We start from the raw sequence: 57,671 nt of genomic DNA, 5'->3' as shown, positions 1-57,671 counted from the left end.
ACTTGACCGATATTCGGATCGATAATGCCAAGGGCCTCCTGCGCGAGACTGAAATCAAAATCAATGAAGTCGCCGAACGTGTCGGTTATCAGCATACGTACTTCAATCGTATATTCAAAAAATACGAGGGGATTACTCCAAGCCAGTTCCGCGAGCTGAATCGCTCCTGATAGGGATAAAAGCTTGTCACATCAGCCTGTGCAATAGCTGCAACAAAGTCCAACCCATGTAAATCGCGGCTTACAAAAGAGTATGATTGTTGGCAAACTTTCAATCGATTAACGTCAATGGTGAGCCATCGAATATAGAACTAAAGGGAGGATCACCAATGAATGCAAGACGAAACACGAAAACAGCAGCAGCTTCCATAGCTGCAATTCTGGCACTCTCGGCCGTATTGGCGGGCTGTTCCGGAGGAGCTAAAGAAAGCACCCCGGCAGCAGGGAAAGCAGCAGATGGAAAGATGGAAGCCAAAACCGAAGCGCCGCTAGAGGTCAGTATCATGACGATTCTGCTTACACCTTCACCGGCTGCAGATGATAATCCGATTAAAAAAGCAATTGAGAAAGCAACGAATTCCAAAATGAAGATTCAATGGGTATCCGGCAACAATTACGCTGACAAGCTGAATGTAACACTCGCTTCCGGTGATATTCCAGAGCTGATTCTGATCAATGATCCGTTCACCTCGGTATTTCGTAATTCTGTAACACAAGGCGCGTTCTGGGACGTAGCTCCTTATATTAAGGATTATCCGAATCTAAGCAGTAAAATTTCCAAAACCGCCTGGGATTTGACGAAAATGCAGGATGGTAAAAACTACGGGATTCCGCGTCCGCGTCCATCCGAAGCAGATAACTTCTTCATTGTTCGTAAAGATTGGCTGGACAATCTGGGCTTGAAGGTGCCGACAACAACCGATGAGCTTTACGATGTTATGAAAGCGTTCGCGGAAAAAGATCCTGACAAGAATGGCAAGAACGATACCGTACCTTTTGCCGCCAATGTCAATCCGACGGATATGGGGGCCTTAGGGCAGATCGAAAACAGCTTTACGGGTGTAAACGGAAGATGGAAGCTGCTCGACGGCAAGTTTGTGCATACAAGCTTTCTTCCTGAGACGCGTAAATCGCTGGAGTTTTTGACGAAGGCTTATAAGGAAAAGCTCATTCCGGAAGATTTTGCTGCGTTGAAGCTGACGCAAACCGGGGATCTGTTTAAAGCAGGCAAAGCAGGTATTATTTCTGATAAAGCCGGAACGATGGTCGACTATTACGATAAGCTGAAGGTCGTTCAGCCTGATTTCAAGCAGGAAAACTTTTACCCGATTACAAGTATTAATGGCTATAATCCGAAGGGTCCAGGCTTCTCAGGTATGATGTCGATTCCGAAGTCCGTACCTGAAGCCAAAATGAAACGTATTCTCAAATTGATGGATACCTGGATGAGCGACGAGGTGTTCGCAATTCAGCAGTATGGCTTTGAAGGTACGCATCACACAGTGAAAGACGGCGTCAAGGTGATTAATACCGAGAAGCTGGCCGCAGACAACGGAGCCGATTTTAATCAGATTGCCTATGTGGCCGATCCTTATGCAAGCTCAACCAAAGTATTCTTCCCTAAGGAAGTAAATGCTTTGTATACCAAAATCCAGGATGAACGCGCCAAAAACAGTGTAGCGGATATCAGTACAGGACTTTTTTCGCCAACCGTGCAAAAAGCATTGCCTGAATACGAAAAGAAAGTTCAGGATTTGAAAACAAAAATCATTTTGGGCAGAGAACCGATTACCGCTTGGGATGAATTCGTAACTAAAATGAAAGCCGACGCGGATATGGTCAAGATGAGTCAGGAAATGACAGAAGCTTATCAAAAACGCAGCGGCGGCAAATAATAAGGCACCTCAGAACCTTCAGAGCCACGAATCAGTGGTTTTGAGGGTTCTTTGTTTGTAAGCTATTGGCTAGATTGCTTGCAATATTGTAACATAGAGGGGAATCCGACATAGCAGCAGAGGGGAGTCGTGTTATAGTGAGACCATTTATGTTTGCCATCAAGCCTTCCTACTATGCGAATTTAAAAATAAAACATAAGGTGTTTTCAATCATATCGCTGGTCATGGGTATTTGCTTTTTGGGTACTTATTTGTCTCTGCAGTATGTGTATTCAATTTATGACGAGCAGTTGTATTCCAAATCGTCACAGCTGCTGAATTTGTCTTCCAGCGGTATCGAAAATGAGCTTAAAAAGCTCGATCGTATCTCCTATAATATTGTCACGGATTTGAGGGTTCAGGAACTGCTGCTATCGTTGAATGAATTTACACCAGAATTTGAAAAATACAAAATTCGTTCTTATGTTACGGATCGGCTTGTCCAATATGCCGGCAATGAAAAATATATTTATTCCATAGAAGTGACGGATGTGCTGAGTGGTGAAGCTGTAGCCGGCCAGGCCTCCAGATCCTCTACTGCCAAGAAACAAATGATCCTGAACGAATCAGCCAAAGGCGAAGGAGGAACCCGTTGGATTGTACCTGATGCAGAGGATTCCTATTTAATAGCTGCCAGGGAAATACGCTCCTATAATGGTACCAATTTTGACCTTGATCGTCTCGGCACCTTAACGGTTAGAATTTATTTTGATAGAATTGCCGAAAATGTGTTGGAAGGCACTGAATTAAAAAATGGCGATTTACAGGTAACCTCCAACAACTATGTGATCTATCCGATCAGTAAAGGACCAGAGAAGCTGACGCCGATTCCTGTGGAAACCTATATGGACCGTCAAGACTATGCCATCAAGCCCTACAACGGGCAGCAGTATTTTATTTCCCAGGTTCGCTCGGAATATTTGGGCTGGACTTATCTCAGTTTGACACCGTTTGATAAAATTTTCACAAAAATTATTTTGATGAAAAACATCTTGTTCGTGAGCTTTGTCGTAATTTTACTTCTGTTAATGGCTGTGGCGATCAAATTTGCCAGAACGATGACCAAGCCGATTGAGGAATTGATCGGACGGATGAGGCAGGTTCAGAAGGGGGATTTCAGCCTCGCAGGTATGGAAAACTCGGATTGGACCTCAATCCAAATGGACGAGGTGGGTCAGTTAAGGCGGACATTCCGCATGATGATTCAACAAATCAACGAGCTGATTACCGAGAACTACTCCAAGCAGATTACGATCAAGGAAACCCAGTTTAAGGCGCTGCAGGCTCAAATCAATCCGCATTTTTTATATAACACGCTGGAATCCATCAACTGGTTAGCCAAATCGAATGGACAACCGCAAATTTCAAAAATGGTCGAATCGCTCGGATTTTTACTGAGAAGCTCGATCAGCCTGAAGGAAACCTTGATTACGGTTGGCGAGGAGCTGGATATCGTGATGAATTATATTACGATTCAAAGATTCCGGTTCGAGGAGAGGCTTGTATTTGAACTGGACGTCGCTGAAGACACCAGATCACTGCTGCTCCCCAAGATGACCTTGCAGCCGCTGGTTGAAAATTCGATCCACTATGCGCTGGAATCGATGCTGGAGCCTTGTCATATTCGAATTTGGACGAAGAGAGAGCCTGGAGTATTGATCCTAGTAGTGGAGGATAATGGTCCAGGAATGGAAGCGAGCCTGCTGGAGCAGGTACGAAGAGGTGCAGCGCCTACTCGCGGTAGCGGGATAGGGCTCTCCAATATTGAGGAACGTATCGTCCTGGCTTTTGGCGAAGGTTATGGCGTGTCCATTGAAAGTGAAATCGAGAAGGGAACCCGGATTTCGATCACCATACCAGATGAAATGAGGGAGCGGCATGTATAAAGTGTTGTTGGTTGATGATGAACGTATTATTTTGGATGGAATATCGAATGTGGTAAATTGGGAAGCGGCGGGAACGGTACTTGCCGGGACGGCCCGAAATGGCATCGAAGCCTACGAATTTGTTAAGCAGAACCCTCCTGATATTATTATCAGCGACATTAAAATGCCCGGGATGGATGGTCTGCAGCTGGCAGCGAAAATGTTCGAGGAATATCCGCAGATCAAGCTGGTCCTGCTGTCTGGCTTCAGTGAATTTGAATATGCACGCCAAGCGATGCGCTACAAGGTCAAGCATTACTTGTTGAAGCCCTGTAACGAAAATAAAATTTTGGAAGCATTGGTCGAGCTCGTGGATGAGTTGAACCGTGAGGAGCAGCGGGAACAATTCGTGCACAATATGAGGTATGGTCTGGAGAAGGTGCTGCCGCACGTTAAGGAGCAATTCCTCAAGGAATTCGTCACGAACAAAACCTACGGCAACCGGGACTGGGAATATTACCGCAAGCTGTTTGACCTGGATCTCCAAAATCGCAAGGTAAGGCTGATCCTGTTTCAATTGGAGGGACATTTTGAGTTTGAGCATATGTTTGCGGTGAAGAACATTGCTGAGGAGCTGCTGCAAAAAACCGTTCTAAGCTCCACAGTCGGCGGACAGGTGTTAATAGTCGTTGAGGATGCGGAGTCTGTCAGTGAACTGTACGATTGCATTCACCAAATTCGCGAAACTTTTTTACGTTATTACAAAATTGATCTGACCATCGCGCTTAGTGAAGCCGATGAAATTATCCGGGCACGCTCCCTGTACAAGCAGACGCTGGAATGCCTGAATTACCGATTTTATTTGGGAGAAGGCAGCTTGATAACGAAGCGGGATATTGTGGGGGTAGAGCAGCCTGAACCCAGAGAGTTTGCTTATGACGAGGATAATCTGATGCTGCAAATTAAAGCAGGGTTGTGGGAAGAGGCCAATAAGGAGATAGATTTGTTTTTCCAAAAGCTTGCAGGTCTTCGTTCCAATATATCGACGTCCAAATCGTATGTGATTCAGTTGCTTATGGCAATCATTCGACTTGGAAATGCAGACGCTATGGTGAATTATCGAGACCACCTGGTCAAGCTGATGGATCTGGAAACCTTGCAATCGATCCAGGCCTTCTTCAAGGAAGTGGCAAGCCAAATTACACTCAGCCATTATGAGCATACGAAAAACAAGCATTGCGCGATTACGGATAAAGTGCTGGACATCATTAACGGACATTTGGGCAATACAGAGCTTTCCCTGAATTGGGTAGCTCATCAAATGCTGTATATGAACTCTGATTACCTGGGCAAGCTGTTCAAGAAAAGAACGGGTGAAAAGTTTTCCAATTATGTCATGAAGGTGCGGATCGCCAAAGCGACAGAACTGCTCGAGCAGAAGTCCGATATCAAAATATTTGAGCTGGCCGAAATGCTCGGTTTTGGAGATAATCCGCAATATTTCAGTCAGGTCTTTAAGAAATACGCAGGCTGCACGCCTTCCGAATATATCAAGGCTACATGAACAGGCTCTGTTTTTTTAACAAAATCAGCCAGAATTCCCCACTTCCAACGACAATGCCCTCCAACCGCTGTCGTTAAGACGGGGATGAATGGCATTTTTTCTTGTAGCAAAAGGATTTGACTTCTGATAAAATAGGAATATATGTTCGCGTTCATCTCCAGAGAAGGAAGTGAAACCAGCATGATTCGCTGTATAAAAACGGAATTCCGAACGACAAAAGAGAATCTAAATCGACTGTTTGCATGCAATCGAATATCCGCAGAAATATGGAACGAATGTCTGACCCACGCTAGAAATTATGCACACCAACACGAGGGGAAATGGATCAGCCAATCGCAGTTGCAATCCGAACTGAAAGGTCAATTCCCCCTACACTCTCAATCGGTCCAAGCGGTGTGCCATAAGTACTTATTCTCGCGGGATAGCGCGCAACAAGCGAGAAAACAAGGACTGAACCCTAAATACCCCTACAAGAAGAAGAGCCATTTCAACACGAAATGGGTGGACAAAGCTTTCCAGATCGAGGGGAATACCCTACAACTCAGTTTAGGGGTGTGGAAGGGAAAAAGACAGCAAGCCATCTGGATTACAGTGCCTCGCCTGCCTGCTGCAGAGATCAAAGAAATCGAACTCGTGTTTGATCGAAAACTCATGATTTCAATGAGTTACGAGGATGGAAAAGTAGCTGTGGAAAATGTCGGGAAACAGTTGGTTGGCGTGGATTTGGGTGAGATTCATTCCCTTGCCGCAACGACCACCGAGAACAAATCCATCATCATAACAGGCAGAAAGCTAAGAAGTGTTCACAGACTCAGAAATAAGAAGTTAGCAGAAATTCAGCGGCTCATGAGTAAATGCAAGAAAGGCAGCCGGCAGTGGAAGCGATATAACCGAGCCCACAAATACATATTGAGTAAGAGCGAACGGCAAATGAACGATGCGATTCACAAAACAACCCGGCAATTTGTACAGTGGTGTACGGAAAATGAAGCCAAAGAAGTGGTCATCGGACAAGTCGAAGGCGTACAGCGGAACACGAAAAAGAAAAGAAGAAAGGTAGTGAACCAAAAGTTATCCAATTGGAGCTTTGGCAAGATCCAGAAGCAAATCCGATACAAGTTTGAAGCATATGGAACCCGCGTGAAAACGATCGATGAAAGCTATACGAGCCAACAATGCCCTTGTTGCGGTAGACGGAACAAGACGTCTACAAGAAATTACAGATGTTGGTGCGGCTATAAGGAGCATCGGGATGTCCATGGGAGCAAAGGGATCTTATCCAAGCATCTGTATGGAGAGATCCGACATTTGGGAGAAACCCAGGAGATCAAGTATCTACGGATAGCCTAAAGCTAGAAGTAGTAGATGGTGAGGTTCCCACCCACTTGCGAAAGTGTTGCTTACGATAACTTGCTGTCAACGTTTCCGCTATCAGGGTAGTGAAAGACAGCAGCCAACCTGCTGTTTTGTAGAAAGTTACGGTAAGTAGTAGTAAGAAACTCCTGCCTCTAAGCAAAACGTAGGCAGGGGAGGTTCATCAAGCAGGACGGTATATTAGGTTCATATTTGAACGAAAAAGCGTAATAATAGACCTTGTGCAGGAGTAGAGACAAGGGGGTACTGTACTTGATGAAAAAGACATTAATGCTTCTGGTTTCTGTATCATTGCTACTTACAACAACTGCTTGTGGGGCAAATACAGCCGAACCAACAACGAAGGACATAGCTATTAAGCCGGAGACTGGAGCAGCAGGCACCAGCAAGGAAACGATCAAGCTTCGTTTTGCATGGTGGGGCGGGCAGTCCCGGCATGATTATACATTCAAAATCATTGAGCTGTATCAGAAGGAGCACCCTAACGTCAAGATTGAAGCTGAATATGCGGCATTTGACGATTATTGGAAAAGACTGGCTCCACAGGCAGCAGCGAACGATTTGCCCGATATTATTTCCATGGATATCTCTTATCTGAGTCAATTTGCCGGAAGAGCTCAGCTGGAGGAATTAACTCCCTACATTCATAATCAAACCATTGATGTTAGCACGGTAGCTGCCAACACACTTAACAGCGGCCAGTATGGTGGCAAGCTGTATCAAATTACAGCTGGTGTTAATGCGCTCGGTTCGACGATTGATCCTGAGCTGGTTCGCAGAGCAGGTGTCGCAATGCCTTCCAAGGATTGGACTTGGGATGATCTGGAGGTTCTTGGCAAACAAATGAAGGCAAGCGGCAAGCTGTTGGGTGATTACATGCGATATGATGTGTATTTTTCCTATTATCTGCGTTCCATAGATCAAAAATTGTTCGATCCGGACGGAGCCACTCTCGGCTATGCCAGTGATAAGGCATTTATCGATTATTATAAACGTTATCAAAAAATGTATGACGCCGGATACTTCCTGAGTCTGGACAAGCTCGCGCTGAAGAAGCTCACCCCGGAGGATGATGAAATGGTGCTGGGCAACGCGATGGCATCCTTCACTTGGTCCAATCAGTATGCAGCTTGGTCAGCGGCTGCCAAACGTCCAACGGAGCTGCTCCCGCCGCCGGGACCGAACAGCAAGAAAGGCTTATTCCTCAAAGCAAGCATGGGATTTGCGATTACAAAAAACTCGAAGCAAAAAGTGGAGGCTGCCAAATTCATAAACTTCCTTATCAATGACATTGAAGCCAACAAAATCATGAAGGGCGAGCGTGGTGTTCCCATATCGTCCAAGGTCAAGGAAGCCTTGAGGCCGCTGCTTAATCCTGAAGAATTAAAAGTATTCGAATATGTAGCCTGGGCGGAAGCCAACAGCAGTCCTGCCGATGCCCCCAATCCGATTGGCGCGGTAGAAGTGGAGAAGCTGTTAAAGGATATCAGCGAGCAAATCCTGTACAAAAAGATTTCAATCGAGGACGCAGCATCCAGGTTCCGGATAGAAGCCAACGCGATTCTGGCTAAGTACAATAAAAAGTCATAGTTTTGTGATCAAAAGGCGACTTTGGGATCATTCCCTGTCAAGAATCAGGCCAGTTCATGTTGAGCTGAGACCTGATTCTTCTTTTATGGTGAAAAAAGGATGCAATTCCGTTCAAAATGTCTATGCAGGATGAAATGTCTGTTTTTTAAACAAGGATAACGGTTTTTTGAATTCATATTTTGATCAAAAAGAGTGATAATAATTCTTGTAGAACTCGAAATAAAGGGAGGATACAGATATGAAGAAAGCGCTAACATTAATCTTATCTGCAGCATTGCTAGTTACAGCCTCGGGATGTGGAGCTACCGCTACACCATCAGCCGGAGCGGATACAACGAAAAAACCGGATGCAGCCACACCTGCTCCAGCTCCAGCAGCATCAACAAGCAAAGATCCTGTGAAATTGCGTTTCTCCTGGTGGGGCGGTCAAGCAAGACATGACTATACACTGAAAATTATCGAGCTGTATCAACAAAAAAATCCGAACGTCAAGATCGAAGCTGAGTATGCAGCATTTGACGACTATTGGAAAAAGCTTGCTCCGCAAGCAGCTGCTAATGATTTGCCTGATATTATCCAAATGGATGATGCCTATATCAGTCAATTCGGTGGTCGCGGACAGCTTGAGGATCTACGTCCTTATATGGATAAAGGAACGATTGATAAAACCAATATCTCACCAGCGTACCTGAAAATCGGTGAATATGACGGCAAGCAATATCAATTAACAATGGGTGTGAATGCACTTGGCCCTGTTATGGATGCAGACCTGTTGAAGAAAGTCGGCGCTTCTGTACCTGCCAAGGATTGGACCTGGGATGACATGGAGGCCTTGGCTAAGAAGTTCAAGGAAAATGGCAAGCTGTTCAGCGACCGTGTCGATTACAAAACCTTCTTCCCTTACTACCTGCGCAGTGTAGACCAAAGAATCTATACAGCTGACGGTACAGCACTTGGATATACCGATGACAAGCCGTTTATCGACTTCTTCAAACGTTACCAAAGATGGTATGATGCTGGTTACGTATTGACTCTGGACAAGATGGCACAAAAGAAATTGACGCCGGAAGATGACGAAATGGTGCTGGGCAACGCAGGTGCTTCCTTCGCTTGGTCCAACCAATATATCGCTTGGACTGCAGCAGCCAAACGTCCTACTGAAATCATTGCACCTCCAGGCAATACAGGCAAAAAAGCACTGTTCCTGAAATCAAGCCAAGGCTTGTCCGTTACCAAGAACTCCAAAAATAAAGAAGAAGCAATCAAATTCGTTAACTTCTTTATCAATGATCTTGAAGTTCACAAAATCATGAAGGGCGAGCGCGGTGTTCCAATTAACTCCAAAATTCAGGAAGCTCTGAAACCGCTCTTAAAGCCGGAAGAAACCAAAGTATTTGAATATGTAGCATGGGCAGCAGAGAACAGCAGTCCGAACGATCCTCCATACCCAGTAGGTTCTGTTGAAGTTCTGAAGGTTCTACAGGATGTAGGCGAGCAAATTCTGTACAAGAAAATTTCCGTAGAGGATGGAGCAGCCAAGTTCCGTAAAGAAGCGAATGCCATCCTTGCCAAAAACAAAAAATAATGAATGAAAACGATCAGGACATGAGCAGCTACTGAAGCTCTGGTCCTGATCGTTTTTTGTTACCGAGAAGCTGGGTGGAGTAAAAATGAGCGCTTTTATCGTAGATTAGTATCTCATGTAAACGCATACAATGATGATACAATACATCTTAGAAATAACAATTAAAGGAAATTGATTAGGGGAGGAAATTGAAGATATGAAGAAATGGACCCAAGGTACTTTATCTTTATTGCTTGTCAGCTCGGTTCTGGTAGCAGGCTGCTCGAGCCGGACGGGACAAGCGGGAGGAGAGACGCCGAAGACAGAACCCCCGGCCAAAACAGAAGCAGCTAAACCGGCACCAAGCACCGGAGGGGCCAAATCCAAGCTTACTGTATACAGTACGGTTAATGATCCACCGGTTCAAACGATTTACAGGGAAATTGGTGAAGCGTTCAAAAAGGAAAATCCTGACATTGATGTGGAGCTGCAGTTCCCGGGAACGGAGTATGAGAATTTACTAAAGGTCAAAATGGCTGCTAACGATTTGCCTGATGTGTTCGATACCCATGGCTGGGCCCAGATCCGATATGGAAAATATTTGGCAGATCTCCGCGGAGAAGCATGGGCTTCACAAATGACAGATACGATCAAAAATGTCGTGACCGATAAAGATGGAAAAGTGTACGCTCTCGTTATTAGTGAAGCGAAGGACGGAATCGTGTACAATGCTGACCTTCTCAAGCAATACAGCATTCAGCCACCCAAAACCTATGATGAACTGATGGCAGCAGCGGAGAAAATTAAAACCGAGTCCAAGGGGGACGTCACACCTTTCTACTTCTCTGGAATCGATAATTGGATGATCGGCTCGTATTTGGATATTTTCTCGACTTCTGCGTTCATTAGTGCACCCAAAAATGATGCCGAGGCCCTAATGAATAATACCTTTGACTGGAACAAATGGGCTGATTTGTCACAAAAGCTATTGGATCTTCAAAAGAAGGGCTACATCAACAAGGACGCGCTGACTGCCAAATACAGTGATATGCCCAAGCTGTTTGCTAATGGCAAGGTAGCTTTTGCTCTATCGGGCCCATCATTCGCTGATGAAGTAAGTAAAGTAAATGCCAATTTGAAAATGGGCTACATTCCGGTTCCTTCTATGGTAGCTGGAGATGCACCTAACTTCTCTGGTGGCGAACGAAATACAATGGGGATTTTCAAGGATACCAAACGTATGGAGGAATCGAAGAAGCTGGTCGCGTTTTTTGCCAAAAAAGAGAACATGACTAAAATTGCGAATTCCACCAAATTGCCTCCTGGACTCAAGGGCGTCGAAGCTAATCATAATTTTTCCGCTTTTTATAAAGAGTTTGAGAATATTCGTGTATTCCCTTACTTTGACCGCGTTTATTTGCCCAATGGCATGTGGGACGTTATGTGTAAGCAAGGAACCGAGCTGCTGGCTGATCGGATAACCCCACAGCAGTTTGCCCAAAACATGAAGCAGGAAGTTGAACGTCTACGCAAAAAATAAGGAGAGCTTATAGACGGGGGGCTCGCTCTATCGGGCTCCCCATTGCTCTTTACAGGAGAGAATGGAGGACATCATGTCAAGAACCACTTCAGAGCCAGCAAGCCGTGATAACCTTTCGAGGCTGAAAACCACGAAGCAGGAAACCAATCGCTTGATCAAATGGAGCCGTTCGGCCTCCGTGCTTAACCTTATGTATATTCCTGCGTTAGCCTTATTTAGTGTGTTCATTTTATACCCTTTTATAAAAGGGATTCAAATTTCGTTTACGAACTGGGACGGGTACTCACAGGAATACGGCTGGGTACAGGTGGATAATTATTTACGGATGTTCAAGGATCCGATTATCGGGAATACAATCAAAAATACGTTTATTTATGGCTTAGGCAGCACATTTTTTCAAAACCTGGTGGGCTTGTTGTACGCACTGCTGTTAAATCAAAGCATACGCATGCGCGGCTTGACGCGTACCATCATTTATTTGCCTGTTATCATCAGTCCGCTAATTATGGGGTATATCTGGTACTTCTTTTTCCAATATAACGGTGGAGCGCTTAATGATATTATTCTTTTATTTGCCAATGAACCGATCAATTTGCTTGCCAACGATAAAATCAACGTATGGTTGATTACCTTCGTTAACACGTATCAGTATTTGGGGATCGCGATGGTTATTTTTTTGGCAGGCTTACAAACGATACCAAAAGATTACTACGAAGCCGCTCAAATTGATGGTGCGACAAAGTTTTCCCAATTTATCCATGTGACCTGGCCTTTACTTGCTCCATCCGTGACCATCAACATTGTTTTGAATCTGATAGGCGGCTTTAAGCTGTTTGATGTGGTCGTTTCCTTAACAGGCGGCGGGCCGGGTTATGCATCCGCATCGTTATCGACATTGATGTATCAGCTTTATTTTGCCAGACAGGATGCAGGTTATGCGGCAGCTTTGGGTAATTTGATGTTTGTCATCATATCCATCATTAGCATCAGCTCACTGTATTTCCTTCGCCGAAAGGAAGTGACCTCATGAGAACGATATCGAAGCCTTTAAAATATATATCGATTCTGATCTGTTTGCTGCATATTCTTCCCTTTTATGTTCTAATTACAACTTCCTTCAAAGCTGTTGATGATCCGAGCTCCAAGTGGATATTACCGGGCTATCTATATCTTGATAATTTCTACAAAGCTTGGGAGCAGGCCCAGTTGGGCAGCGCTTTTATGAATAATATAATCATCACCTTTGTAAGTGTGCTCCTCGTTATTATTCTTGGCGCCGCATCGTCTTATCCACTTGCCCGTTATAAAACCAAATGGAATACGTTCATCTATACGTTGTTTATATCTGCGTTGATTGTTCCGCCCCTGACGATTTTGGTTCCCTTATATAAGCTGTACGTGGATCTTCATGCTTTAAATACGTTATGGGGCATTGTGCTGCTGCATGTAACATTTAACCTGCCGATCACGATTTTTCTGTACAGCGGATTCATTGGTACGATACCGAGGGAGCTGGACGAAGCGGCGATGATTGACGGCTCCAGTCATCTGGGTCTTTTCTTCAGGATCATCTTGCCTTTGCTCAAGCCGGTTACAGCTTCGGTTATTATTTTAACGGGAGTCGCGGTTTGGAATGACTATTCCTTTTCTGTATTTTTTCTGCAAAAAACAGAGGTGCATACATTAACAGTTGCTCTCTCAGCGTTTTTTGGTCAATACAACAGCAACATCGGGTGGGTCGCTTCAGGCTCATTAATGGGTGCTGTTCCGATGACGATCCTGTATTTGTTTTTACAAAAATATTTTATACATGGTCTCTCCTCCGGGGCCATTAAGGGGTAATGCATTACGAATATACGTAGGGGTGGCTGATGACGTATAATGTTGGAAATGATATCGCTTCCAACAAAGGGGAATTTATCCATGAGACTTGCATACTCCTTACGAATGAAACTAACGATGCTCTTCATCATATCGATCATTGTTCCGGTGCTAATCATTATTTGGGCTATGCCATCCTACTTTCACAGCCTGATTTCGGAGGATACGACGGCTCTGACAGAAGGGACATTAACGACGCTTTCCGGTAATTTGGAAACGTATCTGGAAGATTTGGAGCGATTAACAGTAGCTCCATACTGGAGTGCCGAGGTGATGCAAGCGCTGAAGGTAAAGGCAAGTGAAACGAGCGAGACTGAGCTCTATACGAAATACTTAACGGAGAAGTCATTAACGGGGACGCTCCCCATTTTCCTGAAAAACACGAGAAAAGATATTTTAGGCACGATACTTCTGCCTTTCGATGGCTCTGCCTATGTAACTTCATTAACGAATGCGAATGAAGCCACGGAGAACTTCCCCTTCACGAAGCAGGATTGGTACAAGAAGGCGCTTGAGGCGGATGGAAGGGTCAGTTTTATTAGCGTGCATCCGCAGGATTATTTGAAGTACCGCACTACTACCCAAGTATTTTCGGTAGCGCGACTCATTAAGGACCCGGATTCAAGCCAGCCGCTGGCTGTGATCATGGCTGATGCCGATACGGTGGTGCTGGAGCGAATTGTTCGTGATATCCGCTTTAATGTAAGCTCGATTATCGCTATTTATGATGATAACGAAAAATTGATTTATTCCACTCATCCTTTGTCCAGAGAGCTGGAGGAGAAGGCGATTCTGGAAGGACCGAATGGTCAAACCGTGGATTCCTACGTAGTCGTATCCAAGCAAATATCAACGGCCAAATGGACGGTTGTTGTGCTGCTGTCCAATACGGAGCTCAAGGAAAAAGTGCGCTGGATGTACGCGGCAGGTGCTCTTTTTGCTGGAGGTGGTATTGTCCTGACCTTATTAGTATTCTTTGTCTTGTCGAGTGCAATCATTAAACCGTTCAAGGAAATGATTCTCGTTATGCGCAGGGTGCAGCGAGGAGATTTGAATACCCGATTTTCTTTTCGTGGGAGGGATGAAATCTCCGAGCTGGGTGCCGCATTCAATACGATGATTGATCAGCTTGGCGATCTGATTGACAGTGAATATAAAGCCGTATTAAGCAAACGCAACGCCGAATATCGAGCGCTGCAATCGCAAATTCAGCCTCATTTTTTGTACAACACGTTGAATGGCTTTATTGGATTAAATCGGATGGGTGACCGCAAGCTGCTGGAAAAAGCGATCTTTTCCCTGAGCAGCATGCTGCGGTACATATTGGAGCATAACGATTGGACGACACTTGGAGAAGAGCTGCAGTTTTTACGCCAATACGGCGAGCTTCAGCAAATTCGGTTCTCCGACAAGCTAACGGTTTATATTCAATCCGACGCTGAGGTGCATGCGATCCGGCTGCCCAAGCTGCTGCTTCAGCCGCTTGTCGAAAATGCGATTATTCACGGAATCGAGCCGATGGATCGGCCTTGTCTGCTTAGAATAGAAAGCCATTGGCTGCGTGCCAGTGATCGTGAAATTCTGGAAATAGTGATCGCGGATAATGGAATGGGTTTCTTACAGGATAAGGTCAATGAGAAGGTGGATATCGGTATGGCCAATGTCAGAGAGCGACTTCATCTGGCTTACGAGCATGCGGAACTATTTATATACAGTCAGCCTCTTGAAGGGACGACGATAACCATTCATATTCCTGTTCAGGGGGGAACATTATGAGAATTGTCATTGCCGACGATGAAAGTCTGGTCAGGATCAGCCTAGCCAGCATGATCGCAGAAATGGAGGGGGCCTGGGAGCTTGCTGGTGAAGCAACGAACGGTGCGGAGCTGTTGGAGTTGATTAGGCAGGAAAAGCCGGATGTCGTACTTGTCGATATTCGTATGCCCCTGCTGAACGGATTACAGGCAATGGAGAAGGGCTCGCTCATTTCGCCGCACACGTACTGGATTATCGTATCCGGTTATTCCGATTTCTCCTATGTACAGGAGGCATTGAAACGTGGGGCGGTTGATTATCTGCTCAAACCAGTCAGTCCTCAGGATCTGGAGGAGGCTTTAATCAAATCCTCGCAGGAAAAGCAGAAACGACAGCTGCTGCTGGGTAAACGGTTTGAAAATGAGTTGGTTTCCCTCGTTCATGGATTAACGGATGTTCACATGCTGCCGGATGACAGCTTGATTCTGCACGTTCGGTTTCAAATTGTGATGATTTATACCGATGGCAGCCATTGCGATGCAGGAAAAATGGTTGGACGCTCACCCTGCCTAGAGCAGCTTCGGCGTTCGATGGATGCTTATTCAGCTTCAGGGGTTTATGGAGTTTTCGTCCTGATGCCTATGGGGGGAGCCGCATTTATTACGGCATGGAATCAGGCAGATCACTGTAGATCGAACACATTGGTCCAGCAGCTGCTCACCAATCTGAAGGAAGCGGTTCATCAAGACGGGAACAACCGCATAGCGATTACCGCGATCTTTTCTGAGGAGTGTGAGAATTGTAACGTGCTGCTGGAGCGGCTTGACGAGCTGCAGGCTTGGGGCCCGCTGCGCGCCGTGAATGGAATTAATTGCTGCTCTTCTGCGGCTGAATATGCCAAATTATCCTCCAAGGAGGGGATAGAAGAGCTGGCAGCCCTTCTGCTTAGGCTGAATCAATGCTATAAAGAGAAGGATTACATGACGTATGCCAAAACGGTAATTGATTGGGAGCGCTGGACACATAAGCATGAAGCGCGTTTGAGCATATTAAAATCTGCAATTTGTGATTTCATCGACGTAGGCTTGGATTGCAAGCTGGATCGTGCACATTCCTTCGCACAGTGGAAAGATGGCTTGAGCCGCCATGGCGAGCAGCTTCTCAGCAGTGGAGAAGGGATAGGCTGCTCGCTTGTGGATATGTCGATCGCTTATATTGAGCAGAAGTATATGCAGGATATTAGTATTACTCAGGTCGCCCAGGAGCTAAATGTAACACCCAACTATTTGAGTACATTGTTTCGCAAAAAAACAGGTACGACCTTTATCAAATATGTCACTCATATCCGCATGCTCAAGTCCAAGGAACTGCTTGCCTTGCCCAATGCCCAGGTACAAAAGGTTTCCGAGCAAATGGGCTACCTCAGCACTCGGCACTTCACCAAGCTATTTAAAGAACATACAGGCTGTTATCCTTCCGATTATCGAAAACAGCTTATGCAGCAGGAGATGCAGATGAAAGAGCAAATTTAATCCTATTAATGGAATTCGGACTTATGCGCAGAGACGTATAAGTCTTTTTATGACGATTGTGTACTACAAGTTTTGAAGCAGCTCCGGTAGCAGAATGGTGTCAAGAGTCTGTATTTTGAACAAAGTGGACGGTTTTTTAAATTCCTAACCCTCTCAAAATCTTTATAATAGAATATATAGGAAAGCAAGACATACTGCATATTACTTGTATAGGGGTTGAAATTCATGACTAAGCTGTGGGAAAAGGACAATGTTGTCGGATACGTGTTTGCAGCTCCGTTTATACTCGGATTTCTCATTTTCACTTTATTTCCGATTGTATCTTCCTTGTATTATTCATTTACCGAATACAATTTAATGGAATCACCAACCTGGATCGGGCTCGGAAATTACGAAAAAATGTGGAATGACGATAAAATATGGAAATCTTTGGAAGTTACCTTCACTTATGTATTTGCAAGTGTACCGCTGCGACTGGGCTTTGCATTATTCGTAGCTGTGCTGCTTAATAAAGCAATCAGCGGTATCGGTGCTTACCGTTCTGCTTACTATCTTCCTTCCTTGATCGGTGGTAGTGTTGCGGTTTCGATTATGTGGATTCAGATTTTTGGCGATAAAGGGCTCTTGAACTCTATGCTTGGCGTCATTGGGATTCAATCAGATACCTCTTGGATCGGAAGCCCGGGGACCGCTTTGTGGACTTTGATAGCGCTTTCAGTATGGCAATTCGGTTCCTCAATGCTGATCTTCCTGGCAGGATTGAAAAATATTCCGATTTCCTATTATGAAGCGGCTGGTGTGGATGGCGCGAATGCGTTTCACCGCTTTTTCAAAATCACATTGCCCTTGCTTAGCCCAATTGTATTGTTTAACCTGATCATGCAAACCATTGGTGCCTTTATGACCTTTACCCCTGCTTACATTATTTCAAGAGGTGAGGGCGGTCCGCTCGATAATACACTTTTATATTCGTTGTATTTGTACCGCAGAGCTTTTGTATTTTTTGAAATGGGATATGCCTCCGCAATGGCATGGGTGATGCTGATTTTGATCGGCCTGCTAGCGCTTGCTATTTTCAAATCATCCGTATATTGGGTTCACTACGAGTCGAAGGGAGACAAATAACATGACATCCAGCACAAGACAAGTAAAAGCAGCTCTTTTTCATGTATTCATTGGCGGATTGGCTCTTATTATGCTGTATCCCATCATATGGCTCGCAGCCAGCTCCCTAAAACCAAGCAGTGAAGTATTCTCAACAGCCTACAACCTGATTCCAAGCAGTATTCAATGGGTCAATTATACATCCGGCTGGAAGGGCTTTGCCGGCAATACGTTCACTACGTTCTTTAAAAATTCGTTCATCATCGTTATTTTATCGACAATTGGCGCTGTCGTTTCCTCAGGCCTTGTCGCTTATGCGCTGGCAAGAATTCCGTTTAAAGCAAGATCCTTTTGGTTCGCCTGCGTCATGTTCACTATGATGCTGCCGCACGATGTTACGGTTATCCCACAGTACGTTATGTTTGCAAAGCTGGAATGGCTGGGTTCCTTTAAGCCTGTTATTGTACCGAGCTTTTTCGGGATGCCATTCTTCATATTCCTGATCATGCAATTTATCCGTACGATTCCGCCAGAAATGGATGAAGCAGCGAAAATGGACGGCTGCAACAAATACACGATCTTTTTCCGGATTATCGTGCCACTGATTGTTCCTGCATTGATGACATCGGCAATCTTCTCCTTCTATTGGAAATGGGACGATTTTATCAATCCGTTGCTGTACTTGAACAAGCCTACCTTATATCCGGTTTCTCTGGCGCTGAAGCTGTTCCTCGATGGCGATTCGCTTAATAACTGGGGTGGTATGTTCGCCATGTCGACATTATCACTCTTGCCGATACTGATCGTATTCTTTATATTCCAAAAATTCATTGTTGAGGGTATTAGTACGAGTGGATTGAAGTAAGGTAAAGCGGAGGTACATGAGAGTAAGTGTGGTGGAGGCTGCGCGGCCATAGTGTTCCTATGATCGCTGTTGTTCACGGGTTTTCTCATTAGATAAGGGATTTATCGGTGAAAACCCGTGAACAAAGGCGAGCGCTGCGCTTCTCCAGAACACTATGACCACTCCGCTTCGTACTTACCTCGCTTTTTAAGATTAGGGATAGAGGGCAAATGAAAAGGGCAAAATCTAGAGCATATTCATAAATATGCAAGGGCAATACTGAAGTATTGGTTGCAGGGCTGGGGATAAGGATTGACGTTCCTGTCCTCGCTGCTTGCGCGTCAGGATTGGTGAAATACGAGATGAAGAGGCTGAGGGCTGGAACATGCCGCGGCTTCTTTTTTTCTTTTTGGGGTGCAGTGAACTTTAGTGCAACCTCAGTCGTATAATAGATGTTTCGAACATAGTCGAAGGGAATTGGCTCGTGATGACGGACGAACAGCAACTGATTTACCAAGCGCAAAAAGGCGATCATATTGCGCTGTCGAAGCTATTCCAACAGCATTACAGCTATATATTCAAGTATGTAATCAAGCTCACGATGAATGTGCAAACGGCCGAGGATTTGACGCAGGAAGCACTGATGCGTTCGATGGAAAAGCTGCATCTCTACAATGGGAAGTCGAAGTTCGCCTCCTGGCTGATCACGATTGCTACACGACTTTATATGGATGAGCTCAGAAAGAAGAAACGAGAACGGAATTGGCAGGAGCAGGAGCAGCTTCAGTCCGTCCGCAATATGCAGTGGCAGCTGACGCAAAGCGGGATTGAATGGCCTGATGTGTTGAATGCACTGTACAAGATGTCGAGTGATATTCGGGTACCGATTATTTTGAAGCATTATTATGGATACAGCCAGGAGGAGATTGCCGATATGTTGGATGTGCCCGTCGGCACCGTCAAATCCCGAATCCATAACGGATTAAGGAATCTGCGAAAGGAGCTTAATGAGTATGAAGAAGTCCAAGACTGACGAGCAGTTTGATGTGGATGAAGGAAAGCTCACAGCTGCATTGCATGAAGGGTGGGATCGTTTAGACAATTACATCCAAGCATCCACACCAGAGCTTGACTGGTTTCAGCAGCAAATCCAACTACGACAAGCGGCGAATCGTAAGAGAATGGTTCTCGAGCTTGGTTTGTTTGTGATAATCGCTATTGTATTATTGTCGGTATTTATTTCGCTGACCCTCTGGACACCTGCTATATTTCTTATTATCCAGCTGATATCGGTTCTGATTGTTCCGTTCGTACTGGTGTCGCTGCTCAGAAAGCGGGTGGAAGCATGAAGCTGGAGCCTTCGCAGGTGCCGATTTGGGTATGGATCTTGCTTGGTGCCATCCTGCTGTCGCAAAGCATTTGGCTGTTCTACGACGCGCGTAAGCGAGGATTGTACCCCTGGTTCTGGGGTGTATGGGGTTTGTTTCAATTTCCTTTGCCAACGTTGATTTATTTGTTGTTTGCACGTAAAATTTTCAAGAGGAGGACATGAATATGTCAAGATCTGTCGAATTTACGAAGGATATGCTGATTTTGCATTTAACCGGATTAACGAGTATAGGGGCTCTAAGACGCAGAGTTGAAATACCGTACACCGAGATCATTCAGGCATCAGTCAGCGATTTTAAGTTATCCATGTTTCAATTTCGTGTAGGTACTTCGATTGCTGATGTGAAAGAAGGTCGGTTTTTGATTGATGGTCATTGGTGCTTTATATCCTATGAAAATCATAATGATGTGGTTGTGCTTGAATTGAGGGATCATGAGTTTAAACAGGTTGTTTTTCAAATTGATAACCCGGTTGAAACCGAACGGCTTATTGCAGAGCACAGGCTTGAGTATATAAAAAACCGGGGCATGCAGCAGTAAATTTAGATGATGGTGAGGAAACGTAGAGTGAGTGCAGCATTTAAGTTTGATTTTGGCTTGGGGGCAGCGGAGAACAGCTATGTGAAAATTGGGGCAGAATCCTCGTATGTTGTGTCAGTGGGGTATGGCTTTGCAGATGTGAATAAGGTATATGCGATTGACAGAGAAGAAGCAGGCGGGCTGCGCAGAGATTTTTGCATTCCTTTAAATACGGCTTTTATCGTTGATGTCCCTGACGGCAATTATCATGTGACTTTGATGGTGGGGGATATCTTAACAGCTACGGAGACAACGGTAAAATCAGGTGAGGGCCGTCTGCTGCTTCATCGTCTGCAAACCGCAGCAGGTCAATTCGTCAAGCGCAGCTTTGCTGTGCATGTAAGCGGGGGGCAGCTCATTCTGGCATTCTCAGGTATTGCGCCGCGAGTAAATGCATTAGAGATTACAGCGTCCTCCCAGATTGTGACCGTGTTTCTGGCCGGCGACTCCACTGTCACGGATCAGGAGGCCGAGGGTTATCCCTATGCGGGCTGGGGACAGATGCTGCCGCACTGCCTGAATGCTTCAGCGGCTGTATCCAATCATGCCAAATCGGGTCGCAGCTCGAAAAGCTTTATTGATGAAGGGCGCTTGGATGCCATCTTGAAGCTGATTCGTCCGAACGACTATCTCTTTATCCAATTCGGGCATAACGATCAAAAACCGGATCTGGAACGGCGTACTGAGCCTGCTACCACCTATAAGCACTATTTAAAATTATATATCGATGGCGCTCGTGAACGAGGCGCGTTACCCGTATTGGTCACAGCGGTTCATCGCCGTATATTTGACGAAAATGGCTTGATTATCAACACACATGGGGAGTATTTGCAGGCGGTTAAGGAGCTGGGCGAAGCTGAGGAGGTTCCGGTTATTGATTTAGCTGACAAAACACGAAAGCTCTATGAGGCTTATGGTGTGGAAAGATCCAAAAGGCTGTTCCTGTGGTCGGTGCCCGGTGAATTTCCGAACCATCCGTCGGGTGCGGCTGATAATACGCATTTTCAGGAGCGTGGTGCGATTGAAGTCGCCAAGCTGGCTGCTGAAGGGATCAGACAAGCCCAGTTGAATCCGCTGATGCTGTTTTTAAACTAAAACAATCAATTGGAAAGGGAGAGTGTACGAACAATGGGGAAAAAGGCTAGATTCAGTATCATTGGCGGCGGCTTCCGCACACAAGCATTCCTGCGCATTGCCCAAGAGTTGCCTGAACGCTTTGAGGTGTCGGGTCTGGTTGTTCGAGATCCGGACAAGGGACTATTCATTGAGCAGGAATGGAATGTACATACGTATCGTACTCTGGAAGAGCTGCTGGAGAAGGAGCAGCAGGACTTTGTTGTTGTATCGGTAGCGCGTACGGTATGTCCGGACTTCCTGTTTGAGCTGGCAAAGCGTGGCATACCGGCTTTGACGGAAACGCCACCTGCCCAAGATGTGGAAGGATTACTCAGGCTGCATGAGCTTACGCTGAGCGGAGCCCGTATTCAGGTATCCGAGCAGTATCATGATCAGCCACTGCATGCGGCAAGGCAAGCTTTTGTGGAATCGGGGCGACTGGGTACAATTTCGGAGGCATATGTATCAACCGCCCATGATTATCATGGGATGAATCTGATGCGTAAGCTGCTGGGAGCCGGCTATGGGCAGGTTAAGATTCGTGCGATGCGGCACGAGACACCGCTGATGGGTGGACCGACACGAAGCGGCCCTCCTACGGAAGAAACGCTCATTCATTCTAAACGGGATTTGGCATGGCTTGAATTTGAGGATGGCAAGCTTGGAGTTTATGACTTTTGCAATGATCAATACAGGTCGTGGGTTCGTTCCAATTCGGTCAGTGTAAGAGGCGAGCGGGGAGAGATTGTGGATCAGCGCATCAATGTGCTGGCAGACTATGCGACTCCGCAGTATTTAGATTTCAAACGGATTAATAAGGGTGAAAACGGCAACCTGGAAGGATATTTCCTGCAAGGGATTATGGCCGGAGATCAATGGATGTACCATAACCCTTTTGTGGGCTCGCGTCTGAATGATGATGAAATCGCCATAGCAACATGCTTGACCAGAATGGCCGAATACGCGTCAGGTGGCCCAAGTTCTTACGGGCTGCGGGAAGCGTCGCAGGATCAATATCTCGGTTTGATGGTTCAGCAGGCGATTGCCTCAGGTGAAGCGGTTACAACGGATGTACAGCCGTGGGCAATAATCGACTAACCATAATAAAACCTCTCTCATCCCCTGATCGTAAGATCGGGCGGATGGAGAGGTTTTTCATTTCTTATTAACAATATGACGCTGCTTACTTCACTTCAAAGTAAGTAACGATTTCATCCAGAAGCAGGTTAGCCGCTTGAATGCCGCCAGCCGAGTTCCAGATCACATCATTCACTTTGACGACCTTGTTGGCTTTAGACACGTTCAAGTTTTTGAATAACGGGTCCTTTAACCAATTATCGGCCACATTGGCTGCATCTGTCTTACCGGTATTTTCAGTTACAAAATAGAACAGGACATCACCATCCATGCTCGGGATCGATTCCTTGGTCATTTTTTCAAATGAGGCATCTTTAACCTGGGAGGCAGGGCGGGCAAATCCAAGCTGAGACAAGAGAAGACCTGCGAAGGTTTGCTTTTGATACATACGGACCTCTGCAGCAGAAAAGCGTATAAGTGATATTTGGGTAGCTGCCTTAGCTCCGAGCTTGGCTTTTACATCCACTACCCGTTTTTCGAACGCTGCTATAGCCTTCTCGCCTTCGGCCTTCTTGTTCACAGCTTCTGTATATAGCCTAACATTCGTTTTCCAATCTCCTGATAAATCAGCTGAGAATACGGTAGGGGCGATGTTCTTTAATTGATCATAAATTTTGGCTTGTCTGACTTTGTTGCCAATAATTAAATCGGGCTTAAGACTGGCGATGAGTTCAATATTCGGTTGTAACTCATCACCTAGCACTGTGACATCCTTCATATCGGCTTTAATATGATCATACCAGGGTTCTCCGTACCAGGACTTGACGGCGCCCACCGGTTTAATGCCGACTGTAAGCAGCGCTTCTGTTCCTTCATTGGTCAGAATAACAACGCGTTTCGGCGTACCTGTTAAGGTTTCTTCACCCATAGCATGCTTGATTACCCGTGGGGCTTCAGCCTGTGGTGAAGCGGCTGTTGATGGAGCTGGTGTGGCTGCGACTGGGGTTGTTTGTTGAGTATTGCTTCCGCAGCCTGCTGCTATGAACAATACAATAACCGATAATATTAGCAGCAACGGACTACGGGCAGATCTCAATAATGATGGCATGAATGTCTCTCCTCTGAAAAAGTGGTCTTAAAAAACAAAAAAATGATAATGGTTATCATTATCATTAAAATAATAAGAGATATGAAGGGCCGCGTCAATTGCTAAATCAGATTCCGGTGTGTTGATTTAGAAATCAAAGGTCATGTTCGTGAAGATAAGCGACGGCCTCAGACCGGCTGGATACCTTCAGCTTTTTGTAAATCGTACTCAAATAATTTTTTACGGTACCGGTTGTCAAAAACAATTCTGAAGCGATAGCTTGGTTGGATTTCCCTTGCTTCAGATTTCTTAAAATGTTGCGTTCCTGGATAGACAAGCCATTTAACCTTTCATCGTGCAGTTGTTGCTCAGGGGAAGCAGGTGCGATATTACCCTGTGACGAGCGGTGTTCGTGCTGCTCGGAAGAATGCAGCATCCTGGCAAGGCGCAGCTGAATACTGTAAGGGTAATTGATTCTATCATCCAAACAGTCTTGAATCGCAGAAAGCATTTTTTCAGTCTCAATGCCTTTGACCAAAAAGCCGCTTGCTCCGTGGCGAATCGCTTCCCATATGTAATCTTCATCCTCAAACGTTGATAAAATCAGCACCTTGGTTTCTGGAAATTGCAATTTGATTTGTCTGGTTGCCTCTAATCCATCCAGCCTTGGCATATGGATGTCCATCAACACAAGCTGTGGTCGATGCAGCTGTACCTGAGCTATCGTGGCAATTCCGTCCCCTGTCTTGGCCACTACGGTATAATTGTCCTCCATGCTGAGAATAGCCGCTAAACCATCACGGATTAAAGGTTGATCGTCTGCTATAAGAATGGTTGTTTTAGCCAAGCCGCTCACTCCGCTCGATCGTTTTTGTCTGATAAGGAATCGTTATTTCCAACGTGACACCGCCAGCTGAATTGTGGCTTGATATCGAAAGCTTGCCGCCAGCATCCGTGACTCTCTCGTTCATGGCGTTCAAGCCAAAGCCATAAACGATTTGCTGCGGAGGTTTGCCATTGTCGGATAAGCTAAATCGGATGTATGCAGAGTCATAGGTTAATGAAAATTGGAACTTCGTGCTGGCACCATGCCGAATTCCGTTCGTTATGCCTTCTTGCAGCGCACGATAAATCGTTAGCTCGATCATCGGTGACAGATCCGGTAACGTAGTGTCAATCATGCATGCAATTTCCACGTTTGTCAGCTTTTCGGTTTCCTCAATTAACTCCATAAGCTCAGGTATGAACGGATGACTTGGGAGGTTTTCACGCAACAGATGTACAGAGGCTCGTACGTCATCCAAACCGCTGAGGATGTTGTCCTTCGTTCTGTCGATCATTTCAAGTGCAAGCGAATAATGGTTTTTCCCGATAGCATGTGAGGCTGTTTGCAGTCCTGTTAACGCCGATGTCAGCGTATGTCCAACCGAGTCATGAATTTCACGGGATATTCGTGTTCGTTCCTGTAGTATGGCTTTGCGCTCCAACTCAATCGAGGCGATTCGCAGTTGTTCATTATCTTTGGCCAATTGATTTTTTTGCTGAAAAGCGATTTTTGCAAGAAAGCTCATTCCAAATATGGCGAAGTATTCGATGATTCGAGGAAAAGTAAAGAAAATTTGCTCGTATGGGGGGAACTGTTTGAAAATCCAGAGACTTAGCACACAGCAGATATAGCTCACTATCGTAAAAATAAGCGAACGGTTTCTGGAGTGATGAAAAGTAAATTCGCCTATGAGAATCAAAACATAAACCTGTGCAAAAAAGTCCTCTGAAACTACCCATATGATAAGGGCCAGAGCCTGCTGAGAAACTAAAAATAGAACACCGGTCCTACGGTGCAGATCGACCTTCAGGATATAATCACGAAACAGGACGACTGCGATAAAAGTACAGGTTAGCAAACAGAGTCCTATAGAAAAGTTAGTCGTATGGAGCAGTAAGGTGACGGACGCTACTAGTACAATTGCAGTCAAGATTAAAGTTAGGTTTCTATTTAATTGTGTATCCATGGCATACCCTCACATGAAGTGAAATATCTAATGACTTTATTTTACCATAAACGTGACTTAAGTCATATTATTTAGAAAATAATGTCGAGATATGACCAAAATACTGCTTTTCTAGTGAATTTCTTCATCTGGGTTAGGTCATTAGAATCATCTATAATAGAAGAAGAGTCTGATAGAGTAGGTTGGATTGATGTATAAATAGGTATTGTCGCTCAAAGTTGTCAGCGGATATAAAAATTGTAGGTCCAAAGGACTGGGATTTATGTCATTAGTACTCGAAATAGGTGTGGGCCTGTTCAGCATTTTATAGATGAAAATAGAAATTCAAGGGGGCATGGATCATGTTTCTGATTTTATGGAATGTACTAGGCGGCGTTCTTCTAATTTCGACTCTATGTCTGCTTATCGATTTAATAAGGGGAGGCAAGCCTGAACAGGTGAAGCTCTCTATTGACAGTAGGAAATCGTCATATGAGGAACGGAAGATCTCATGATAATGACGGAATGGAATATGAGATATTGATTGAGCTCCAGATGCAGAGAATAGGTCCCGCTATGCAAGATTTTTTAGATAGTAATCAGTTTACGCAGCGAGAATCGGAAATTCTCATACTGATTGCTGTATATGGATTTTCCAATCGAGAAATTGCCGAGCATTGCGTAATCAGCGAAAAAACTGTCAAAAACCATCTGGCCAATATTATGAAAAGGCTGGGCATCCGATCGACTCGGAAGCTGCTTTCCCTATTGTTCAATCATGTGCTAAACGCCCGTGAACAAGATTCAACTCAACTTAATACTTTTATAATGACGGGGGTGGAGTAATTCCTCCAGCGAGCTATCTTGTCCAATATTGGAATGGAAATGATTGGATTGAGGCTGCTAACCAAATAAAAACCCCCGAAACACCAACCGCCGCTTTAGATAATGTGGCAACACCGGAGAACACTTTAAATATAGTGAATTTTGATACAGACATCGACTAAAATAAGATTCGTATTTACGAACACAAGCGGTTATGCTACCTTAACAGCGGCGGAAGCAGCTATTGTAGCGTTAGAGGCCGCGCTAATTCCGGGTGTGAAGAACGTCGGCGTATTATCTGCTTTTGGCAACTCAGAGGGAAATACGATAACGTTGAAATTATCTTCAGTTCTGGATGTTACGTACAGCATGCAGGCGAATAAATTTCAAGTTATCATCAATGCAGCTCCAATTCCAGTAACTCATGCCGATATGGAGGTTTTTTGTTTTGCGCAGTCATAACAGGTTAATGGAGCAAAGTAAGGATGGACTCTACAGAATTGTCAACAAAGGAACGATTAGGACGTGATTTCATGAGCACAGTAAGTCCTATTAATGATACGACAAGAGTCTGCGCCAAGGCGGTTGCGTTCGCAGCTGGATCAAGCTCACCCGATTGTATGCCTCGTTCGATCGTTTCTTGAAATATGACGGATAAATACATTTGATGCTCTCTGGTCAATATTTCAAATTTGGCATCATGAGGAGCAAGCTCAACCATCGTATTAATGCAAAAGCATCCGCGATTAGGCGCGTCTTCGTATTCCTTTGCGACCAGATTTTCAAAAAAGGAACGAATCGCAGCTTTGACTGATGGATTCTTTTGAAGTTGTGCTCTTACATTTGAAGTGTGGGACTGGGTATACTTTCGAAGGGCAGCTTCAAATAGTTCCTTTTTATTCCCGAATGCCGAGTAAATACTGGGTCTTTGAATACCCATTGTAGAAGTTAAATCACTTAATGAGGTGGCCTCGTATCCTTTCTCCCAAAATACATGCAATGCTGCGTCTAATGCCTTGTGCTCATCAAATTCACGGAGACGTACCATGTGGAGCCCTCTTTTCATATCGTTCAGTATAGTATGATTTTATTATTTTCTTCTGTTACTGTCAAATTAATTGACATCGTAAATAATAACTTATATATTATTCATTGTCATAACATACTGATCAGTATTAAATAATGATTTATATTTAAGGAGAGTAGGCACATGGATAAGCTTGATGAACAAGCATTAATTGTCGGCAAGGATACAAGTGGTTTAGAACCCAGCACGACTGTAGAGTCTACTACATCCGGTTCAGATATGGTTCCATCAATTTCGCGATCTACTACGCTGTTGTTGGCAGTTGCCTGTGGGCTGGCTGTAGCCAACATCTATTTTGCGCAGCCGCTGCTTGACACGATAGCTAACGAATTCGGTATCGCCTATTCGTCCATTGGGATTATCATTACGATTACTCAAATTTGTTATGCGTTGGGGCTTTTCTTGCTGGTACCGCTTGGCGACATTCTGGATCGACGCCTGTTGGTTGTCACTATGATGCTCATATCTGTTCTTGCACTTATAACGGTTGGTTGTGCTCCTAATAGCGCTGTCATGTTGATAGGTATGGCTGTAGTCGGGTTACTGGCCGTAGTCGTGCAGGTGTTTGTCGCATTTGCGGCGACTCTGGCTGCGCCTGCCGATCGAGGACGTGTTGTTGGCTTGGTGACGAGCGGTGTGGTTATTGGTATTTTGCTGGCGCGTACCTTTGCCGGTATATGGACCGATCTTGCCGGATGGCGTGCGGTTTATTGGATCTCTGCGGCATTAACACTGGTGATGGCTTGTGTGATGCTCCGTGTACTGCCTCAACGCAGGAAAATGACATCGACATTATCGTATCCCAAATTGCTGCGCTCTGTGTTCATGCTGTTTGTTCAGGAACCGGTACTGCTTATCCGCGCTGTGATCGCTTTGCTGATTTTTACAGCGTTCAGCATCCTGTGGACTTCGCTCGTTCTGCCGCTCAGCGCACCGCCACTTTCACTCTCACATGCCGCAATCGGATCGTTTGGGCTAGCAGGTGCTGCGGGAGCGTTAGCGGCAGCGCGAGCAGGACAGCTGGCAGATCGCGGGTTAGGGCAGCGAACTACGTGTATCGCTCTTGTCGTATTATTGGGATCGTGGCTGCCAATCGGCTTGGCCGAGTACTCATTGTTAGCGTTAATTGCTGGTGTAATCGCGTTGGACTTCGCCGTGCAGGCTGTACATGTGACTAACCAGAGCATGATCTTAAGTGTGCGTCCGGAATCGCGCAGCCGTCTTACAGCGAGCTATATGATCTTTTATTCCATTGGCAGTGCAACGGGTTCGATGGCTTCGACCTTCGTGTACGCACATGCAGGCTGGATCGCCGTTTGCTTGCTGGGTACCGCGGTTAGCGCCTTAGCGCTGATATTTTGGGCAATAACCCGGCATTTAACGCCTACGTCTGATACAGCCAGCTGATACAAGGCGCAAGCATCCAGTAATTCAATAGGAAAAAATGAGATGATCATAGTCAAATGACTGTGATTTTTTTCATGCTGTCCTTTACGCTTGGATGATTCCTCAAGTAGAATGAGCTTGAAGGTGCCTTTAATTCTGTTGATCATGTCAAGGATAGAACAATGAGAATTCCCAGTACCTACCTTTGGGTTGCGAAAGGAGAGCACTATGTATCGCGTGTTAATTGTAGATGATGAGCCTTGGGTGCTTAAAGGCATACTCAACACGTTCAGATGGGATGATTATGGTTTTGTGGTGATAGCGGATACAACCGATCCTTTGTTGGCTTATGACTTGATCCTTAAACAGCAGCCGGATGTGGTCATGACGGACATCAGGATGCCGGAGCTGACGGGGATAGATCTGATGAAGCTGAGCCGGGAGCAGGGGATCAAAGCAGAGTTCATTATTATTAGCGGAGCGGCTGATTTTCATTATGCACAGGAGTCGATTCGCTTGGGCTGCTTTGATTACATGTTGAAACCGCTTCAATTCGATGCGGCGGATGCCTTGCTGGATCGGTTAAGCCACCATTTGGAGTCTGTGCTTCCACCGAAAGAGGTTGCAGCAAGAGAATTGGAGCCAAAAGCCGAGAATGCTGCGCCGAGCCCGCTCATTAATGAGAATTTCAAACAATTGCTCGACTATGTCAATCATCATTATGAGGATGAGCTGTACCTGAAGGAGCTTTCGCACAAATTTTATATCAACTACACGTATTGCTGTGATTTATTTCAAAAGGCTACGAAATCTACCTTCAACGAATTTGTAACCCGTCTGCGCATGAATAAAGCTGAACAAATGCTCAAGGAAAGCCATTTATCGGTTCACGAGGTTGCCCGGACAGTAGGCTATAAAGACTGCAATTATTTCAATAAGGTTTTTAAAAAAAGGTTTGGCATGACTCCGACAGGCTACCGCAAGAGCCTGCAGGGGGATGAGGCATGAGATTATTAACGAAAATGAAGTTAATGCACAAGCTGCTGCTCATTGTCGGCATATCCACACTGATGATATTTTCACTGCAAATTTATTATTATTCCAAATTTTATGGGCTGACCGAGGATAAGGAAAATGTACATACCTCCAAAATTTTGAAGCAGGTGGAGGAAAAGGTGATTTCCTATGCGCAGGATATTAAAGATGCTGCCCTGGCCTCCTCTTACAACACGATGACACATGACTATTTAAGCTCCGATGACCCGATCTACAGATTGCGTTTAAACAAGATCGTTGTTGAAATTATGTCTGGAATTAAAGCCTCCAACAAAAATATTCAATCGATTATGATCGTGGATAAAAACAACAATATTCTCGGCGCCTTAAACCCCGAGGATTACGTAGTGCTTGAGGAGTTTGAGAAGAAATACAGCCTGCCTATTTTTCGTTCACAAACGAAATTTTTTGGGAAAGTATTTAATAGTGAAAAAATGGAGCGTCCCGCTTACTTCTTTTATCATTCGATTTCTTCGACGCTAAACAGTGACAGCTCAGTTTCCGATTTGGGAAAATGTATTGTCGTTTATAAAACAGAGATTTTGGACCAGCATGTAACCAATATTAAGAACACACCCAATTCATTGTTGATGATTCTCGATAATGAATCTCATATTGTTACGGCGGATGAAAGCTCACTGAAGGGAACTTTTTTTGATAAATCGATTTTTAGCGGCATGGAAGGTGACAGCAGGGAGCATCAGGTGGAATATCGTCAGAAGCTGAACCATGTTCAAATCAACGAGATTGAGCTTCTGGATTGGAAAATTGTCAGCATGATTCCAATTAACGAAATGACCGACGAGCTGCGGACTATCCGCAACAGCGGTTTTATGATCGGCACGGCGATGACGCTGCTTATTTTGGTGATGGGCCTGCTGTTTATCCGCAGTGTGACCCTACCCTTTGGACGGATTATACGTTTTGTCAATTTTATCGGGAACAATGGCGGCAAGCAAAGACTGAAAATGTCGATAGGTAATGAAATGGGTTTTTTGGCTATTGAAATCAACAGGATGCTCGATCGGGTTGACGAAGCGAATGAGCAATTGCTGGAAGCCAGCATTTCGTTGTATCAGATGGAATTAGCCAAAAAGCAGGCTGAATTGGCTTCTCTGCAAAGTCAGATTAACCCTCATTTTCTGTATAATACGTTGGAATGCGTACGAAGTATTGGGCTTGCCAACCGGGTGATGGAAATTGTGGAGATCGCTACAGCAATGGCCAAAATATTCAGGTACAGCATCAAGGAGGATCATTTTGTTCAAATTCACCATGAAATGGAATGCGTTCAGGATTACATGCGTATCATGACTATCCGATTTACTGACAAATTCAGTGAGTACATCAGCATCGAAGACAGTGTTCTAAGGATGAGGATTCCGAGAATGATCCTGCAGCCGATTGTTGAAAATGCGATCTATCATGGACTGGAGCGGAAGAATGGCAAAGGGCTTTTGACCATAAAGGGCTGGGTGGCGGCGGACAATGTGGTACGCTTTGAGATCGCCGACAATGGCAAGGGGATACCCGCTGCAGAGCTTCACAAGCTTCGGCAACGCTTGCAAGCGGTGGATATCGATCAGAGCTTTTCCACGGAAAAAGGGCTCGGCTTATTGAATATCCAACGGAGAATCAAGCTTGCTTTTGGCGAACCGTACGGCATCGAAGTTAACAGCATTGAGAATGAAGGGACTCAAGTTAGCCTGCAAATCCCGATCTCCTTGGACGAGCAGCCTGCTTTGAGATGAAGAGGTTTCGATTGAATCTTAGTGCTGTAAGTTCCGAATTTATTACCTTATCGTCCGAAACGAATCTCTGGAATTTCCCTAGAAAACGTTTACAATTAATATTGATAATACAAGGAGGCGGATGTGGATGTTTAACCTGCACTCATGTTATGTGAAGGAGCTTGACAGCAGCTGGAGGATGGATCGCACCGTAACCACACATGATTTACTGATTTTTATTACAAGCGGCAAATTGATTTATTGGGTTGATAATGAGAAAATCCCGCTGCAGCAGGGTGATATTTTGTACATTCCGGAGGGTTCACTGCGCAGTGGAGCAGCTCTTGAATATCATCAAAGGTATGCAACGGTTTTCAGTTCGACAGGAGCCGATCAAGGACTGCTGCCCATATTGGACAAGAAAAAGAGCTTTAAAATGAAAATTCAAAACTCTGCGTATTTCAAGCTGAGATTCTCGCAGTTAACCCATCACTGGCAGATGAAGGGGCCTTATCTGGATACAACCTGTTATGCGATTCTGCTGGAGATGCTCAGTATGATCAACAGCGACCTGGATCACAGGGAGCTTGGCACACGGAAATTGAAGCTCGTTACCGATATCAAAAACTATATCCACAATCATCATCACGAATCCATCAAGCTGCAGGATTTGTCGGATTACAGTGGGAAAACGCCTAATTACATATCCTGTTTATTTAAGCAGGTGACCGGCTTTACGCCGATAGAATATCTTCATGATGTGCGGATCTCGGTAGCGAAAGATTTGATGCTGAGCAAATCGATAACAGTTCGCGAAATTGCCGAGCAGACGGGATTTTGTGACCAGGCTTATTTTCATCGCGTTTTTAAAAAGGTGACCGGTTATTCACCGACAGATTTTTTGAACGAAAAATACGGATAAATTTAACTTTCATAGAGGCACTTGCACAGAAATGCAGCAGGTGTCTTTTCTTTCTAAAAAATTTTGCCACAATCGTAAGATCGTACAAAGAGGCGGGTATCGTTAATGGTGCTGAAGGAAAAAAGGGACTATGCTGATAGAGAAGAAGCAAGCTTTTATGTTAGAGATAGCCAAGCGGCCATCATAATTTGAAATGGAGGAAATGATCAATGGAGCCATCTAGTTTGCAGTATGCATTAACAGAGGAAGAGCGTCAAACGTTTAACGAGACAGGGTATCTGATCCTGGAAAATGCTTTATCGCCCGAGCAAGTGGCAGCGCTTACTAAAGAGGTTGACCATATATTCGAAACGAAGGTAAAGGCTGGTCATGATACAACCAAGGCATTGTTTCATCCCAACTTTATTCCAGATCATCAGCTTTTCCTTGATTTACTCGATTATGAAAAGGTGCTTCCCAAAGTATGGGGTATTCTGGGCTGGAACATTTATTTGTATCATGCCCATATGATCGTTACCCCACCGAGCGGTGCGGAGCAGAACGATAAAACGTTCGGCTGGCATCAGGACAGCGGGCGGATGAATATTGAAATGGAATCGGAGCCGCGACCACGTATGTCGTTGAAAGTAGCATATTTTTTATCGGATATTTCCGAGCCAGGACGCGGTAATTTCTGGATTGTTCCCAACAGCCATTTGAATAATACAATGGTCAGACCTGAGAATGGGATCGGTCAACTCGAGGGAGCAATTCCCGTATGTGTGAAGCCGGGAACGGCTGTATTCTTTGACCGGCGGTTGTGGCATGCGGCCAGTCCGAATTGGTCTGACATTACGCGCAAGGTGCTCTTCTATGGTTACGGCTACCGTTGGATACGGACGAAGGACGATATGACGGTGCAGAATCTGTATCAGAAGTGTGATCCGATACAACGGCAGCTGCTGGGTGACGGGATTAACTGCAACGGGTATTACACACCAACGGATGAAGAGGTGCCGCTTAAGTTATGGTTGAAGGAGCATGCACCCCAGCAGGTGGGCAAATAAATAGGTAGAGCAATGAACAGGTAAATGGATGAGGTTAACGATAGAGCAACCATAATGACTATGCTTAAGCAGGGGGGATATGCAATGTCAGTAAATGAGCAGGCAGCAGTAGACGAACCTTCAGACACTTCCAGAGCCGCAAGAAAGAAAGTGAAGCACGGCATAATCGATTGTGATGTGCATCCGATACCCAAAAGCATGGATCAAATTAGGCAATACTTGCCGAAGTTCTGGAAAGAACGGTTTCGGGGAGGAGGGAGAGGGTTGTTTTACGGCAACCCCTCCCACGGTATGCGTCAGGACTCGATTCCACCCGACGGAGGTCCGGCTGGCTCTGACCCGGGCTTCATGCGCAAGCAGCTGCTTGAAGCGAATAATATCAAAACCGCGATCTTGATTCCGCGCGAGAACAGCTGCCAGTTTCCCGATCTGGATTACGGGAATGCAATTGCCTCGGCCTATAACGAGTGGATCGCGGATACATGGATCGGTCCGGGCGATAACCATGACGGCATATTCAAGTCGTCGATCGTTATCAATCACAGCGATCCCGCCTCGGCTGCCAAGGAGATCGACCGTTGGGCAGGGCACAAGCATTTTATCCAGGTGACTACCGATTCGGGAGCAAGATTTCTGATGGGACACCGGAATTTTCATCCGATATTCGAAGCGTGCAGCAGACATCATTTACCGCTTGCTCTGCATCCGGGATTAGATGGCATTGGTATTAATATTCTTCCGTCTCCAGGCAATCCAAGCCATTATATTGAATGGCATACCTGTATGTCGCTCAGCTTTCAGGCACATTTGGTCAGTCTCTTGACGGAAGGAACGTTTGAGCGGTTCCCTGATCTGCGTATCGTGCTGGTCGAGGGCAGCTCGACATGGCTGGTTCCGTTGATGTGGCGGCTCGATATGGAGTACAAGGCATTACGTCACGAAATCCCCTGGGTCAAAAAGATGCCAAGTGAATATTTGCGTGACCATGTGCGGATTACCTCGCAGCCGTTGGAAAGACCAGGCAATGACGAGGATTTTATGGATATGTTAAGAATGATGGATGCCGAGCACCTGCTGATGTTCTCCTCGGATTATCCGCACTGGGATTTTGACAATCCGAAATCGGCTTTTCCCAAGCTTCCGGAGAAGCTGTACAATCGTATCTTTTTTGAAAATGCGGAGGAGTTTTATGGGTTATAAGTCCGGTGAATAAGGTGAATAATTATCCGCTGCGCGGTCAAATATCCTTCCAATCGCTGTTGTTTCCATATTTCTCTGATCGTATAAGACATTTAGCTGTATAAATACGGAAACAAAGGCGACCGCTCCGCTTTTCCAGGATTATTTGACCGCTCCGCTCCTTATTCACCGGACTTATAAAGTAAATAGGTATAGTAAAACAGAGGGGAGAATCGTCAGATGGGCAAGCATTTGGTAGGGGCTACCAGTGAAATTTTACCGGGTCAAAGGAAAATTGTTACGGTAGAAGGCATTACGATGGGTGTTTTTAATGTTAATGGTACGTACTACGCGGTGAAAAACAGCTGTCCTCACCAGCAGGCGCCATTATGTGTGGGCAATGTTTCAGGAACGACGCTACCCTCGCAGCCCGGAGAGTTTCTGTATGGGCGGGAAGGAGAGATTCTCCGCTGTCCATGGCATGGCTGGGAATTCGATCTAACGAACGGGCACTCGTTGTTTGACCCCAATCGCTGCTGGGTGAAGACCTATGAGGTTGAGGTAGAGCTCCCGGAGGAGGAGCAGCCCAAGCTGGAGACGTTCCCAGTTAGTGTCGAAGAGGAGCGCGTTATGGTTATGGTTTCTGTGAACAGATAATGTACGTTATTCGGCAAGACGCTAGAAGTGTGGTGAATAACAAGCGGAGCAGCCAAATGATCCTGGAGAAGCGTCAGCGCTCGCCTTTGAAATCGTGAATAAACCACTTGATCTCATCCCATTTCACGATTTCAACAGCGATCGGAAGGATATTTGGCTGTGCAGCGGGACTTATTCACCGTACTTCTAGAAAACACAGAAAGAGGTGGTACCTCATTATGGAGGAGCAGATAAAGAGCGCTCATCATCGGAGCACCAATAAAACCGGAATCATTGATTGTGATGTACATCCCTATCCGAAAAACAAGGAAGAAATCCAGTCCTACATGAAGCAGCCTTGGCGGGAACGGTTCAGCGGTGGGGGGAGAGGCCATTACGGTAATCCTGTGCATGGCGATCGGCAGGATGCCAAGCCCCCTGGCGGGGGACCCAGCGGCTCCGACCCTGAATTTCTGCGAGAGCAGCATGTGCTGAAATATGGTATCGATCATTGTATTCTGCTTCCTCGTGCCTTCTGTAATTTGCTCCCCGATCCGGATTATGCAACCGCCGTAGCTGCTGCATTTAACGATTGGCTTGCGGATACCTGGCTTGGCAAATACAATGGTGACGGTGTATTCAAGGGATCCATTACGATTGCCCACCAAGACCCGTTAGCGGCAGCGGCAGAGATCAGAAGATGGGCGGGCCATCCGCATTTTGTTCAGGTGATGACGGATTCTGGTGCAAGGGCGCCATTTGGACAGCGGCAGTATTACCCAATTTATGAGGCTTGTGCGGAGGCCGGACTGCCCTTGGCCATTCATCCGGGTACGGACGGTATGGGCATTAATATTCAGCCTACTCCGGGGTATCCAACCCATTATATTGAGTGGCACACCTGTCTTTCGCTCGGCTTTCAGGCGCATCTGGTCAGCTTTATCACAGAAGGAGTCTTTGAACGGTTTCCCGGGTTTAAAGTTGTGCTTGTAGAAGGCGGCGTATCCTGGCTGCCAGCTTTAATGTGGAGACTGGATGCTGAATATAAAGCTCTCCGTTATGAGGTTCCCTGGGTGAAGAAACGTCCGAGCGATTATTTGCGCGACCATGTACGGATCACTTCGCAGCCATTGGAGCGGCCTGACAATGACAGCCACCTGCTGCAAACGCTGGAAATGATGGATGCCGAGCATCTGTTGATGTTTTCAAGCGACTACCCGCATTGGGATTTTGATTCTCCGAAGCTTGCATTTCCTAAATTACCTGAGCCGTTATGGCAGAGAATCTTTAAAGAAAATGCCAAACAGCTTTACAAGCTCTGATTAGACACATACTTGTAAGCGTTTAACAAGGGCGCATTAAAGATTTCTATAATGAGGGGATGATTGGCATGCAAAATAAAGTGTTGTCAAGAACAGCCGGGTATCTCGCACTGGGTATGGCCTTATCTGCGCTGGCAGCCTGTAGTACGGCCCCAGCAGCCAATGATGCAAAGGGGACGGACAGTCAGCCGACTGCAGCAGACAATAAGCCCTTTGCCTATAGCACGATGGTATCAACCTTTGCTGCGGTTCCCGACATGAAAAATCAATTTTGGACCAAGTTTCAGAAGGATAACAACCTGCAGCTGGCTATTGAATGGATTCCGGATGTTGAATTTCAAACGAAGCTGAATCTGGCGATGGCGACCGGGGAATTGCCGGATGTCGTATCCGCTCAGAACCCTCATGATATCGGTACATTAAACGCGGTAGATAAGGGCATCTTTTGGGATTTAGGTCCTCTGATCGGGGATTTAAGCAAATATCCGAATTTGAAAAAGAACATACCTGAAGCGGCATGGAAGTTTTCCAAATATAAAGGTACGTATTTCTTTATTCCGAGAGCCCGCTCTCAGATCAATACAGGCTGGATGATCCGCAAGGATTTGCTGGATGATGTAGGCCTGCCTTTACCCAAAACGACAGATGAGCTGTACACGGCGTTAAAACAGATCAAAGCTAAGGACACTGGCAACAAGCTGATAGGAACGCTGTTTTTTGAATCGATTGCTTCTTCCTTTGGCACCTTTACCCCACAATACAACAAAGAAGGCGGCATGTACCGTAATTTACTAAGCGATGCTTATACGGACATGGTGGATTGGTACCATAAGTTATATGCGGACGGCTTGATGTCCAAGGAGTTTTCCGCAGTCAAAGGCCTTGAGCCGGATAATTTCTTCGGTTCCGGTAAAACGATATTTCATACCAAAAATTTCTGGCATCAATACCGGATGGATCAGGAAAATAAAAAGGTTAATCCCAAAGCCAGTGTAGAACTGGTCCCTTCACTAAAAGGGCCAGGGGGCTACAGCGCTTATTTGGAGCCGGGGTTTACAGGCGGGCTGTTCATTTCCAAAAAAGTGCCTGAAGAAAAAGTTAAAAAAATTCTTGATGTTTTCAACATGGCGGCCAGCGATGAAAATTCCCAAGCGTTATTTTATGGATATGAGGGCATCCACCATAAGGTGGAAAATGGAAAGTACATCATGACCGATATCGGTCTCAAGGAAATTCAAAGCTTTACGAATGATCCGTTTACAATTAAAAGAAACGAGTGGGATAAAGTAGACAGCCCACTTGCCCCGATTGAAGTCGATTTGGCAAATCGCGAAAAAGTGAAGCCATTATATAAAGAGCTGACGGTCGATCCCTTCCGAATTATCCGTTCGACGACCTGGACGGCGGAATGGCCGAAATTTGCAGATGAATTTGAAAAGAAAAGAACGGAAGCCATTATGGGCATCATTACGATGGATCAATACAAGCAATATATTGAAGGCTTAAGGAATAACGCCGTATTGAAAAAATCGTTCGTAGAGCTTGCCGCCAGCTATAAGGAATACTTCGGAAACTAATCAACCCAGGTCAACGGAACTTACAAACAGTAGGCTCGTTGTGGGCTGCCTATCCGTTGACCCTCCCATTTTTTAATGGAAGGAGCATGATAATGGAAGTTCAAAAGGCAGCATGGAATAAAACGGCAGCAAACTCCCGGGAACGGGTCCGTTCGCGTTCAGCGTGGTCGCAATATGTGAAATACAGGCATATGTATTTGCTGGTGATACCCGGATTTCTGTTCTTTGCTGTATTTAAGATGGTACCGATGTGGGGGCTGCTGCTTGCTTTTAAAGATTACAGCCCCATTGATGGATTCGCTGCCAGCCCATGGGTGGGACTGAAGCATTTTAACGAGATGTTTGCGGATGAGCATTTTTATATCATGCTGCGCAACACGCTTTTGATCAATGTATTCGGGCTTGTGTTCTTTTTTCCGCTGCCTGTGCTATTGGCAATTATGCTCAACGAGGTTCGTCACGAAGTGTTCAAAAGGGTGAATCAATCGTTAATCTATATGCCGCATTTTTTGTCATGGGTCGTGATTGCGAGTCTGACCTTTTTCATGTTATCTGTTGATGTCGGTTTGATTAACAAGGTCATACGGGCTGTCGGTTTGGAGCCATATTCCTTTCTGAATGACAGCAAGCTGTTCTGGGGAATGGTCACGGTACAAAGCATATGGAAGGATGCGGGCTGGGGAACGATTATTTTCCTGGCTGCCATAGCAGGCGTCAACCCGGAGAGGTATGAGGCAGCCGTTGTCGACGGTGCCGGTCGATTCAAGCAAATCTGGCATGTGACTTTGCCGGCCATACGCCCGACGATCGTTATCCTGTTAATCCTCCGCTTGGGGCATATTACCGATGTCAATTTTGAGCAGGTTCTGTTGATGATGAACCCGTTAGTGCGTAATGTGGGCGATGTATTCGACACGTATGTGTACAATAACGGAATCCTCCGTGGTATGTACAGTGTGGGTGTAACCGTCGGATTTTTTAAAGGCCTTATTGGTCTGGCGCTGGTCATGGCCTCGAATTATATTGTCAAAAAACTGGGACACGAAGGCATTTACTAAAGGCTGGGGGAATCGACCATGAGCTTTGTGCAGCATAAAAAAATAACGCTTTTTGATATCGTGAATTATACGTTGTTGGCGATCATCTCGGTATCCTGTCTGTTTCCTTTTGTTTATGTGTTGAGCTTGTCCTTGACGGATCGAGCCGTTTACGTTCCATATACCTTCCATTTATTTCCCGAAAAATGGTCCTTGGCCGCATATGCCTATATTTTATCATCGGATAGTTTTCTGAATGCCTTGAACAGCACATTGTTTATTACGATTGTAGGCTCGATTTTAAATTTGGCTTTTACCTTTACGATGGCTTACGGCTTGACCGAAAAAAGATTGCCTCACCGAAAATGGATTTACGGGATCGTTGTATTTTCTCTGGTGTTCAGCGCAGGGTTAATCCCCGGCTTTTTTCTGGTTAAGGAGCTGGGCTTGATGAATTCGTATTGGGCACTGATCCTTCCGTCGCTGACCAATGCATGGAGTCTGATCGTGGTCAAAAGCTTTATGGATTCATTGCCGGTAGAGGTGATGGAGTCAGCCAAAATCGACGGCTGTACGGACCTGGGTGTTTTTGGTCGTATCATCCTGCCGCTCAGCAAGCCGGCCTTGGCCGCATTTTTTCTGTTTTTTGCTGTGGCTCATTGGAACACCTACTTTAATGCGCTCATGTTTTTGACTGATTCCAAAAAATGGACGCTGCAGGTACTGGTCAAATCGTTGGTACTGGATAACCGCGCTTCAACCTCCGGCATGGAAGCCTCTATCGGCGACTCAGCCCCGCCGTCGGAGACTGTCCGTTCCGCGGCCATTATCCTCGCGATCCTTCCTATCCTGTTCATCTATCCTTTTTTGCAAAAGCATTTTGCGAAGGGTGTCATGGTTGGTTCAGTGAAAGGGTAAGGTTAAACGTGCTGTGGCGAAGTAAATGAAGGTAATATTTGTAAATTTTAGAATTGAGCAAATACACGACTTAAGCCTTGCCCTGACCCGGGGCGGGCTTATTTTTCATTTAAAAAAGTAATTAGATCCGAAGTCCTCTTTTTTAAATCGTATTGTTTTCAAATTATACCGTATTGATTTCAAATCATGATATATTGAAGGAGCGGAATGAGCAGGTGTTACCGATAAGGTACATAACCCGTGAAATTGAGTGGAAGGTGCTTGTGATAAAAATGAATACTTATGTCAGCAAGTTATTTCATCGCAGAAAGTTTTTCGTGAAGCTTTTAACCTATTCCTTGTTGATTGCCATCATTCCGAATATGGTTACATCAATCTTGGCTTATGTAAATGTCACGAAAGTATTTCGTCAGGAAGCCAGCACCAAAAACCAAGTGCTTTTGAATCAAATGAAAAGCGCGATGGAGATTCTGGTACAGCAAATACAAGAGAACAATAAGCAAGTCATTTATAATACGTCGTTTCGTAATTTCGAGAATTTTCCCAACGGGTATTATTATGAGAACTTGTCGGGGAATCTGAAAACGGAGGATTTGCCGACCAACTACTGGTATTTGAGAAACAAAGATGAAGCCGTAAACAGCATCAATCTGTTTAAACTGTCCAGTTCTTATGTGGATACGGTGTATTATTATGACCGTGACAAAAGCATCGTGTTAACTTTCGGCGGCGAAACCTTGCTCAAACAATACGACTATGGTTCCTTTTATGATAAGGACTGGTTTGATTCACTGGACCGATTCGACGAGCGTGGCGTGGTTTTTCTCGATACCCGTCCAGCCGTGCAAGCGAATCAAAGCTTGAAAAATGTAATCACTCTGATCATCCGTTCAAGTGTGTCCAATGCCTTTATTATTAATCTGGATGTGGACAAGCTTGAGGACAAGATCGTATCCAAGCTGTCGGATCAGGATAACCTGCTGATCGTTTCCCGGGAACGTGGATTGATCTTCAAATCCCACGGGGAGAAAACGACTGACGAGCTGCTTGAACTCATCAAGGACGATACACGTGTGTTCCAAGATACCAATAATACCGTTATCCAGAAAAACATGCTGATCACCAGCACGTTCTCGCCCGAGCTTGGCTGGTCATTCGTCAATTATACGAGTATGGATAGCTTGGAGCAAGGATTGAACTACCTGAAGCAGCAGATTCTCATGTCATCGTTGTTTTTGATTTTTGCGACCGTTTTAATTGCCTTTTTATCTTCCAAAAAGCTGTATCGGCCTCTTCAGCAAGTGATGGATACGATGAGAATACAAAAACAAAAAGCGGATGGCAGCTCCAAACCGGAGTTGAAGGATGAGTTTCAAGACATTGCCGATTTCGTTCGGTTGACCGTATATGAGAAAGAACGGATCATTGACAGATTGCAGGAAAGCTTGCCTTACTATAGGGAAAAATTTATTGTTTCGTTACTGAAGCCGAGTACCCGGACAGAAGAAGAGATTAATGCCAAGCTTGATTATTTAGGAATCGAATTTGAATTAGGTCCTGTCATTTGTTTTGTCGTATCCATGGATAACTATACTATATTGCTGGAGGCGGAGGATCCGAAAATTATTGATTTGTACCGAATCAAGGTCATTCATTTATTGCAGCAGTGCAGTTATGACGGCGAGCAGGTCCTGATCACGGAAGTAGAGGATGACAAGCTTGCAATTGTAATGACTATGGGAAGCTTGTCATTGGATAATGTCTTTTTGATTGCTGAAGGTGTGATGCAGCAGCTACAGGAATCAATGGGAGACGGATTTACAATCGGGATTGGCAGTCCGTGCAGCGATATGTCCACACTTCCGGGTTCGTATCACGGCGCATTGGAATCTCTGCAATTTAGATTTTTATATGGCGGCAATCAAGTCATTTTTATTGGTGATGTCTTCTTTGATTTCCAGTGGGGACCAGGATTGGTTCAAACAGTTGTCCGAAGCGTATGTCGCCAACATTAAATTGGGGAAATCGGAGGAGGCCAAGCAGACGTTGGACGCCATTGTGGAGAGCATCAAAGAGAAACGCATCCACTACAATGAAGCCCGTTCTTTCTTTGCACAGCTGCTCCAGGGTCTGCAGTATGGGATTTCGGCGATCGGAGGCAAGACGGATACGTTGTTCGGGCTGGATCCCTATCAGAAGCTTGCGAATAAACAGAGGATTGAGGATATTACCGACTGGTTCGAGGAACTTACGGATCGGGTGATTGTATCCGTATCGGAAGAATTTAATGCTAAAGGTACCAATCATATTACCAAAATACTGGATATCATTGATGCGGATTTGAGCCAAGATCTGAGCCTAAATGCAGTCGCCAGCCGCTTGTCGCTCAATCCTTCCTATGTCAGCCGCCTCTTCAAGCAATTTGTTGGCAAGACGTTCGTTGAATTTGTGACGTCCCGGCGGATTGAACAGGGAAAGCTGCTGCTGGAAACGACAGACATGAAGGTGGGCGATGTGGCCACAAGCGTTGGTTACCAGAATTCGTATTATTTTATTAAACTGTTCAAAGAAGCAACGGGCATGACCCCTGGAGAATATCGTAAGCAGCATGTGCGGGAGTAATATAATCTTGATATCACATTTATTAAAATCAAGGAAAGAAGCCCACTTGATGGGCACACACAGCCATTTTCCACATTAATCTTTTGACATGGTGAAACTACTATATATTTCGTCGTTTTAAGCATGCTATGCTCTGAATGCGGGATGAAAGCGCTTCATTGAAGAAGGTCTTAATAACGACCGCGAACAAATGAAAACATATGGGGAGGTAACAAGAGAATGAACAGAAAGTGGATTGGAACGACCGTTGCCGCATCAATGATGGTCACACTCATTGCTGCGTGCTCCAACAATACGCCGGCTAAACCAGCGGCGGGAGGCGCGGTTAAAGAACAGTCTAAGGACGCTTCCAAAATCGTGATTTATATGAACACGAATGCGATCTCCCGCAAACCGGAAGGCAGTGACCCGAAAGCGCTGGAAGAAGTGACGAAATATGTCAAAGAACAAACTGGCGTAGAAGCAAAGGCAATCATCCCTCCTAAAGGCTCCGAGAAGGATAAGCTGAATGTTCTGCTCGCCTCAGGCGACCAACTGGATGTCTTTCAAGGAGGCTGGGATGAATACAAACAGGCCATTATTCCATTGAATGATCTTCTGGACAAATACGGTCCCGACATCAAGAAGGCGTGGGACGCCGATGCTTGGAAGCTGATGACGGATAAGGACGGGAAAATTTGGGGGATTCCACGAATTATTACGACAGCCCCTTTCCCGCTTTGGGTTCGGGCAGACTGGCTGCAGAAGCTGAACCTCCCGATGCCGAAGACGCTTGATGAATTCGAGAATGTGCTTAAAGCCTTCAAGGAAAGAGATCCAGATGGCAACGGGAAGGACGATTCTATTCCAATCCTGCTGGACGACCGGTTTCAATATGGCTTGGTCGGCGCATTCACCGAGAACGGCTACAGCAATTGGATAGACCCAAAGGATAACAAACTGAAAATTCCCGAACTGCAGCCAGGTTACGTCGATTTCTTAGCAAAGATGGCTGACTGGTACCAGAAAGGCTACATTTATCGTGAAACGTTCGCCAAGTATGATGTACTGGAAATGTTGAAGACCAATCGTGTCGGTGCGGTGGACATCTGGTACTCTAATTTGACTGTTAATGCGCCGAAAGTGGCACAGACGGTGAAGGAGATGGACTACCAAGCTATTCCTGATATCAAAGGACCTAAAGGTTACTTCCAAACGGCATATCCTGGAACATCTTCGGCCATGCTCGTAACCAAATCTTCAAAAAGTCCGGAGGGGGTCATTAAATTCATTAACTGGCAGTATCAAAACGTGGAGAACCACTTGACTGCCTGGTACGGTTTAAAGGACAAACATTGGAAATGGGCTGATGAAGGTAAGAAGACCGTCGAGGTGTTCAATCCAAGTCCATACGCCGGAGAGTTTATGATTACTCTTGGACTGGCTATGGAAAGAAAGTATGCTACGAATGATCCGCTGCGGGTTAAGCACTCCAATTTTCTGAATAATGAATTAACCAAGTTTGATATAGTGAAAATGCCTCTCGATCTCGGTGTTATTTATGACCAGATGGCTCTGAAGGAAAAGGTACCGAACGCGGGCGATTTGGATCGTCTCCGGAAAGAGGAAGTTATCAAGTTTATTATGGGTGCCCGTCCAATTAGTGACTACAATAAGTTTGTAGATGAGCTATACAAGGCGGGTCTTGATAAGCTGATTGATTTCCAAACGGAACAGTATAACAAACAAAAGAAATAAGCCATACTGCATTTCGGCAGGTTAGGTTTATATGGACCTGCCGCATCGCCTTACTGAATGGCTGGACGGGAGAGTTACAACTATGAATTCACAGAGGTTTGGGAATATTTGGAGAAGGCAGAAGTTTTATTATTTTCTGATGCTTCCCGGTCTGCTTTACTTCTTCATCTTTCATTACATTCCGATGTTTGGTGTATCCATTGCGTTCAAGGACATCACACCTTTTGATGGTATCGAGGGAATATTCGACGGCGAGTGGGTAGGCCTCACACATTTCAAGCGTTTTTTCGATTCCTATTATTTTTGGAATGTGCTTGGAAATACCGTTATCATCAGTCTGTATAAACTGTTTTTTGGTTTTCCCGCTCCGATCCTGCTTGCTCTATTATTGAATGAGGTCACGAGCAAATGGTTCAAAAAAAGCGTGCAGACCATTTCTTATTTGCCGCACTTTATTTCCATTGTTGTTGTTGCCGGGTTATTGACCAATTTGTTGTCAACAGACAATGGAATTCTGAATGCCATTCTAAGCGCCCTCGGTAAAGAAGCAGTTTCCTTTTTGGGTGAGCCGGCCTATTTTCGAACCATCCTGGTCCTTTCCGATGTATGGCAATCAATAGGTTGGGGCAGTATTTTATATCTTGCAGCCATGGCGGGAATCGATCCGCAGCTGTATGAAGCTGCCAAGATGGACGGAGCCCACCGTTTACGGCAAATGTGGCATATTACTTTGCCTGGCATTAGTTTTGTCGTATCCATTCTGCTCATCTTGAATGTAGGCAAATTTTTGGAAGCCGGGTTCGAGCAAATCTTTCTTTTGTATTCTCCGTCTGTGTATCAAGTTGCGGATATCATTGATACGTATGTATATCGGCAAGGCCTGCTGCAAATGCAATATTCTTTCGCGGCCGCCATTGGTGTGTTCAAAAATATTGTGGGTATGGTCTTGATTCTGCTCGCCAATTACATCGTCAAAAAAATGGATCAGCCCGGGCTGTGGTAAGGGGAGGGAAATACTATGATTAACAAAAGAGAAAAAACAACCCAATGGTTGATCTACATTGTCCTTGTCCTCGTATCTCTCGCCTTTTTACTGCCATTTTTGTCGGTCTTATCTACTTCCTTGGTTAGTGAAAAAGAGTGGATGCGGCGAGGTGCCTTTATTTTATTCCCTGAAGAGTTGGATTGGACAGCTTATCGGATGGTTTTATTCGATAGCACATTAATTTGGGGTGCGTACCAAGTTACTCTCTTCCGTGTAATGGTGGGAACAGCGCTGAATTTGATCGTGACTGCCATGCTCGCTTACAGTCTGGCCCGCAGGGAATTGCCGGGGAAAAATATAGCTGTTACTTTCATCTTTATTACGATGATCTTTCACGGCGGTTTAATCCCGAGTTATTTACTTATCAAGTATATCGGATTGCAAAATTCGTTATGGGTATTAGTTCTGCCATCGCTTGTGAGTGCGTGGAATACGTTCATCATGCGCAATTTCTTCATGTCGATTCCGATTGAGCTTGAGGAATCAGCCGTAATTGACGGCGCCTCACCAGCTAAAGTGTTAATGAAGATCATTGTCCCTTTATCGATGCCGTCGTTTGCTACGATCGGGTTGTTTTACGGGGTTTATCATTGGAATGAATGGTTTCAAGCCTCTATCTATCTGAATGATACACACAAGTATCCGATTCAGGTGTTCATGCGCAATATATTGCTCAGCGGTTCACTTCAAGATGAACAAATGGATTTGACGAATGAATTACCGCCGGCCGATACACTGAAATCAGCAGTCATTATGGTCAGCACTTTGCCTATTTTATTGGTATATCCCTTTATTCAAAAGTATTTTGTAAAAGGCACATTAGTTGGTTCCGTAAAGGGATGAACTGAATGAATTAATTGGTTGGAACCAATTGGGAGGAAGTCATAAAATGAAGTTTGATTTGCACACACACCATCATCGCTGCGGGCACGCAGTCGATGAAATTGAGAGTTACATCCGCTCCGCTATCGACTTAGGTTTGTCGGCAATCGGGATTTCAGATCATTCTCCTTATTTTGCCGTAGAAGAGGACCATCCCTCACCAGGATTGGCGATGGCGAAGAGTGAGTTTCCAAGGTATATCGAAGAGGTAGTGAAGCTTAAGAAGCAGTATGAAGATAAAATTGAAGTTTTAATAGGTGTGGAGTCGGATTATTTTACGGATTCGATAAAGCTGTATGCCGACATATACCGCAAATATCCCATCGACTATCTCATTGGATCTATCCATATTTCCGGCGGCAAGCATATATCGGATAGAGGTTTGTGGACGGTGCTTGATGAGGAACAGTTGGAGAAGGAGAAATTCATCTATTTTGACCTGCTGCAGCAAGCAGCCAAAAGCGGCGTGTTTCAAATAATCGGCCATATGGATTTAATCAGACGATATTATAAGGATTTCATGCAATCCTGCGGTCCGCTAGTTGAAAAGACGATGCAGGTATTTGCAGAAACCGGTGCGGTGTACGAGGTCAATACCTCAGGGATTGAGCGTGGGGAAGGGATTAATCCGTGCCGAGAGGTGCTTGAAATAGCCAGTCATTATGGAGTTAAAGTCACTTTTGGTTCCGATTCGCACCGACCTGTGCGGGTAGGGGAGCATTGGCATTCAACAACCGCCTTATTGAAGCAATTGGGCTATAAGGAATTGATCATGTTCCGCAACCTTAAGCCCGTAAGTATATCGATTTAATGCGAGGGAACTAGCGATGAAACAAGCCGCAGGCTTATCAACCTGAGACGGGATATTTGCGCAGCATGACCTTCAATCTGAATTCAAAAGAATGTTCGAACTAACGACAGACGGCTACAGTGTGACCTGCAGTGCCGAAGTAAAGGACTACAGTGAAACCGTATATTTTCCGTCGTGCAGACGCAATTAAAAACAATAAACTTATAGTATATGGAGGAATTTTATATGAAAATCAGAGGTATTGCACATCGTGGTTATCCCGGGAAATTTCCAGAGAATACATTGTCGTCGTTTCAAGCAGCTTGCGATTTAAACTTTACCCATCTGGAACTGGATGTTCACTTGAGTAAGGATGGCGTTTCGGTTGTTACCCATGACTATTCCATTGATCGGTTGTCCGACGGGAAAGGATTTATTCGAGATTATACGCTGAAGGAATTGAAGCAATTCTCAATTGGTGGGACGGAAACGATCCCGACGCTTGAAGAGACGATGGATTTGCTCAAGGGTAAAATTAAAGTGCTTATCGAACTGAAGCAGGCCGGTGACATGTATCCCAATCTGGAGGAAGCAACACTTAACGTCGTTTACAGTACAGATACACTGGAACAGTCACAGATTATATCGTTCGACCATTTCTCCCTCATGCGGACGAGAGAGCTTGATAAGGACATTGAATTAGGGGCACTTTGCAGCGGTAATATGCCGCACGTATTCCCTTTTATGAAAGAAATGCGTTGTACCTTTCTGGGTTCACAGCTTAAATTCCTGACACCGGTGTACGATAGGCTTATGAGAGATAACGGCATTATTTGTGGTCCCGGAGTGATCAACTCTATGGAAGAAATGGAGATCGTTGCGGACAAATACCCGGCTGCATTGGTTACGACCGATGAACTGGAGCGTTGGGCTGACTTATATAAAAGCAACCCGAAATTGCGTCTCGAGGTTTAATCATTGTGCCGGTTCGTATGAAGTGTGGTTATATGATTGGATGAAGGAGATAGAGCAATGAAAGCAGCCGTATTCAAAGAAGCTCACCAGATTGAAGTGTTGGAATGGAAAACAACGGAGCTTAAACCCGATGAAATGAGGATTCAAGTCAAAAGCTGCGGCATTTGCGGCACAGACCAGCACATTTATCACGGAAATCCAGGCTCCGCAGCCGTAACCCCACCGCTTGTGCTCGGCCATGAGCTGGCTGGTATTGTCACAGAATGCGGGGAGCATGTGAAGCTATTAAAAGCAGGAGACCGAGTATCGATAGACCCGAATATATACTGCGGAAGCTGCCGGTATTGCCGCAATGGCCAATCGCATCTATGTGACCACCTTCAAGCTGTTGGGGTTACACGTGATGGAGGCATGGGTGAAAATGCAATCGTACCCGCTGCGAATTGCTATTTGCTGCCGGATTCGATGAGCTTTGCCGAGGGGGCAATGGTTGAGCCACTTGGTTGTGTGCTGCATGGCTTCAAGAAAGTCGACATTCGCCCGATTCATTCCGTGCTGCTGATCGGTGGTGGCTTTATCGGACAATTATTCCTGCAATTGGTGAAAAAGCAAAGTGCAGCAAGGATCGTGGTTAGTGAGCCTGCTGCAGAAAAGCATAAGGCGTTGCTGGCACTGGGTGCTGATGAGGTCGTGCAGCCAACCGCTTTAGTAATGGAGCAGCTCAAGGGAGAATTCGACGTAATCATTGAATGCGTGGGCCGCAAGGAATCAATGGAGCTTGCCATTGAAGCTGCAAGAAAGGGTGGACAGGTGCTGCTATTTGGCGTCGCCAATCCGTCAACGCAAATCCAAGTGTCCCCTTATGCGATTTTCACCAAGGAGCTTTGTATATTCGGTTCCTTTATTAATCCACATACGCATGAAGAAGCAATCGCTCTGATTGACCAAAAGATCGTCAAGGTGGAGCCGTTAATCAGCCATCGATTCCCTCTAAGGGAAGTACCGCAAATTATGGGTAATTATGCAGGAATGAATGTGACCAAAGGGATCATCGTTTATTGATTCAGAAAGCGAGAAGAAAGAAGTGAACACGTTGAACGGAATATCCAGCATTTGGTTCATAAGCAACATTGAACTTATATGGCGGATGGTGCTTGCTGTTGTTCTCGGTGGATTGGTTGGCATGGAGCGTGAGTGGCATAACCATGCAGCAGGCTTCCGTACACACATTTTGGTATGTTTGGGATCAGCCACCATTATGCTGCTCTCGATCTACGGCTTCTCCGAGTTTGTTGCGGAGGCTAACGTACGGATTGACCCTGCCCGTTTGGCGGCTCAAGTCATTAGCGGTATTGGTTTTCTTGGAGCTGGCGCTATTCTCCGCAATGGTTCCTCTGTTAAGGGGTTAACCACGGCAGCCTCCATTTGGGTTGTAGCAGGCATAGGCTTGTGCATTGGCGCGGGGTTTATATACCCTGCCTTTGTTGCGACGCTTCTGGTTCTTATCAGCCTTCTTCTGTTAAACAAATGGGAGAAGTATTTGCTAAGGCACCGCCGAAGTAATGATGTCACGATCAAAGCACATGATGATCCCGGAATGCTTGGAAACATTGCTTATAAGTTCAGTGAACAAGGCATTCAAATCATAAATGTAAAAATGACGCATGATTTGGATCAAATGGATGACGAGGACGGGAGAGCGAAAACCCAATTCTATTTTAACCTGCAGGTTAAGGACCGGAATAAAATCTTATTGGCGGTCGAGCAAATTAAAGGACTGGAATCCATTCTTTCAGTTGAAACAAGTCCTGGCCATGACAGGGTGAGGGTTCACCAGCGATTGCCTATGTGATCGTTATAAATGGTGTAGGCATTTACTTGCATGTTCGTTTTTTTGAGAATAAGAGGGTTGAAGCGATTGGCATCGGTTCTTTTGGTCCATGTCGAAAGCTTAATATTGAAAATATAAACAGCTTAAGTCTTGCCCTGAACGGGGCGGGGCTTATTTTTTGTGCGCAACGCATGGCGATTAACAAGGTGCTCGGAAAAGATAATAAATAAATTCTTTCACATGCTGAATACACGAGCAGATTCCAGGAATTAACTTTAAGAGACATAATAGCAATCAGGTTGGCCTCCCTTTTCATGCAGCTTAATTTTTAATTTATTTACACTAGGCTTCAGAAGAAATAAAGTTATTACTGAGTTGTAAGCATCAAATTTAATAAGTACATGCACGCTTAGGCTTTCGCCCACATAAAATAATACTAATCGCAACGTGGGGGTGACGAGTGTGCCTGGATTGTTTTCAGCAATAGCTCTGTTTATTAAAGAAGTCGTTCTGCTGGTTTCGTACGTAAAAAACAATGCTTTTCCTCAGCCGCTATCTGAATCGGAAGAAGAAAAGCACCTTCGGTTAATGGCTGATGGTAATCAGCATTCGCGAAATTTGTTAATAGAGCATAACCTGAGGCTTGTGGCCCATATCGTCAAAAAATTTGACAACACCGGTGAAGATTTGGAGGATCTCATCTCCATCGGAACGATTGGATTAATCAAAGCGATCGAATCATTTTCCCCAGACAAAGGCACCAAGCTGGCCACCTTTGCTGCACGCTGCATTGAGAATGAAATACTTATGCATTTGAGATCGCTGAAGAAGACGCGTAAGGATGTATCCCTTCATGATCCAATTGGAACAGATAAAGAAGGTAATGAGATTACGTTAATTGATATTCTTGGGTCTGAAGCCGACGACGTTGCCGATTTAGTGCAACTAAAGATTGAAAAGTCGAAGATCTACCGGAATCTCGATATCTTAGAGGAGCGGGAACGGGAGGTCGTTGTTGGCCGTTTTGGTCTGGAGGCCGGCGGTGAGGAGAGGACGCAGCGAGAGATTGCCAAGTCGTTGGGCATCTCGCGTTCATATGTGTCGCGAATCGAAAAGCGTGCATTGATGAAGCTATATCATGAGTTTTATAAGGTGAAACGTTAGGAAATAGGATATGAACCTTTAACGAGTCTGCCTGGACGGCAGGCTCTAATCTATAAGTGAAAGGACGTAGTGGTTTTGGACGAGCTGCTGGAAGTTGTTGAAAAAAACATAAATAGTATAAAGTCAACGATTGAACGAACCAAGAGATATCATAAATATCCATTTACCACAAATTGTGACCATTATTACACGCTTATATTGTTACAAAATCGTTTGGACAATTGGGAAAACTTTTCGAAAATAATACTAAGTTTTAAAAATAGTCACTGTGTCCCCGTGAGTAAAATGAGTAATATTTTTGAGAAAATAATAACGGTTGAAAGGAATGGTGTTCCTGGATTTATCACACGAAAAACGGAAGAGGAAATGTTAGCGTACATCAGAGTGTTAGAGTGGAAAATCGATGATTTGCAAGGGATATGGTTAACGTGCCCTACTTAAGGGCTTAGCTTAAGCAGGTAAATAATGAAAAAAACAGCTTATCTGTGAAGAAAGAGATCATCACATTTGTAATACAATAGTTAGTCAAGAAGAACATGTGGAAAACAAATTACAATTGGGGTGAAAATAATGACACTGCTAAATGACGGAGAAAAGGTCAATATTTTAATCGATCTTTTAGAACGTCATATTGATAAACTACCGAGTGAGAACGGCTTTGCCAATTATCTTGAATCAATCCGTGGGTTTCTAAAAACAAAAGATCCAATTCTTCAAAAAGCAGCCTTTTCTAATAGTGAGTTGTTTATTGACAACTTTTCTTATGTTTTAAATAACCATATTACTTTAAAACAGTCGGTAGGTTCACTAATAGCTGCATTCGATAAAGTGGGATATGCTGATTCAATGGATGCTGCTATGATCATTATTGAGTTTGAGGAACTCCTAAAACAAATGCCTGTAGAAGATGCTGAAAATTTTTATAAGGAACGTTGGATAACTGATAAATATCGGGATTGATGTTTGATCTTACTTTAAATCGAAAGGAATAGCTTAATGTCTCAGTTGATAAACCGACGAATGATGAAAAAACATTATGCACAAGGCGTTATTTCGGAGCTTCAGCAATTAGGGTATCCTTGTGAGCAAGCGAAGACTGCTTTTTTTCGCCACTATAGAGACATGAAGCGTACGTTTGGACTTGAGCCAAATGTAAGCGAATTTGCTAAGTTGATCGATGAGTTTGAAAAAGCGATGAAGCGCAAATACAACCCGAATGATCCAAATCAAATTTTTGTGGGCCACCTTCGGAAAAGGGTTAGAAAATAAGTGAGTAAAGGCTGATATCGCTGCCCAAGAGCCGTTTGATTAAGCGGTCAACTATAAACTGGACCTGTGGAAGAAGCTAACCGCATATGCAAGACGGTGGTTCTAGATCGACAATATCTATGAAGAGCGATGATTAAACAGTCCATTTTGATCGAACGAACTGTGCAAAAGGCAAACTCCTAACTAAGGTTGTCTATCCAAGAAACAGCAAACAGTATTTGCTTAAATGGATTGCCTGAGGAAAGGCTATATAGCATAAGTCATCTTAAACTCGTCTGAGGTTGCTCCAAATGGTTGTGGTGTAAAGTTCTAATTCATGATAACTTAACTGATAATGAAGTCATGGGATGGAGCAACTTATTTTGGAAACAGAAATGGATCTATTTAAATAAATTCAATATGAGTCGGCGATCATTTTACTAACGGTGAGGTGGTATTTAGAATAGAGTTTAAGCTATCGAGATTTAGTAAAGATATGGGCGAGCGATGATTAAAATTTCCCATACGATGAACTCAAAATCCCGCATTGGGACCGTATAGGATTTTGGCTTTGCTATCGCAGGCTACTGAGCGGCACGTTTGGGTGGCCCGCCGACGGCATAACTCCGTTGCATCTCACCTAACGGGAGGCTACGATGGTTGCTCGATGGCTATCGCTTACACAACAGCAGGTGCATCCCCGCGTTTCGCCGGAAGCGGCTATTTAGTAGTAGCCGGTAGGAGAAGGCGCGTATCCTGTCGAATCTTCAAATCGGAATCCCTTACATAGAAGAGAACAAATCCAGCAGCAAAACGTCGAGCTTGAGCAACAAAATACAAACAAGTCCATGAGCTTGGGAACTGTCGGCCAGGCTCTCATGGTACGAAGAACAGTTCCGTCTGGCGCAGCAGAAGCGTTTTGGCACTTCATCGAAAAGACGCATCCAGATCAACTGGAGCTGAACCTATTTAATGAAGCCGAAGTGATCGCAGTGCCTGAACCCGAGCGAATTAGAGTTTCGAGAGGTATCGGATCATATAAATGCCCTTGGGACAAGGTAAGCATGAATACGCTAAAGAGAGAAACAAGAACTCAATAAATAAATCAGCAGGCTACCAGGCAGGCATTTAAGACAGATATTGATGCCTACATATGCTTTTACAATTACGAAAGATTAGAGAGGAATTTAACAGCCTCAGTCCGATAAAATTTCGGAACCAGGTGGGATAGATAATTTTCTTTTTTCTACTGTTTACTTGACGAGGTGCAGTTCACTTTGATGCATCCATGGTTTATTTGTTATTTGGAATTAATCGGTTTAGTGGCTAGATTTCCAACTCGGTCTACCCTGGTGGTGGCCGAGATAGATGAACAGTGAATGATCCCGTTAAAATATCAGATTTAGGGAGAGCCAATGCAAACTTTTGATTTGATTTCTGACATTCATCTTGAATTCTGGATTCCCTTTATTCAAAACGTGGATAGAATGAGGTCTCAAATAGATTCATTCATTGATGATATATTGCCTGATAAACCCTCAAAAGTCCTAGTAATCGCTGGTGATTTAGGGCATTACAATGAACAGAATATTCTTATGTTGACAAGCTTTAGGCGGTATTACGAATATGTACTGTTTACATTTGGGAACCACGACTTATATATGATTTCCTCCGCGCAGCGAGAGCGTTATAACAATAGCTCTATAAATCGTTGGGGAGAAATGAAACAGCATGCAGCAGAAATTCCTGGTGTTTTTCCGCTAGATGGAAATCTGATGGAAATTGAGGGCGTAACATTCGGTGGTACAGGGATGTGGTACGATTATTCGTTTGGCATTCAAGAGTTAGGTATGACAAAAGCAAGACTCCATAAACTGTGGAAACAAGCGATGAATGATGTAAATTATATTATCGAGTCTCCTATATTTCTTCAGGAAGAGGAGAAACTCTCAAAAGTATTTAAGCAGTGTAACGTTGTAGTTACTCATGTCGGACCTGATTGGTCTAATGTGCATGGGAAATATCGGATAGATCCTATCACAAGCTTTTTCTACTTTGATGGTTCCAAATGGTTGTCTCAAGCTCGTGGAAAGATTTGGTGTTACGGACATACTCATTCTAGTAATGATTATGCGATCGAAGGTTGTCGTCTAGTAAATAATGCATTGGGCTATCCGAACGAAAATCCTTTCTCGAAGCTAGTATCTATTGAAATAGTACAGGTATAGATGAGGTGAGCGGGTTTTGGTGCAACTAATGAAACTAATTAAAGATACCCGCAAAACCAAATAATTTATGGATTAATTCAACTGTAGAGAGGACAGACGAATGATTGCATTGACCTGTCCTGTCCTGTCCTTTCCTTGTGCATCGATGATCTTGTTCAAATATATTGTTGAGATACTTCTGTTTTCCTAAAAATGTTCCTGATTTACAGCCTCCTCATCCTTCAATTGCTGGACCGCGGTAGGGTAAGCTAGTGTTTATCGACGGTGATAACACGCGGCGTTTGGTTGTGTGGTGAAGTCAACACCTTCGTGAAGAATCGTCTGGCTGCGGGAGCATTTCGATTTTCAGATAGCACGAAATCAATCATCTTTCCTTTTGATCGTGACTCCTCAGCAGTATGCCTCATTTGAGCCGGACATCGATATTAGGGAGCATGCAAGATACGCTTCCTTGTCGGAGCGGCAGACCTCAATATTACGAGCTGGTACACGATCAGTGACAGGGATACGGAGCAACTGCTCGATCAGTTTTACCCGGAGATCAAGGATCGGAGATAACGCTTCGCAGGGTGCTAAGCGATCGTAAGCACAGAACAGGCGTTCTGTGTGCTGAACTGGAAAGCCGAGCAATCCTAGAGCGATTCGATCCAGCGATATTATTTGTTTTTCCACGGTTAGCCTTGAAGAGCGTTCAGCCCTTCAGGGAAATTCGTCGTTGTTTCGTCTGTCAACTCACTGGTACATGTTCTTGAATTGCTCCGGCGTTAACCTTTCCAGGCGGCGGAACGTTGCTACGAAATGACTCGGATCGGTGAAGCCGACCATGCCAGAGATTGCCTTGACGGTGAGCTCGCTTTTCTGAGCCAAAAGCTCCTTGGCCTTCTGCAGCCGCAGCTGGAGTAAGTACGAATAAGGGCTTGTTCCGAAGGTGTTTCGAAACAATGTATTCAGATGCTACGGGCTCATATGCAACTGGCGAGCCATATCGGGAAGTCCGATCCCCAGATCGCCGTACTGCTCCTCCAACCATTGAATCAACGGGGTTAACCGTTCGTATCGTTGAGTCAAGGCAGGTGCATTGGCTTCATGACCACAGGTTTTGAGCAAGATGAAGAACTGGTATACGTCAGCGCTCCCTGCTGCTCCAGTCAATTCGGGATTAAGCTGTACGTCCTCCATGAACGTTTGGAACAGCTCATAAAAAAGCTCCGGCGTGTCCAACTGGTACAGATTGGAATGATGCAGTCCCATTGCGCTGAGAATCGCCTGAACCAAGGATCCGCTAAAGGTGATAAAATAGGTCATCCAAGACTACACAGTTGCTGAAGCATGGATTAGTGGTAAACTACCCGGGATTTATGAATATGAACTTACACTGACTTTCTTTGATGAGAACAATCATATACTTGGAAATGCACACGTTCATCAAAATTGAACGGTCCGCGAACACCTGATCAAGCTGGTCCGGAAGGTGGAGGGGACATATATCTCATTGACATTGTTGGGAATGGAAATTGGACAAATTATCACCATGCTGAAATTAGAGTAGATAAAGTGTCTGCTTCTACATCAGCTTAAGTTAACTGATCATGAAAGTTCAATCACGACATGACGGCAGCCGGCATACGATCGGCTGCCGTTTTCCTTTGAGGGACGGGCAGTTATGCTCAATATCTGTGGGTAGGGAAATTGCAAACTCGGCTTATAGGTATAAGGTATAAAAGATATAGAATTTAATTATTTTACTCTATAATCTTCCTTGCACTATAATTGCAATAAAATGGATGACGGATGGTGATTAAATGAATGTTTCTTGTTCTGCAGCGGGTTTGATCGTCAAAGATGGACATATTCTTCTTGTTATGATTACTTATGGAGCAAATAAGGGACATTGGATGCTGCCAGGAGGATTTGTTGATGAAGGTGAAACATTTCAAGAAACTGCAATAAGAGAAGTGGAAGAAGAAACCGGATTAATTACCAAAGCAAAAAGGCTTATTGGGGTGAGAAATGGAGTTCGGGCTCTTCCGAGTGGGACAGAACACGGGATATACTTAATATTTGAAATGGAAGTAACGCAAGGTACTATTTGTGCTGATGGATATGAGGTTGCTGAAGCTAGATTTATACCAATAGAAGAAGCATTGCGAGATCCATTGGTAATCGACTTAACGAAAGAGATTATACGTGCATTTAATTCGAATAATAATGGATTATTTCAACTTCAGAACTCAATACAAACTAACAGTAGCTGGGTCAAATATGAAGTATTAGTTTGAAATTGAATTAAGTCATTGCACTAACGGATACGAGTTCAATAAACTAACAGGCTGCCATGGCAGCCTGTTTTTGCGGTGCGCCTCACAGTCGCACAATCTAAGTGGTTCAAATCCACTCGGTAACTTTACCCTTTAAAGTGCCGTAGCCGAAGTAGAGGTCCGACTCCAGAGGGGTAGGATTGGCAGGGTGTCCCTTGCGAGAGGGAATTCGAAGGGCCTGCAGGCAAAGTCCAGCCCGGAATGCAGTGAACCAGAGGTGGCGGCGATGTTGGGTGACCCGCCCGCAAAACGGGGAAACCTATACGGTTAAGTATATCTTGCAGGAAAACAAATAAAGGGATATGACCTGCTAGGCTCATCGACG

The 57,671-nt window shown here is 44.9% G+C and carries 57 protein-coding genes and 1 pseudogene (1 of these 58 running past the window's edge); 51 read left to right on the top strand and 7 right to left on the bottom strand.

Features of this window, described 5'->3' with window-relative positions; all coding sequences use genetic code 11:
- The 20 genes from LRL21_RS02850 to LRL21_RS02755 all read left to right on the top strand — a co-directional run.
- Positions 1-170, top strand: partial view of an AraC family transcriptional regulator gene (locus LRL21_RS02850; protein ID WP_240414256.1) — the 3' end only. 2,173 nt of this gene lie to the left of the window's left edge; the window shows 170 of its 2,343 coding nt (coding positions 2,174-2,343); its start codon lies off the left edge, out of view; the stop codon is at positions 168-170.
- A gap of 158 nt (positions 171-328) precedes the next feature.
- Positions 329-1,894, top strand: coding sequence for an extracellular solute-binding protein (locus tag LRL21_RS02845; protein ID WP_240414255.1), 1,566 nt, complete (start codon positions 329-331; stop codon positions 1,892-1,894).
- 137 nt (positions 1,895-2,031) lie between these two features.
- Positions 2,032-3,819, top strand: coding sequence for a sensor histidine kinase (locus LRL21_RS02840; protein ID WP_240414254.1), 1,788 nt, complete (start codon positions 2,032-2,034; stop codon positions 3,817-3,819).
- The gene (locus LRL21_RS02835; protein ID WP_240414253.1) at positions 3,812-5,362 is read left to right on the top strand and encodes a response regulator transcription factor; all 1,551 of its coding nucleotides are present in this window, start codon (positions 3,812-3,814) and stop codon (positions 5,360-5,362) included. The genes LRL21_RS02840 and LRL21_RS02835 overlap by 8 nt, the downstream gene beginning before the upstream one ends.
- A gap of 141 nt (positions 5,363-5,503) precedes the next feature.
- A complete protein-coding gene (locus tag LRL21_RS02830; RefSeq protein WP_338044568.1) occupies positions 5,504-6,712 on the top strand; it encodes an RNA-guided endonuclease InsQ/TnpB family protein in 1,209 nt (402 codons plus the stop codon).
- Positions 6,713-6,991: 279 nt separating this feature from the next.
- On the top strand, positions 6,992-8,326 hold the full coding sequence (locus LRL21_RS02825) for an ABC transporter substrate-binding protein (protein WP_240414251.1): 1,335 nt from the start codon (positions 6,992-6,994) through the stop codon (positions 8,324-8,326).
- A 238-nt stretch (positions 8,327-8,564) separates the two neighbouring features.
- On the top strand, positions 8,565-9,911 hold the full coding sequence (locus LRL21_RS02820; RefSeq protein WP_240414250.1) for an ABC transporter substrate-binding protein: 1,347 nt from the start codon (positions 8,565-8,567) through the stop codon (positions 9,909-9,911).
- Positions 9,912-10,107: 196 nt separating this feature from the next.
- On the top strand, positions 10,108-11,430 hold the full coding sequence (locus LRL21_RS02815; RefSeq protein ID WP_240414249.1) for an ABC transporter substrate-binding protein: 1,323 nt from the start codon (positions 10,108-10,110) through the stop codon (positions 11,428-11,430).
- 73 nt (positions 11,431-11,503) lie between these two features.
- On the top strand, positions 11,504-12,460 hold the full coding sequence (locus LRL21_RS02810) for a carbohydrate ABC transporter permease (RefSeq protein ID WP_420832421.1): 957 nt from the start codon (positions 11,504-11,506) through the stop codon (positions 12,458-12,460).
- On the top strand, positions 12,457-13,272 hold the full coding sequence (locus LRL21_RS02805; RefSeq protein ID WP_240414248.1) for a carbohydrate ABC transporter permease: 816 nt from the start codon (positions 12,457-12,459) through the stop codon (positions 13,270-13,272). The genes LRL21_RS02810 and LRL21_RS02805 overlap by 4 nt, the downstream gene beginning before the upstream one ends.
- 105 nt (positions 13,273-13,377) lie before the next feature.
- A complete protein-coding gene (locus LRL21_RS02800; protein WP_240414247.1) occupies positions 13,378-15,087 on the top strand; it encodes a cache domain-containing sensor histidine kinase in 1,710 nt (569 codons plus the stop codon).
- Positions 15,084-16,598, top strand: coding sequence for a response regulator transcription factor (locus LRL21_RS02795; protein ID WP_240414246.1), 1,515 nt, complete (start codon positions 15,084-15,086; stop codon positions 16,596-16,598). Before LRL21_RS02800 ends, LRL21_RS02795 begins: the two co-directional genes overlap by 4 nt.
- A gap of 225 nt (positions 16,599-16,823) precedes the next feature.
- Entirely contained in the window at positions 16,824-17,723 is a 900-nt protein-coding gene (locus tag LRL21_RS02790; RefSeq protein WP_240414245.1) for a carbohydrate ABC transporter permease, read from the top strand.
- A 1-nt stretch (position 17,724) separates the two neighbouring features.
- On the top strand, positions 17,725-18,567 hold the full coding sequence (locus tag LRL21_RS02785) for a carbohydrate ABC transporter permease (protein ID WP_240414244.1): 843 nt from the start codon (positions 17,725-17,727) through the stop codon (positions 18,565-18,567).
- Between the two features lie 466 nt (positions 18,568-19,033).
- A complete protein-coding gene (gene sigY, locus LRL21_RS02780) occupies positions 19,034-19,579 on the top strand; it encodes an RNA polymerase sigma factor SigY (RefSeq protein WP_240414243.1) in 546 nt (181 codons plus the stop codon).
- Complete coding sequence (locus tag LRL21_RS02775) at positions 19,560-19,895, top strand: YxlC family protein (RefSeq protein ID WP_240414242.1); 336 nt, start codon at positions 19,560-19,562, stop codon at positions 19,893-19,895. Before sigY ends, LRL21_RS02775 begins: the two co-directional genes overlap by 20 nt.
- Positions 19,892-20,098 carry a sigmaY antisigma factor component gene (locus tag LRL21_RS02770; protein ID WP_240414241.1) on the top strand — a complete coding sequence of 69 codons (207 nt, stop codon included), beginning with the start codon at positions 19,892-19,894 and terminating at the stop codon, positions 20,096-20,098. Before LRL21_RS02775 ends, LRL21_RS02770 begins: the two co-directional genes overlap by 4 nt.
- Before the next feature lie 2 nt (positions 20,099-20,100).
- Positions 20,101-20,475 carry a hypothetical protein gene (locus LRL21_RS02765; protein WP_240414240.1) on the top strand — a complete coding sequence of 125 codons (375 nt, stop codon included), beginning with the start codon at positions 20,101-20,103 and terminating at the stop codon, positions 20,473-20,475.
- Positions 20,476-20,502: 27 nt separating this feature from the next.
- Positions 20,503-21,609 carry a rhamnogalacturonan acetylesterase gene (locus LRL21_RS02760; protein WP_240414239.1) on the top strand — a complete coding sequence of 369 codons (1,107 nt, stop codon included), beginning with the start codon at positions 20,503-20,505 and terminating at the stop codon, positions 21,607-21,609.
- 33 nt (positions 21,610-21,642) lie between these two features.
- A complete protein-coding gene (locus LRL21_RS02755) occupies positions 21,643-22,728 on the top strand; it encodes a Gfo/Idh/MocA family protein (protein WP_240414238.1) in 1,086 nt (361 codons plus the stop codon).
- Positions 22,729-22,813: 85 nt separating this feature from the next.
- On the opposite strand, the gene LRL21_RS02750 is transcribed toward LRL21_RS02755, so the two are convergent.
- The 3 genes from LRL21_RS02750 to LRL21_RS02740 form a co-directional block, all read right to left on the bottom strand.
- Positions 22,814-23,815: an ABC transporter substrate-binding protein gene (locus tag LRL21_RS02750; RefSeq protein ID WP_240414237.1), complete on the bottom strand. Its 1,002-nt coding sequence runs from the start codon at positions 23,813-23,815 to the stop codon at positions 22,814-22,816.
- Positions 23,816-23,948: 133 nt separating this feature from the next.
- Complete coding sequence (locus LRL21_RS02745) at positions 23,949-24,641, bottom strand: response regulator transcription factor (RefSeq protein ID WP_240414236.1); 693 nt, start codon at positions 24,639-24,641, stop codon at positions 23,949-23,951.
- Positions 24,634-25,806 (bottom strand): sensor histidine kinase, encoded by a 1,173-nt coding sequence (locus LRL21_RS02740; RefSeq protein WP_240414235.1) that lies wholly within the window; start codon positions 25,804-25,806, stop codon positions 24,634-24,636. Before LRL21_RS02740 ends, LRL21_RS02745 begins: the two co-directional genes overlap by 8 nt.
- A 471-nt stretch (positions 25,807-26,277) precedes the next feature.
- On the opposite strand from LRL21_RS02740, the gene LRL21_RS02735 reads away from it, so the two are divergent.
- Positions 26,278-26,631 (top strand): response regulator transcription factor, encoded by a 354-nt coding sequence (locus tag LRL21_RS02735; RefSeq protein WP_240414234.1) that lies wholly within the window; start codon positions 26,278-26,280, stop codon positions 26,629-26,631.
- 141 nt (positions 26,632-26,772) lie between these two features.
- Positions 26,773-27,072, top strand: a complete 300-nt coding sequence (locus tag LRL21_RS02730; protein ID WP_240414233.1) for a hypothetical protein — start codon at positions 26,773-26,775, stop codon at positions 27,070-27,072.
- Between the two features lie 4 nt (positions 27,073-27,076).
- Here LRL21_RS02730 and LRL21_RS02725 read toward each other — a convergent pair whose 3' ends face one another.
- A complete protein-coding gene (locus LRL21_RS02725; protein WP_240414232.1) occupies positions 27,077-27,658 on the bottom strand; it encodes a TetR/AcrR family transcriptional regulator in 582 nt (193 codons plus the stop codon).
- Positions 27,659-27,820: 162 nt separating this feature from the next.
- Here LRL21_RS02725 and LRL21_RS02720 point away from each other — a divergent pair, with 162 nt between their 5' ends.
- The 28 genes and pseudogenes from LRL21_RS02720 to LRL21_RS02590 all read left to right on the top strand — a co-directional run bounded on the left by LRL21_RS02720 (position 27,821) and on the right by LRL21_RS02590 (position 55,028).
- Positions 27,821-29,104 carry an MFS transporter gene (locus tag LRL21_RS02720; RefSeq protein WP_420832420.1) on the top strand — a complete coding sequence of 428 codons (1,284 nt, stop codon included), beginning with the start codon at positions 27,821-27,823 and terminating at the stop codon, positions 29,102-29,104.
- A gap of 207 nt (positions 29,105-29,311) precedes the next feature.
- Complete coding sequence (locus LRL21_RS02715) at positions 29,312-30,091, top strand: response regulator transcription factor (protein WP_240414231.1); 780 nt, start codon at positions 29,312-29,314, stop codon at positions 30,089-30,091.
- Positions 30,088-31,890: a sensor histidine kinase gene (locus LRL21_RS02710; RefSeq protein WP_240414230.1), complete on the top strand. Its 1,803-nt coding sequence runs from the start codon at positions 30,088-30,090 to the stop codon at positions 31,888-31,890. The genes LRL21_RS02715 and LRL21_RS02710 overlap by 4 nt, the downstream gene beginning before the upstream one ends.
- Positions 31,891-32,017: 127 nt before the next feature.
- Positions 32,018-32,791 (top strand): helix-turn-helix domain-containing protein, encoded by a 774-nt coding sequence (locus tag LRL21_RS02705; protein WP_240414229.1) that lies wholly within the window; start codon positions 32,018-32,020, stop codon positions 32,789-32,791.
- A gap of 209 nt (positions 32,792-33,000) precedes the next feature.
- On the top strand, positions 33,001-33,837 hold the full coding sequence (locus LRL21_RS02700; RefSeq protein ID WP_240414228.1) for a phytanoyl-CoA dioxygenase family protein: 837 nt from the start codon (positions 33,001-33,003) through the stop codon (positions 33,835-33,837).
- Positions 33,838-33,921: 84 nt separating this feature from the next.
- Positions 33,922-35,037 (top strand): amidohydrolase family protein, encoded by a 1,116-nt coding sequence (locus tag LRL21_RS02695; RefSeq protein ID WP_240414227.1) that lies wholly within the window; start codon positions 33,922-33,924, stop codon positions 35,035-35,037.
- A gap of 219 nt (positions 35,038-35,256) precedes the next feature.
- Positions 35,257-35,673 carry a Rieske (2Fe-2S) protein gene (locus tag LRL21_RS02690; RefSeq protein WP_240414226.1) on the top strand — a complete coding sequence of 139 codons (417 nt, stop codon included), beginning with the start codon at positions 35,257-35,259 and terminating at the stop codon, positions 35,671-35,673.
- Between the two features lie 218 nt (positions 35,674-35,891).
- A complete protein-coding gene (locus tag LRL21_RS02685; protein WP_240414225.1) occupies positions 35,892-36,974 on the top strand; it encodes an amidohydrolase family protein in 1,083 nt (360 codons plus the stop codon).
- A gap of 68 nt (positions 36,975-37,042) precedes the next feature.
- Positions 37,043-38,551 carry an extracellular solute-binding protein gene (locus tag LRL21_RS02680; RefSeq protein WP_240414224.1) on the top strand — a complete coding sequence of 503 codons (1,509 nt, stop codon included), beginning with the start codon at positions 37,043-37,045 and terminating at the stop codon, positions 38,549-38,551.
- Positions 38,552-38,643: 92 nt separating this feature from the next.
- Complete coding sequence (locus tag LRL21_RS02675; protein ID WP_338044567.1) at positions 38,644-39,609, top strand: ABC transporter permease; 966 nt, start codon at positions 38,644-38,646, stop codon at positions 39,607-39,609.
- An 18-nt stretch (positions 39,610-39,627) separates the two neighbouring features.
- Positions 39,628-40,506, top strand: a complete 879-nt coding sequence (locus tag LRL21_RS02670) for a carbohydrate ABC transporter permease (RefSeq protein WP_076231850.1) — start codon at positions 39,628-39,630, stop codon at positions 40,504-40,506.
- 272 nt (positions 40,507-40,778) lie between these two features.
- Positions 40,779-42,521 carry a CdaR family protein gene (locus LRL21_RS02665; RefSeq protein WP_240414222.1) on the top strand — a complete coding sequence of 581 codons (1,743 nt, stop codon included), beginning with the start codon at positions 40,779-40,781 and terminating at the stop codon, positions 42,519-42,521.
- On the top strand, positions 42,448-43,128 hold the full coding sequence (locus LRL21_RS02660) for a helix-turn-helix transcriptional regulator (RefSeq protein ID WP_240414221.1): 681 nt from the start codon (positions 42,448-42,450) through the stop codon (positions 43,126-43,128). Before LRL21_RS02665 ends, LRL21_RS02660 begins: the two co-directional genes overlap by 74 nt.
- Positions 43,129-43,347: 219 nt before the next feature.
- Complete coding sequence (locus LRL21_RS02655; protein WP_240414220.1) at positions 43,348-44,865, top strand: type 2 periplasmic-binding domain-containing protein; 1,518 nt, start codon at positions 43,348-43,350, stop codon at positions 44,863-44,865.
- 82 nt (positions 44,866-44,947) lie between these two features.
- Positions 44,948-45,868, top strand: coding sequence for an ABC transporter permease (locus LRL21_RS02650; RefSeq protein ID WP_240414219.1), 921 nt, complete (start codon positions 44,948-44,950; stop codon positions 45,866-45,868).
- A gap of 15 nt (positions 45,869-45,883) precedes the next feature.
- A complete protein-coding gene (locus LRL21_RS02645; RefSeq protein WP_240414218.1) occupies positions 45,884-46,753 on the top strand; it encodes a carbohydrate ABC transporter permease in 870 nt (289 codons plus the stop codon).
- 46 nt (positions 46,754-46,799) lie between these two features.
- Positions 46,800-47,603, top strand: a complete 804-nt coding sequence (locus tag LRL21_RS02640; protein WP_240414217.1) for a histidinol-phosphatase — start codon at positions 46,800-46,802, stop codon at positions 47,601-47,603.
- 225 nt (positions 47,604-47,828) lie between these two features.
- Positions 47,829-48,557 (top strand): glycerophosphodiester phosphodiesterase, encoded by a 729-nt coding sequence (locus LRL21_RS02635; RefSeq protein WP_240414216.1) that lies wholly within the window; start codon positions 47,829-47,831, stop codon positions 48,555-48,557.
- Positions 48,558-48,614: 57 nt separating this feature from the next.
- Positions 48,615-49,619, top strand: a complete 1,005-nt coding sequence (locus LRL21_RS02630) for a zinc-dependent alcohol dehydrogenase family protein (RefSeq protein ID WP_240414215.1) — start codon at positions 48,615-48,617, stop codon at positions 49,617-49,619.
- An 85-nt stretch (positions 49,620-49,704) separates the two neighbouring features.
- Positions 49,705-50,409, top strand: a complete 705-nt coding sequence (locus LRL21_RS02625) for an MgtC/SapB family protein (protein WP_240414636.1) — start codon at positions 49,705-49,707, stop codon at positions 50,407-50,409.
- A complete protein-coding gene (locus LRL21_RS02620; RefSeq protein ID WP_240414214.1) occupies positions 50,406-50,618 on the top strand; it encodes a hypothetical protein in 213 nt (70 codons plus the stop codon). The genes LRL21_RS02625 and LRL21_RS02620 overlap by 4 nt, the downstream gene beginning before the upstream one ends.
- 232 nt (positions 50,619-50,850) lie before the next feature.
- Positions 50,851-51,552 carry an RNA polymerase sporulation sigma factor SigK gene (sigK, locus tag LRL21_RS02615; RefSeq protein WP_240414213.1) on the top strand — a complete coding sequence of 234 codons (702 nt, stop codon included), beginning with the start codon at positions 50,851-50,853 and terminating at the stop codon, positions 51,550-51,552.
- Between the two features lie 75 nt (positions 51,553-51,627).
- On the top strand, positions 51,628-51,993 hold the full coding sequence (locus tag LRL21_RS02610; RefSeq protein WP_240414212.1) for a hypothetical protein: 366 nt from the start codon (positions 51,628-51,630) through the stop codon (positions 51,991-51,993).
- Positions 51,994-52,122: 129 nt separating this feature from the next.
- Complete coding sequence (locus LRL21_RS02605; RefSeq protein ID WP_240414211.1) at positions 52,123-52,512, top strand: hypothetical protein; 390 nt, start codon at positions 52,123-52,125, stop codon at positions 52,510-52,512.
- A gap of 60 nt (positions 52,513-52,572) precedes the next feature.
- Complete coding sequence (locus tag LRL21_RS02600; protein WP_240414210.1) at positions 52,573-52,821, top strand: hypothetical protein; 249 nt, start codon at positions 52,573-52,575, stop codon at positions 52,819-52,821.
- 518 nt (positions 52,822-53,339) lie between these two features.
- Positions 53,340-53,444, top strand: a complete 105-nt coding sequence (tnpB, locus tag LRL21_RS46750; RefSeq protein WP_420832424.1) for an IS66 family insertion sequence element accessory protein TnpB — start codon at positions 53,340-53,342, stop codon at positions 53,442-53,444.
- 214 nt (positions 53,445-53,658) lie between these two features.
- Positions 53,659-53,792: pseudogene (locus tag LRL21_RS47240) on the top strand (IS66 family transposase); the annotation flags it as partial.
- 423 nt (positions 53,793-54,215) lie between these two features.
- On the top strand, positions 54,216-55,028 hold the full coding sequence (locus LRL21_RS02590; protein WP_240414209.1) for a metallophosphoesterase: 813 nt from the start codon (positions 54,216-54,218) through the stop codon (positions 55,026-55,028).
- Between the two features lie 248 nt (positions 55,029-55,276).
- On the opposite strand, the gene LRL21_RS46740 is transcribed toward LRL21_RS02590, so the two are convergent.
- The 3 genes from LRL21_RS46740 to LRL21_RS02580 form a co-directional block, all read right to left on the bottom strand.
- On the bottom strand, positions 55,277-55,396 hold the full coding sequence (locus tag LRL21_RS46740; RefSeq protein WP_420832419.1) for a hypothetical protein: 120 nt from the start codon (positions 55,394-55,396) through the stop codon (positions 55,277-55,279).
- Between the two features lie 364 nt (positions 55,397-55,760).
- Positions 55,761-55,970: a helix-turn-helix domain-containing protein gene (locus LRL21_RS02585; RefSeq protein ID WP_240414208.1), complete on the bottom strand. Its 210-nt coding sequence runs from the start codon at positions 55,968-55,970 to the stop codon at positions 55,761-55,763.
- A gap of 12 nt (positions 55,971-55,982) precedes the next feature.
- Positions 55,983-56,333, bottom strand: a complete 351-nt coding sequence (locus LRL21_RS02580) for a hypothetical protein (protein ID WP_240414207.1) — start codon at positions 56,331-56,333, stop codon at positions 55,983-55,985.
- Between the two features lie 497 nt (positions 56,334-56,830).
- Between LRL21_RS02580 and LRL21_RS02575 the strand changes: the two genes are divergently transcribed.
- On the top strand, positions 56,831-57,307 hold the full coding sequence (locus LRL21_RS02575; RefSeq protein WP_240414206.1) for an NUDIX domain-containing protein: 477 nt from the start codon (positions 56,831-56,833) through the stop codon (positions 57,305-57,307).
- The last annotated feature ends 364 nt before the right edge of the window (positions 57,308-57,671 follow it).

Source organism: Paenibacillus periandrae (assembly GCF_022458865.1).
In the GTDB taxonomy this organism is placed as follows: Bacteria; Bacillota; Bacilli; order Paenibacillales; family NBRC-103111; genus Paenibacillus_S; species Paenibacillus_S periandrae.
This window is presented reverse-complemented; position numbering and strand designations above follow the sequence as displayed.

Coding starts and splice junctions, on each gene's coding strand:
- LRL21_RS02845 (WP_240414255.1), top strand. CDS start 329: ATGAATGCAAGACGAAACACGAAAACAGCAGCAGCTTCCATAGCTGCA.
- LRL21_RS02835 (WP_240414253.1), top strand. CDS start 3,812: ATGTATAAAGTGTTGTTGGTTGATGATGAACGTATTATTTTGGATGGA.
- LRL21_RS02830 (WP_338044568.1), top strand. CDS start 5,504: ATGTTCGCGTTCATCTCCAGAGAAGGAAGTGAAACCAGCATGATTCGC.
- LRL21_RS02825 (WP_240414251.1), top strand. CDS start 6,992: ATGAAAAAGACATTAATGCTTCTGGTTTCTGTATCATTGCTACTTACA.
- LRL21_RS02820 (WP_240414250.1), top strand. CDS start 8,565: ATGAAGAAAGCGCTAACATTAATCTTATCTGCAGCATTGCTAGTTACA.
- LRL21_RS02815 (WP_240414249.1), top strand. CDS start 10,108: ATGAAGAAATGGACCCAAGGTACTTTATCTTTATTGCTTGTCAGCTCG.
- LRL21_RS02810 (WP_420832421.1), top strand. CDS start 11,504: ATGTCAAGAACCACTTCAGAGCCAGCAAGCCGTGATAACCTTTCGAGG.
- LRL21_RS02805 (WP_240414248.1), top strand. CDS start 12,457: ATGAGAACGATATCGAAGCCTTTAAAATATATATCGATTCTGATCTGT.
- LRL21_RS02800 (WP_240414247.1), top strand. CDS start 13,378: ATGAAACTAACGATGCTCTTCATCATATCGATCATTGTTCCGGTGCTA.
- LRL21_RS02795 (WP_240414246.1), top strand. CDS start 15,084: ATGAGAATTGTCATTGCCGACGATGAAAGTCTGGTCAGGATCAGCCTA.
- LRL21_RS02790 (WP_240414245.1), top strand. CDS start 16,824: ATGACTAAGCTGTGGGAAAAGGACAATGTTGTCGGATACGTGTTTGCA.
- LRL21_RS02785 (WP_240414244.1), top strand. CDS start 17,725: ATGACATCCAGCACAAGACAAGTAAAAGCAGCTCTTTTTCATGTATTC.
- sigY (WP_240414243.1), top strand. CDS start 19,034: ATGACGGACGAACAGCAACTGATTTACCAAGCGCAAAAAGGCGATCAT.
- LRL21_RS02775 (WP_240414242.1), top strand. CDS start 19,560: ATGAAGAAGTCCAAGACTGACGAGCAGTTTGATGTGGATGAAGGAAAG.
- LRL21_RS02770 (WP_240414241.1), top strand. CDS start 19,892: ATGAAGCTGGAGCCTTCGCAGGTGCCGATTTGGGTATGGATCTTGCTT.
- LRL21_RS02765 (WP_240414240.1), top strand. CDS start 20,101: ATGTCAAGATCTGTCGAATTTACGAAGGATATGCTGATTTTGCATTTA.
- LRL21_RS02755 (WP_240414238.1), top strand. CDS start 21,643: ATGGGGAAAAAGGCTAGATTCAGTATCATTGGCGGCGGCTTCCGCACA.
- LRL21_RS02750 (WP_240414237.1), bottom strand. CDS start 23,815: ATGCCATCATTATTGAGATCTGCCCGTAGTCCGTTGCTGCTAATATTA.
- LRL21_RS02740 (WP_240414235.1), bottom strand. CDS start 25,806: ATGGATACACAATTAAATAGAAACCTAACTTTAATCTTGACTGCAATT.
- LRL21_RS02735 (WP_240414234.1), top strand. CDS start 26,278: ATGAGGAACGGAAGATCTCATGATAATGACGGAATGGAATATGAGATA.
- LRL21_RS02725 (WP_240414232.1), bottom strand. CDS start 27,658: ATGGTACGTCTCCGTGAATTTGATGAGCACAAGGCATTAGACGCAGCA.
- LRL21_RS02720 (WP_420832420.1), top strand. CDS start 27,821: ATGGATAAGCTTGATGAACAAGCATTAATTGTCGGCAAGGATACAAGT.
- LRL21_RS02715 (WP_240414231.1), top strand. CDS start 29,312: ATGTATCGCGTGTTAATTGTAGATGATGAGCCTTGGGTGCTTAAAGGC.
- LRL21_RS02710 (WP_240414230.1), top strand. CDS start 30,088: ATGAGATTATTAACGAAAATGAAGTTAATGCACAAGCTGCTGCTCATT.
- LRL21_RS02705 (WP_240414229.1), top strand. CDS start 32,018: ATGTTTAACCTGCACTCATGTTATGTGAAGGAGCTTGACAGCAGCTGG.
- LRL21_RS02700 (WP_240414228.1), top strand. CDS start 33,001: ATGGAGCCATCTAGTTTGCAGTATGCATTAACAGAGGAAGAGCGTCAA.
- LRL21_RS02695 (WP_240414227.1), top strand. CDS start 33,922: ATGTCAGTAAATGAGCAGGCAGCAGTAGACGAACCTTCAGACACTTCC.
- LRL21_RS02690 (WP_240414226.1), top strand. CDS start 35,257: ATGGGCAAGCATTTGGTAGGGGCTACCAGTGAAATTTTACCGGGTCAA.
- LRL21_RS02685 (WP_240414225.1), top strand. CDS start 35,892: ATGGAGGAGCAGATAAAGAGCGCTCATCATCGGAGCACCAATAAAACC.
- LRL21_RS02680 (WP_240414224.1), top strand. CDS start 37,043: ATGCAAAATAAAGTGTTGTCAAGAACAGCCGGGTATCTCGCACTGGGT.
- LRL21_RS02675 (WP_338044567.1), top strand. CDS start 38,644: ATGGAAGTTCAAAAGGCAGCATGGAATAAAACGGCAGCAAACTCCCGG.
- LRL21_RS02670 (WP_076231850.1), top strand. CDS start 39,628: ATGAGCTTTGTGCAGCATAAAAAAATAACGCTTTTTGATATCGTGAAT.
- LRL21_RS02665 (WP_240414222.1), top strand. CDS start 40,779: ATGAATACTTATGTCAGCAAGTTATTTCATCGCAGAAAGTTTTTCGTG.
- LRL21_RS02660 (WP_240414221.1), top strand. CDS start 42,448: ATGTCTTCTTTGATTTCCAGTGGGGACCAGGATTGGTTCAAACAGTTG.
- LRL21_RS02655 (WP_240414220.1), top strand. CDS start 43,348: ATGAACAGAAAGTGGATTGGAACGACCGTTGCCGCATCAATGATGGTC.
- LRL21_RS02650 (WP_240414219.1), top strand. CDS start 44,948: ATGAATTCACAGAGGTTTGGGAATATTTGGAGAAGGCAGAAGTTTTAT.
- LRL21_RS02645 (WP_240414218.1), top strand. CDS start 45,884: ATGATTAACAAAAGAGAAAAAACAACCCAATGGTTGATCTACATTGTC.
- LRL21_RS02640 (WP_240414217.1), top strand. CDS start 46,800: ATGAAGTTTGATTTGCACACACACCATCATCGCTGCGGGCACGCAGTC.
- LRL21_RS02635 (WP_240414216.1), top strand. CDS start 47,829: ATGAAAATCAGAGGTATTGCACATCGTGGTTATCCCGGGAAATTTCCA.
- LRL21_RS02630 (WP_240414215.1), top strand. CDS start 48,615: ATGAAAGCAGCCGTATTCAAAGAAGCTCACCAGATTGAAGTGTTGGAA.
- LRL21_RS02625 (WP_240414636.1), top strand. CDS start 49,705: ATGGTGCTTGCTGTTGTTCTCGGTGGATTGGTTGGCATGGAGCGTGAG.
- LRL21_RS02605 (WP_240414211.1), top strand. CDS start 52,123: ATGACACTGCTAAATGACGGAGAAAAGGTCAATATTTTAATCGATCTT.
- LRL21_RS02600 (WP_240414210.1), top strand. CDS start 52,573: ATGATGAAAAAACATTATGCACAAGGCGTTATTTCGGAGCTTCAGCAA.
- LRL21_RS02590 (WP_240414209.1), top strand. CDS start 54,216: ATGCAAACTTTTGATTTGATTTCTGACATTCATCTTGAATTCTGGATT.
- LRL21_RS46740 (WP_420832419.1), bottom strand. CDS start 55,396: ATGATTGATTTCGTGCTATCTGAAAATCGAAATGCTCCCGCAGCCAGA.
- LRL21_RS02580 (WP_240414207.1), bottom strand. CDS start 56,333: ATGACCTATTTTATCACCTTTAGCGGATCCTTGGTTCAGGCGATTCTC.
- LRL21_RS02575 (WP_240414206.1), top strand. CDS start 56,831: ATGAATGTTTCTTGTTCTGCAGCGGGTTTGATCGTCAAAGATGGACAT.